This window comes from Kitasatospora sp. NPDC056731 (assembly GCF_040687675.1).
In the GTDB taxonomy this organism is placed as follows: Bacteria; Actinomycetota; Actinomycetes; order Streptomycetales; family Streptomycetaceae; genus Kitasatospora.
This window is the reverse complement of the sequence record NZ_JBFBNR010000005.1, coordinates 114,519-170,211: the sequence shown is the minus strand read 5'-3', so window position 1 is coordinate 170,211 and position 55,693 is coordinate 114,519. Positions and strand designations below refer to the sequence as shown.

The 55,693-nt window shown below is 72.3% G+C and carries 53 protein-coding genes and 1 pseudogene (1 of these 54 running past the window's edge); 25 read left to right on the top strand and 29 right to left on the bottom strand.

The window, feature by feature from the left end; genetic code table 11:
• Positions 1–295 precede the first annotated feature (295 nt).
• The gene (locus tag AB0R04_RS07350; RefSeq protein ID WP_363368980.1) at positions 296–910 is read left to right on the top strand and encodes a hypothetical protein; all 615 of its coding nucleotides are present in this window, start codon (positions 296–298) and stop codon (positions 908–910) included.
• A 56-nt stretch (positions 911–966) separates the two neighbouring features.
• Here AB0R04_RS07350 and AB0R04_RS07345 read toward each other — a convergent pair whose 3' ends face one another.
• The 5 genes from AB0R04_RS07345 to AB0R04_RS07325 all read right to left on the bottom strand — a co-directional run bounded on the left by AB0R04_RS07345 (position 967) and on the right by AB0R04_RS07325 (position 4,952).
• On the bottom strand, positions 967–1,641 hold the full coding sequence (locus AB0R04_RS07345; RefSeq protein WP_363368978.1) for a phosphonatase-like hydrolase: 675 nt from the start codon (positions 1,639–1,641) through the stop codon (positions 967–969).
• A gap of 11 nt (positions 1,642–1,652) precedes the next feature.
• Positions 1,653–2,774 (bottom strand): TIGR03364 family FAD-dependent oxidoreductase, encoded by a 1,122-nt coding sequence (locus AB0R04_RS07340; protein ID WP_363368976.1) that lies wholly within the window; start codon positions 2,772–2,774, stop codon positions 1,653–1,655.
• 104 nt (positions 2,775–2,878) lie between these two features.
• Positions 2,879–3,394 carry a pyridoxamine 5'-phosphate oxidase family protein gene (locus tag AB0R04_RS07335; protein ID WP_363368974.1) on the bottom strand — a complete coding sequence of 172 codons (516 nt, stop codon included), beginning with the start codon at positions 3,392–3,394 and terminating at the stop codon, positions 2,879–2,881.
• 221 nt (positions 3,395–3,615) lie between these two features.
• Entirely contained in the window at positions 3,616–4,287 is a 672-nt protein-coding gene (locus tag AB0R04_RS07330) for a phosphatase PAP2 family protein (protein ID WP_363368972.1), read from the bottom strand.
• Positions 4,284–4,952 (bottom strand): DedA family protein, encoded by a 669-nt coding sequence (locus AB0R04_RS07325; RefSeq protein ID WP_363368970.1) that lies wholly within the window; start codon positions 4,950–4,952, stop codon positions 4,284–4,286. The genes AB0R04_RS07330 and AB0R04_RS07325 overlap by 4 nt, the downstream gene beginning before the upstream one ends.
• A gap of 115 nt (positions 4,953–5,067) precedes the next feature.
• Here AB0R04_RS07325 and AB0R04_RS07320 point away from each other — a divergent pair, with 115 nt between their 5' ends.
• The 3 genes from AB0R04_RS07320 to AB0R04_RS07310 all read left to right on the top strand — a co-directional run bounded on the left by AB0R04_RS07320 (position 5,068) and on the right by AB0R04_RS07310 (position 8,435).
• Positions 5,068–5,541 carry a BlaI/MecI/CopY family transcriptional regulator gene (locus AB0R04_RS07320; protein WP_363368969.1) on the top strand — a complete coding sequence of 158 codons (474 nt, stop codon included), beginning with the start codon at positions 5,068–5,070 and terminating at the stop codon, positions 5,539–5,541.
• Positions 5,541–6,635, top strand: a complete 1,095-nt coding sequence (locus AB0R04_RS07315; RefSeq protein ID WP_363368967.1) for a M56 family metallopeptidase — start codon at positions 5,541–5,543, stop codon at positions 6,633–6,635. The genes AB0R04_RS07320 and AB0R04_RS07315 overlap by 1 nt, the downstream gene beginning before the upstream one ends.
• Before the next feature lie 276 nt (positions 6,636–6,911).
• The gene (locus tag AB0R04_RS07310) at positions 6,912–8,435 is read left to right on the top strand and encodes a GAF domain-containing protein (protein WP_363368964.1); all 1,524 of its coding nucleotides are present in this window, start codon (positions 6,912–6,914) and stop codon (positions 8,433–8,435) included.
• Here the strand turns inward: AB0R04_RS07310 and AB0R04_RS07305 are convergent.
• The gene (locus tag AB0R04_RS07305; protein ID WP_363368962.1) at positions 8,354–8,854 is read right to left on the bottom strand and encodes an SsgA family sporulation/cell division regulator; all 501 of its coding nucleotides are present in this window, start codon (positions 8,852–8,854) and stop codon (positions 8,354–8,356) included. The genes AB0R04_RS07310 and AB0R04_RS07305 overlap by 82 nt on opposite strands.
• A 339-nt stretch (positions 8,855–9,193) precedes the next feature.
• On the opposite strand from AB0R04_RS07305, the gene AB0R04_RS07300 reads away from it, so the two are divergent.
• The 5 genes from AB0R04_RS07300 (at position 9,194) to AB0R04_RS07280 (ending at position 14,400) form a co-directional block, all read left to right on the top strand.
• Complete coding sequence (locus AB0R04_RS07300; protein ID WP_363368960.1) at positions 9,194–10,510, top strand: hypothetical protein; 1,317 nt, start codon at positions 9,194–9,196, stop codon at positions 10,508–10,510.
• A gap of 218 nt (positions 10,511–10,728) precedes the next feature.
• A complete protein-coding gene (locus tag AB0R04_RS07295; RefSeq protein ID WP_363369126.1) occupies positions 10,729–11,973 on the top strand; it encodes a TerD family protein in 1,245 nt (414 codons plus the stop codon).
• 175 nt (positions 11,974–12,148) lie between these two features.
• Positions 12,149–13,111, top strand: a complete 963-nt coding sequence (locus AB0R04_RS07290; protein ID WP_363368958.1) for an SGNH/GDSL hydrolase family protein — start codon at positions 12,149–12,151, stop codon at positions 13,109–13,111.
• A gap of 98 nt (positions 13,112–13,209) precedes the next feature.
• Positions 13,210–13,698, top strand: a complete 489-nt coding sequence (locus AB0R04_RS07285; RefSeq protein ID WP_363368956.1) for a GNAT family N-acetyltransferase — start codon at positions 13,210–13,212, stop codon at positions 13,696–13,698.
• 141 nt (positions 13,699–13,839) lie between these two features.
• Positions 13,840–14,400 carry a Uma2 family endonuclease gene (locus tag AB0R04_RS07280; RefSeq protein WP_363368953.1) on the top strand — a complete coding sequence of 187 codons (561 nt, stop codon included), beginning with the start codon at positions 13,840–13,842 and terminating at the stop codon, positions 14,398–14,400.
• A 79-nt stretch (positions 14,401–14,479) separates the two neighbouring features.
• On the opposite strand, the gene AB0R04_RS07275 is transcribed toward AB0R04_RS07280, so the two are convergent.
• The 4 genes from AB0R04_RS07275 to AB0R04_RS07260 form a co-directional block, all read right to left on the bottom strand.
• A complete protein-coding gene (locus AB0R04_RS07275; protein ID WP_063349537.1) occupies positions 14,480–15,409 on the bottom strand; it encodes a proline dehydrogenase family protein in 930 nt (309 codons plus the stop codon).
• A gap of 248 nt (positions 15,410–15,657) precedes the next feature.
• Entirely contained in the window at positions 15,658–17,286 is a 1,629-nt protein-coding gene (gene pruA, locus AB0R04_RS07270) for an L-glutamate gamma-semialdehyde dehydrogenase (protein WP_063349536.1), read from the bottom strand.
• Between the two features lie 310 nt (positions 17,287–17,596).
• Positions 17,597–18,862: an FAD-dependent monooxygenase gene (locus tag AB0R04_RS07265; protein ID WP_363368951.1), complete on the bottom strand. Its 1,266-nt coding sequence runs from the start codon at positions 18,860–18,862 to the stop codon at positions 17,597–17,599.
• Positions 18,859–19,455: a PadR family transcriptional regulator gene (locus tag AB0R04_RS07260; protein WP_363368949.1), complete on the bottom strand. Its 597-nt coding sequence runs from the start codon at positions 19,453–19,455 to the stop codon at positions 18,859–18,861. The genes AB0R04_RS07265 and AB0R04_RS07260 overlap by 4 nt, the downstream gene beginning before the upstream one ends.
• A gap of 142 nt (positions 19,456–19,597) precedes the next feature.
• On the opposite strand from AB0R04_RS07260, the gene AB0R04_RS07255 reads away from it, so the two are divergent.
• A complete protein-coding gene (locus AB0R04_RS07255) occupies positions 19,598–21,235 on the top strand; it encodes a helix-turn-helix domain-containing protein (RefSeq protein ID WP_363368947.1) in 1,638 nt (545 codons plus the stop codon).
• Positions 21,236–21,265: 30 nt separating this feature from the next.
• Here the strand turns inward: AB0R04_RS07255 and AB0R04_RS07250 are convergent, their stop codons facing one another.
• Positions 21,266–22,756, bottom strand: coding sequence for an alkaline phosphatase PhoX (locus tag AB0R04_RS07250; RefSeq protein ID WP_363368945.1), 1,491 nt, complete (start codon positions 22,754–22,756; stop codon positions 21,266–21,268).
• A 235-nt stretch (positions 22,757–22,991) separates the two neighbouring features.
• Positions 22,992–24,080, bottom strand: coding sequence for a hypothetical protein (locus AB0R04_RS07245; RefSeq protein WP_363368943.1), 1,089 nt, complete (start codon positions 24,078–24,080; stop codon positions 22,992–22,994).
• Between the two features lie 285 nt (positions 24,081–24,365).
• Between AB0R04_RS07245 and AB0R04_RS07240 the strand changes: the two genes are divergently transcribed.
• A complete protein-coding gene (locus tag AB0R04_RS07240) occupies positions 24,366–24,809 on the top strand; it encodes a VOC family protein (protein WP_363368941.1) in 444 nt (147 codons plus the stop codon).
• A 62-nt stretch (positions 24,810–24,871) separates the two neighbouring features.
• Here AB0R04_RS07240 and AB0R04_RS07235 read toward each other — a convergent pair whose 3' ends face one another.
• Entirely contained in the window at positions 24,872–26,521 is a 1,650-nt protein-coding gene (locus AB0R04_RS07235; protein WP_363368939.1) for a hypothetical protein, read from the bottom strand.
• 345 nt (positions 26,522–26,866) lie between these two features.
• Here AB0R04_RS07235 and AB0R04_RS07230 point away from each other — a divergent pair, with 345 nt between their 5' ends.
• The gene (locus AB0R04_RS07230; protein ID WP_363368937.1) at positions 26,867–28,198 is read left to right on the top strand and encodes an MFS transporter; all 1,332 of its coding nucleotides are present in this window, start codon (positions 26,867–26,869) and stop codon (positions 28,196–28,198) included.
• A 60-nt stretch (positions 28,199–28,258) separates the two neighbouring features.
• Here the strand turns inward: AB0R04_RS07230 and AB0R04_RS07225 are convergent, their stop codons facing one another.
• Entirely contained in the window at positions 28,259–28,933 is a 675-nt protein-coding gene (locus AB0R04_RS07225) for a Uma2 family endonuclease (RefSeq protein ID WP_363368935.1), read from the bottom strand.
• Positions 28,934–29,066: 133 nt separating this feature from the next.
• Here AB0R04_RS07225 and AB0R04_RS07220 point away from each other — a divergent pair, with 133 nt between their 5' ends.
• Complete coding sequence (locus AB0R04_RS07220; protein ID WP_363368933.1) at positions 29,067–30,272, top strand: helix-turn-helix transcriptional regulator; 1,206 nt, start codon at positions 29,067–29,069, stop codon at positions 30,270–30,272.
• 98 nt (positions 30,273–30,370) lie between these two features.
• Positions 30,371–30,805, top strand: coding sequence for an ATP-binding protein (locus AB0R04_RS07215; RefSeq protein ID WP_363368931.1), 435 nt, complete (start codon positions 30,371–30,373; stop codon positions 30,803–30,805).
• Positions 30,806–31,850: 1,045 nt separating this feature from the next.
• Here AB0R04_RS07215 and AB0R04_RS07210 read toward each other — a convergent pair.
• From AB0R04_RS07210 to AB0R04_RS07175, 8 genes are all read right to left on the bottom strand, one after another.
• Positions 31,851–32,231 carry a metal-sulfur cluster assembly factor gene (locus tag AB0R04_RS07210; RefSeq protein ID WP_279634938.1) on the bottom strand — a complete coding sequence of 127 codons (381 nt, stop codon included), beginning with the start codon at positions 32,229–32,231 and terminating at the stop codon, positions 31,851–31,853.
• Between the two features lie 21 nt (positions 32,232–32,252).
• On the bottom strand, positions 32,253–32,705 hold the full coding sequence (gene sufU / locus AB0R04_RS07205) for a Fe-S cluster assembly sulfur transfer protein SufU (protein WP_063349529.1): 453 nt from the start codon (positions 32,703–32,705) through the stop codon (positions 32,253–32,255).
• Positions 32,706–32,721: 16 nt separating this feature from the next.
• Positions 32,722–33,981: a cysteine desulfurase gene (locus tag AB0R04_RS07200; protein WP_063349528.1), complete on the bottom strand. Its 1,260-nt coding sequence runs from the start codon at positions 33,979–33,981 to the stop codon at positions 32,722–32,724.
• Entirely contained in the window at positions 33,978–34,742 is a 765-nt protein-coding gene (gene sufC / locus AB0R04_RS07195; protein WP_063349527.1) for a Fe-S cluster assembly ATPase SufC, read from the bottom strand. Before sufC ends, AB0R04_RS07200 begins: the two co-directional genes overlap by 4 nt.
• A 6-nt stretch (positions 34,743–34,748) precedes the next feature.
• Complete coding sequence (locus AB0R04_RS07190; RefSeq protein ID WP_063349526.1) at positions 34,749–35,066, bottom strand: bifunctional 3-phenylpropionate/cinnamic acid dioxygenase ferredoxin subunit; 318 nt, start codon at positions 35,064–35,066, stop codon at positions 34,749–34,751.
• 5 nt (positions 35,067–35,071) lie between these two features.
• On the bottom strand, positions 35,072–36,304 hold the full coding sequence (gene sufD, locus AB0R04_RS07185; RefSeq protein WP_363368927.1) for a Fe-S cluster assembly protein SufD: 1,233 nt from the start codon (positions 36,302–36,304) through the stop codon (positions 35,072–35,074).
• Positions 36,305–36,368: 64 nt separating this feature from the next.
• On the bottom strand, positions 36,369–37,784 hold the full coding sequence (sufB, locus tag AB0R04_RS07180; protein ID WP_363368925.1) for a Fe-S cluster assembly protein SufB: 1,416 nt from the start codon (positions 37,782–37,784) through the stop codon (positions 36,369–36,371).
• A 9-nt stretch (positions 37,785–37,793) separates the two neighbouring features.
• Positions 37,794–38,636, bottom strand: coding sequence for a helix-turn-helix domain-containing protein (locus AB0R04_RS07175; protein WP_363368924.1), 843 nt, complete (start codon positions 38,634–38,636; stop codon positions 37,794–37,796).
• A gap of 164 nt (positions 38,637–38,800) precedes the next feature.
• Between AB0R04_RS07175 and AB0R04_RS07170 the strand changes: the two genes are divergently transcribed.
• On the top strand, positions 38,801–39,727 hold the full coding sequence (locus AB0R04_RS07170) for an ABC transporter ATP-binding protein (protein ID WP_063349523.1): 927 nt from the start codon (positions 38,801–38,803) through the stop codon (positions 39,725–39,727).
• 50 nt (positions 39,728–39,777) lie between these two features.
• Positions 39,778–40,497, top strand: a complete 720-nt coding sequence (locus tag AB0R04_RS07165) for an ABC transporter permease (RefSeq protein WP_063351445.1) — start codon at positions 39,778–39,780, stop codon at positions 40,495–40,497.
• A gap of 122 nt (positions 40,498–40,619) precedes the next feature.
• Here the strand turns inward: AB0R04_RS07165 and AB0R04_RS07160 are convergent, their stop codons facing one another.
• Both AB0R04_RS07160 and AB0R04_RS07155 read right to left on the bottom strand, forming a co-directional pair.
• On the bottom strand, positions 40,620–41,330 hold the full coding sequence (locus AB0R04_RS07160; protein ID WP_363368922.1) for an LAETG motif-containing sortase-dependent surface protein: 711 nt from the start codon (positions 41,328–41,330) through the stop codon (positions 40,620–40,622).
• 301 nt (positions 41,331–41,631) lie between these two features.
• Complete coding sequence (locus AB0R04_RS07155) at positions 41,632–42,984, bottom strand: choice-of-anchor A family protein (protein ID WP_363368920.1); 1,353 nt, start codon at positions 42,982–42,984, stop codon at positions 41,632–41,634.
• A 269-nt stretch (positions 42,985–43,253) separates the two neighbouring features.
• Between AB0R04_RS07155 and AB0R04_RS07150 the strand changes: the two genes are divergently transcribed.
• The gene (locus AB0R04_RS07150; protein ID WP_363369124.1) at positions 43,254–44,174 is read left to right on the top strand and encodes a COX15/CtaA family protein; all 921 of its coding nucleotides are present in this window, start codon (positions 43,254–43,256) and stop codon (positions 44,172–44,174) included.
• A 67-nt stretch (positions 44,175–44,241) separates the two neighbouring features.
• Here the strand turns inward: AB0R04_RS07150 and AB0R04_RS07145 are convergent.
• The 3 genes and pseudogenes from AB0R04_RS07145 to AB0R04_RS07135 all read right to left on the bottom strand — a co-directional run bounded on the left by AB0R04_RS07145 (position 44,242) and on the right by AB0R04_RS07135 (position 46,780).
• Positions 44,242–45,390 (bottom strand): annotated as a pseudogene (locus tag AB0R04_RS07145) (IS30 family transposase).
• 165 nt (positions 45,391–45,555) lie between these two features.
• Positions 45,556–46,023 carry an NUDIX domain-containing protein gene (locus tag AB0R04_RS07140; protein WP_363368918.1) on the bottom strand — a complete coding sequence of 156 codons (468 nt, stop codon included), beginning with the start codon at positions 46,021–46,023 and terminating at the stop codon, positions 45,556–45,558.
• Positions 46,010–46,780, bottom strand: coding sequence for an XRE family transcriptional regulator (locus AB0R04_RS07135; RefSeq protein ID WP_363368916.1), 771 nt, complete (start codon positions 46,778–46,780; stop codon positions 46,010–46,012). The genes AB0R04_RS07140 and AB0R04_RS07135 overlap by 14 nt, the downstream gene beginning before the upstream one ends.
• Positions 46,781–46,893: 113 nt before the next feature.
• On the opposite strand from AB0R04_RS07135, the gene AB0R04_RS07130 reads away from it, so the two are divergent.
• From AB0R04_RS07130 to tgmC, 5 genes are all read left to right on the top strand, one after another.
• A complete protein-coding gene (locus AB0R04_RS07130; protein WP_363368914.1) occupies positions 46,894–47,367 on the top strand; it encodes an ATP-binding protein in 474 nt (157 codons plus the stop codon).
• A gap of 12 nt (positions 47,368–47,379) precedes the next feature.
• Positions 47,380–47,952, top strand: a complete 573-nt coding sequence (locus tag AB0R04_RS07125; protein WP_363368912.1) for a hypothetical protein — start codon at positions 47,380–47,382, stop codon at positions 47,950–47,952.
• Between the two features lie 188 nt (positions 47,953–48,140).
• Positions 48,141–48,413: a putative ATP-grasp-modified RiPP gene (gene tgmA, locus AB0R04_RS07120; RefSeq protein WP_363368910.1), complete on the top strand. Its 273-nt coding sequence runs from the start codon at positions 48,141–48,143 to the stop codon at positions 48,411–48,413.
• A 1-nt stretch (position 48,414) separates the two neighbouring features.
• A complete protein-coding gene (tgmB, locus tag AB0R04_RS07115) occupies positions 48,415–49,389 on the top strand; it encodes an ATP-grasp ribosomal peptide maturase (RefSeq protein WP_363368908.1) in 975 nt (324 codons plus the stop codon).
• Positions 49,386–50,528 (top strand): ATP-grasp peptide maturase system methyltransferase, encoded by a 1,143-nt coding sequence (gene tgmC / locus AB0R04_RS07110; protein WP_363368906.1) that lies wholly within the window; start codon positions 49,386–49,388, stop codon positions 50,526–50,528. Before tgmB ends, tgmC begins: the two co-directional genes overlap by 4 nt.
• Positions 50,529–50,584: 56 nt before the next feature.
• Here tgmC and AB0R04_RS07105 read toward each other — a convergent pair whose 3' ends face one another.
• Entirely contained in the window at positions 50,585–50,923 is a 339-nt protein-coding gene (locus tag AB0R04_RS07105; protein WP_063349518.1) for a hypothetical protein, read from the bottom strand.
• Between the two features lie 72 nt (positions 50,924–50,995).
• Between AB0R04_RS07105 and AB0R04_RS07100 the strand changes: the two genes are divergently transcribed.
• On the top strand, positions 50,996–51,637 hold the full coding sequence (locus tag AB0R04_RS07100) for a DUF2461 domain-containing protein (RefSeq protein WP_363368904.1): 642 nt from the start codon (positions 50,996–50,998) through the stop codon (positions 51,635–51,637).
• 65 nt (positions 51,638–51,702) lie between these two features.
• On the opposite strand, the gene AB0R04_RS07095 is transcribed toward AB0R04_RS07100, so the two are convergent.
• Positions 51,703–52,650, bottom strand: coding sequence for a heme o synthase (locus AB0R04_RS07095; RefSeq protein WP_363368902.1), 948 nt, complete (start codon positions 52,648–52,650; stop codon positions 51,703–51,705).
• A 463-nt stretch (positions 52,651–53,113) separates the two neighbouring features.
• On the opposite strand from AB0R04_RS07095, the gene tkt reads away from it, so the two are divergent.
• Positions 53,114–55,213 carry a transketolase gene (gene tkt, locus AB0R04_RS07090; RefSeq protein WP_363368900.1) on the top strand — a complete coding sequence of 700 codons (2,100 nt, stop codon included), beginning with the start codon at positions 53,114–53,116 and terminating at the stop codon, positions 55,211–55,213.
• A gap of 89 nt (positions 55,214–55,302) precedes the next feature.
• Positions 55,303–55,693, top strand: partial view of a transaldolase gene (gene tal / locus AB0R04_RS07085; protein WP_063349514.1) — the 5' end (the start) only. It continues 749 nt past the right edge of the window; only the first 391 of its 1,140 coding nucleotides appear in the window; the start codon lies at positions 55,303–55,305; its stop codon lies off the right edge, out of view.

Genomic DNA, 55,693 nt, shown 5'->3' with positions numbered 1-55,693 from the left:
AGTGAGCACGGAAAATGTTCAGTTGATGGTCGACCGCCTCAAAGCCATCCAGTGGACGGCCTATTGGGAGGGGAACGGAGGGCCTTTTCTCGCGCGGCGCTCATGAAGGAGTACTTCCGACGGGCCGCGCTCTGGCTCGATGCTCGCTACCCTGCGCCATGCCTGTAGAAGGCCCACGCCTGCCTCTTCCTCGGCGCCGAGGAAGTCCCCCTTCCCGCCCGACCAGCCCCCGTGTCCGGGGGCGAGGGGACGCGTCGTACTCTTCCAGCCCGATCGGACGCACGCGGGGAGAGTCATGGGTACGACCAGGGACCGTAGCCGGGCCACCGTGCTGAGCGCTGTCCTGGTCCTGGGCGTCCCCGTGGGGACGTTCGGGCTGGTGCTCGCGGGCACCTACCTCGGCGGGGGCGCCGCGTCGCTGCTCGGGCTGGTGCTGGTGGTGGCCTGGGTGGTGGGTCTGGTGCGGATGCTGGGGCGGTGGGTGGGCTGCTGGGTGGCGCTGTTCGCCGTTCTCCTCGCGGGCCTGGCGACGGGGGCTGTGGCCATGGCGCGGGACGACGTGATCCTGCGGCTGTCCGGCGAGACGGTGACGGCCCGGGTCACCGGGGAGACGGACCGTCTCGCCGGGAAGCACCCGTCCTCGATGTACGACCTCGCGGCCGAGGACGGCACTGCGTTGCCCGGCGGCGAGTTGTCGACGGGGCTGCGCGCGCTCGCAGTCGGCGACCGGGTGACGGTCCGTTTCGATCCGGCCGGCCGCGCCGACCCGCAGCGCCCGGGGGACATCAGCCTTCCCCGGGATCTCGGGCTCGCCGTCGGGCTGACGGCCGCCCTGATGCTCGCCGTCGCCTGGCTGGGCCGCGAGTCGGCCCGGCGGCGAGGCGGCGGAGCGGCCGGGCCGGTGTCCTGATCTGACCCCGGGGAGCAGGAAGTCGGCCGGGCCGACTTCCTGCTCCGGGGGATCGTTCAGCCCAGCAGGCCGGGCAGTTCCGCGACCGAGCCGAGGACGTGCGTCGCCCCGTCGGCCCGCAGCCGGGCCTCGTCGTGGGCGCCGGTGAGCACGCCGGCGACGACGGACGCTCCGGCCCGTACGCCGGTCAGCATGTCGTAGCCGGTGTCTCCGGCGACGGCGATCTGCCGCACCGACTCGACTCCGGTCCGCAGCAGCGCGGTGAGCGCGAGGTCCGGGTAGGGGCGGCCGCGGCCGGCCTCGGCGGGGCTGAGGGTGAGGTCGGCAACGGACTGCCAGCCGAGGGCGGTGAGGATGCGGTCCTGGGTGGCCCGGGAGAAGCCGGTGGTGAGGGCGACCTTCCGGCCCTGGCCGCGCAGTTCGGCGATGGCTTCGGCGGCGCCGGGCAGGGCGGCGCAGTGCCCGGCGTCGACGAGGTCGTGGTAGGCGGCCTCGAAGGCGGTGTTGGCCCGCTGGGCCTTGCCCTCGTCCCCGAAGAGGTGCCGGAAGACGGAGATCTTGGATTCGCCCATGGTGGCGCGGACGTGGTCCAGCATGGGGCCGAAGCCCGGGCTGCCGGCCTCGACGCCGAGCGTCCGGGCGGCGGCGGTGAAGGCCTGTTCGACGAGGCCGTCGTCGGCCACGGTGGTGCCGGCCATGTCGAGGACGACCAGGCGGATATCAAAGGACATGTCAACTACCCTTACAGGTTTGCGAGTTCGGCGGTGGTTTCGGCGATGGCCGGGGAGCAGGTCATGCCGCGGCCGCCGGGGCCGGTGACGAGCCAGACGCCGTCGCGGAGTCGTTCGCGGTGGACGACCCGGGTGGTGTCGACGCACTGCGCGTACACCCCGGCCCAGCGGCGGCGGACGCGCGGCAGGGGGCGGCCGAGCAGGTCCTCGGCCACGCCGACCAGGTGGTCGTACGGGTCCTCGACGACGTCGAAGCCGAACGGCTGGTCGTACTCGTGGGTGTCGCCGATGGTGAGGCCGCCGTCGCGCCGCTGGACCATGAGCAGCTGCATCTTGTGTTCGGCGGCGACGTCGGGCTGCGGCTGGGTGTCGCGGAGGCGGTCCAGGGCGGTGCCGGCGAAGGCCGGGTAGTAGCGGAAGCTGTCGCCGTCGGCGACGGAGGTGGTGAGGGTCTCGCCGAGCGGGTCGGTCTGCATCATCTGCAGCCGGACCTTGCGCACGGGCAGCGAAGGGGCGAGTTCGCGGACGAGGCCGCCGAGCCAGGCGCCGGTGCAGAGGATGACGAGGTCGCCGGTGTGGACGTCGCCGTGGTCGTCGCGGACGGCGTTCTCGCCGATCACGTCGCGGACCTCGCGGCCGGGCAGGAAGGTGTAGCGGCCGGTGGCCTGGAGGGCGGCGCGCAGCGCGGGCTGGGCGGTGCGGGGTTCGACGGCGGCGTCGCGCTCGCACCACAGGGCGCCGAGGAGTTCGCCGCGCAGGGCGGGGTTGGCGGCCCTGGTCTGGTCGGCGTCGAGCAGCCGGTAGCCGCGGGCGGCGGCGTCGGGCAGGGTGAGCGCCTGTTCGGCGACGGCGAGTTCGGCCTGGGTGCGGATCGCGGTGAGCGATCCGTTGGCGCGGAAGCCGAGGTCGGGGACGCGGGCGCCGATGCCTTCCCACAGTTCGCGGGCGCGCAGCGCGGTGTCCAGTTCCTCGCCCTGCGCGCGGCCGCTGACCCAGATCAGGCCGAAGTTGCGCACGGAGGCGCCGCGCGCCTCGGTCTCGCGCTCCAGGTGGACGACCTCGTGGCCGCGTTCGACGGCCTGCCAGGCGTGCATGGTGCCGAGCACGCCTGCTCCTACGACGATGACTCTCATGCGGCCAGGCTGGTGCGCCCAGGTGTCCTGGGGGCGTCCCGGCAGCGTCCCGCAGATGAATCACCCGAAAAGTTGTACAGACAACCCCGGGGACCGGGCAGGGCCTACGGCCGCAGCACCCGCGCCCGCAGGTAGTTGCGCCGCCCGAAGTTCGGCTCGTCCACCGCCGTCAGCTCCTCCACCTGGAACCGGTACAGCGCCGCCGCCCCGCCCCCGGTGAGGAACTGCCGCCGCACCTGCTCGTCCTGCGCGAAGGACGGGTACCGCCCCTGGTAGGCGGCCAGCGCCGCCTCGGCCTGCCGCCCCCAGGCCTCGCTCGCGCCGCCGGTCAGTTGCAGGCCGCGCAGCTGCTCGCCGAAGACCGGCGGCGGCAGGAAGACGGTGGCGGCGGCCCGGGCCTCCTCGGCGAGGTGGTGGCTGTGCCGGGTGGAGCGCTCGCTGACGAAGTACAGGACGAGGTCGTCGTCGTACGCGAAGAAGGCCAGGTTGGCGTGCGGGCCGCGCTCGTGGCCGGCGGTGGCGAGGGTGAGCACCATGGCCTCGGCGAGCAGGCCCTCGACGCCCTTGTGCGGCGACTCGCCCGGCCAGTCCCCCTGCGTGATGTCGAGTCGGTACGGCATTGGCACTCCCTCCGCTGGCACGCCCGGCGCTCCCGCGCCCCGGCACGACTGAGCCGGGCGGGTTCCCCGCGAAGGGGCCCCACGCCCGGCTCACATGCTCTACCCGCCACCCCGGCCAGACAAGGGTCGGACGGGCTACGGGGAGGCTACGGAATCAGCGCTGTCGGGTCTCGCCGCCAGTGTCGCGGGCACCCGCCGTTCAGCGCTGCCGACACCCGCCGTCAGTGCTGCCGCGTCCCGTACGCCGCGTGGCGGCCCGCCATCACCGGCGCCGCGCCCGGACCGAGCAGCGGGCGCAGCGCACCCGCCCGCATCCGGTCCACCAGCGGCCCGCAGCGGCCGGCGAGCGGCGCCAGCACCACCGCGACCAGGAGGCCGACCAGCGCGCCGACGGCCACGTCGTGCGGGTAGTGCACGCCGACCCAGACCCGGGAGGCGCCCATCAGCACCGCGAAGATCCCGGCGATCCAGCCGAGCCGCCGGTCGGCGAACCAGAGTGCGGTGGCGGCGGCGAAGGCGATCACGGTGTGGTTGCTGGGGAAGGACCAGTCACCGGCGCCGGGGCAGGTCTCCAGCGAGATGCTGCCGGGGATCTGGGCGCACGGCCGGACTTCTTCGACCATGCTCTTGAGCACCGAGTTGACGCCGTACGCGACGACCACGATCACCGGCGAGGCGAGCACCTTGGCCATCACGACCGAGTCGGCGCCGCGCGCCCGCCACCAGGCGTAGAGCATGAAGACCGCGAACAGGCCGAGGCCGAGCGCCGACCAGACCTTGATCAGCTCGTCCAGCCAGTGCGGGGCGGCTTGCGCCCACCCGTTCACCCGGGTGTAGAGGCTGCCGTCGATGCCGCTGCCGTCGTAGACGGCGAGAGCCCGGGAGGACGTCACTTGTCACCTCCGTGACGGTGCGCCTTACGGGCGCGGAACAGTTCGAGAACAATGGGGAGCACGGAGACAACTACTACCAGACCGATGATCGGGAGCAGATATCTGTCGATGCTGGGGATCGACGATCCGAGCCCGTACCCGGCGAGCACGACGCCGACCGTCCAGAGGGCGCCGCCGGTCACCTGCCAGAAGGTGAACGAGCGGACCGGCACTTCGAGCACGCCGCAGAGCGGGTTCAGCACCGTTCGGACCACGGGGATGAAGCGGGCGAGCACGATCGCCTTGCCGTGGCCGTACTTGCCCAGCAGTTCCTCGGCCCGCTCGACGCCCTCCAGCAGGCTCTTGCGCTCGGTGCGGCGCAGCAGCGCGCGGCCGCCGCGCTTGCCGATCAGATAGCCGACCTGGGCGCCGGCCAGCGCGCCGACCAGGGCGGCGGGCAGCACCTGGGAGAGCTCCAGCTGCGGACCCTTGGTGGCGCCGGGCACGCACAGCAGGCCGGCGGTGAACAGCAGTGAGTCTCCGGGCAGGAAGAAGCCCACCAGCAGACCGGTCTCGGCGAAGAGCACGACGGCGATGCCGAGTGCACCGAAGGCGGCGAGCAGCGAGGACGCGTCCAGCGGGTTCACCGCGAGGTGAGCGGCCGGATCGGCGAGGAACTGAAGCAAGGCTGGCGGACCTCCCGTACGTTGGGGGGCGGTTCACAGCGGAACCCGCCCCGACCGTCTACAGTGACGTAGACGGTCTACATGACTGTAGACGAAACCTGGAGGAAGCGCCGCCATGTCCGACGTACCGTCCGCCCGCCGGCCTGCCGGGGAGCTGGAGGCCGAGGTGCTGGCCGCGCTCTGGTCGGCCCGGCAGCCGATGACCCCGCAGGACGTCCAGTCGGCACTCGGCGGGGACCTCGCCCGCACCACCATCGCCACGATCCTCGCCCGCCTGCACGACAAGGGCACCGTGGAGCGCACCCGGGCCGGCCGCGCCTACGCCTACATCCCGACCGTCCAGGACACCGCGGGCCTCGCCGCCCGCCGGATGCACACCGAGCTCGGCCGCGAGGCCGACCGCTCCACCGTGCTCGCCCGCTTCGTCTCCGACCTCTCCGCCGAGGACGAGCAGCTGCTGCGCGACCTGCTCGGCGACGGCGCCCCGGGCCTCGGCTCCGCCCCGGGCATCGGCGACGGCACCCCCGGTCTCGACCCCCTCCCGGGCACCGCCCCCGGCCACCGCACCCCCGGGGCGGCCGGATCGTGATGATCGCCGTCTGGGCCCCGCTGCTGCTGCCGTTCCTGGCCGCCCCGCTGGCCCGCCGCCTCGCCGACGCGCTGCCGCCCCGGGCCGCCGCCTGGATGCTCGCCGGGACGTCCGCCGTGCTGGCCGGCGGCACCCTCTGCTCACTCGGCCTGCTCGCCGCCGCCGGGCTGCTCCAGCTGCCGCCGGTCGCCGCGATCGGCCACCTGTCGCTGCCCTGGCTCACCACCGCCGCACCCGACGCGCCGGTGGCGGCCGCCGCGGCCGGTCTGGTGCTCGCCGCGCTGACCGCCCAGGCCGTCCGCACCGCCCGCCGCCACCGGCTGGAACTGCGCGAGGCCCGGGCCGCCCTCCCGGCCTGCGCCGAGACGGCCTGCGCCGCGCCGACCGAGGGCCGGCATCCGGACGCGCGCCCCGGGCACGCCACCATGCGCCGGACACGCACCCCGCAGGCCGTCCTGGCCGGCGCCCGCGCCCTGCTCCAGCCGGGCGAGCACCCGCTCGCCGTCCTCGACGACGAGCGCGCCGACGCCTTCGCCCTGCCGGGGCGCCTGCCCCTCCCCGGCCGGCCCGGCGAGCCCGGCCGGATCGTGGTCACCTCCGGCATGCTGCGCATCCTCACCGGGCCCGAGCGGGCCGCCCTGCTCGCCCACGAGCGCGCCCACCTGACCGCCCGCCACCACGTCTTCCTCGCCCTCGCCGAGCACGCCGCCGACCTCCACCCGGCGCTGCGGCCGCTGCGCGCGCCCCTCGGGTACCACCTGGAGCGCTGGGCCGACGAGGTGGCGGCCGCCCGGGTCGGCGACCGCACCGTGACCGCCCGCGCGGTCGGCCGGGCCGCCCTGGCCGCCAGCCGCTCCCCCTGGCCGGCCCGGCCCCGGCTCGTCCCCGCCGCCCACTCCGGGCCGGTCCCGCGCCGGGTCGCCGCCCTGCTCCAGCCCCGCCCGGCGGCCACCGCCACCGGCACCCGCCTGCGCGCGGTGGCGATCGCGCTGGCCGCCTGCCTGGCGCTGAGCACCGCCGCCTCCCTGGAGGCCACCGCCGACCTGCACCACACCGTCGAGGCGGCCCAGCGCGGCACCGGCACGGAACGCTGACCGCCGACCCCACATCAGGCCTCGCACCAGCACCGCACCAGGCCCACGCAAGGCCCGCATCAGGTCCCGCACCAGGCCTCGCACCAGGCCCGCGTCGGGCCCACACCAGGCCCACACCAGGACCCCCACTAGTCATCACACCTCGGCATGTCCACGGTCATACCGTCCGGTATGCCGAGTTGGCAGACCCCGTCCCCAGACCCTCACCGCCCCCGTACGCTTTCGTCAGCGCGTCGACCCCGGCGCGGCCTCGAACGGCGGCGAGGAGCAACGCGAGTGCGGCAGACCGGACGGCAGTCCCGACGACCAGAACGCCGCACCGCGCCGAGCGCGGCCGAGCTGGCCAGGGTCCACGACCGCACCCTCGCCGAAGCCGCCGCCCGCGAACTCGCCCAGCCCCCCTACCCCGACCCCGGCTCCCCCGGCCGGCTCGAACCCCGCCCCGAGATCGGCGACTCCTGGGCCCGGCTGCGCCGCCTCGGGCTCGACCCCGACGCCGGCGCCGCCGCCGTCCACCTCGGCCCCGCCGAGATCGAGCAACGCCGCCGCACCAGCGGCCTGAACGCGGTCCTGTCGGTGCTGCGCGACACCCTGCTCCAGCCGGTCGGCCAGAGTCCGCTGATCCTCGCCATCGCCGACGCCGAGGGCCACGTGCTGTGGCAGGAGGGCGAGCGCGCCCTGCGCCGCAGCGCCGACCGGATCGGCTTCCTCACCGGCGCCCGCTGGATCGAGGAGAGCGTCGGCACCAACGGCATCGCCGTCGCGCTGCGCGCCCAGCGCCCGATGCACGTCCACTCCGCCGAGCACTACCTGCGCAGCCACCACTCCTGGACCTGCGTCGCCGCCCCCGTGCACGACCCGGGCACCGGGCGGCTGGTCGGCGCGATCAACCTCAGCGGCCCGGCCCGCAACGTCCGCCCGTACCTGCTGCAGCTCACCGCCACCGCCGCCCGGCTCGCCGAGACCGAGCTGCGCGCCCACCGGCTGGAGGCGCTGCACCAACTGCGCACCCTGGCCGCCCCGGTGCTCGCCCGGGTGGCCGGCCCGGCCCTGGTGGTGGACTCCGCCGGGTGGACCGCCGCCGCGGCCGGGCTGCCGCCGCCCGGCCGGCTGCGGGTGCCGGTCGGCGGCTGGGGAACCGCCGCCGTGCACTGGGTGCCGGGCCTCGGCGAGTGCGCCCTGGAGCCGCTCGCGGACGGCTGGCTGGTGCGACCGGTCCGGCCGCCCGAGGCGGACGGCTCCGGCACGGTGACGGCCGAACAGGCCGAGCAGGCCGAGGGCGCCCGGCTCCGGCTCGACCTGCGCCGCCAGGACCGCCCGGAGCTGACCGTCCGGGGCGCGGCCGGCAGCTGGTCGCACCCGCTCAGCCCGCGCCACGCCGAACTGCTGCTCCTGCTCGCCACCGGACGCGAGGGCAGCACGGCCGCGCAGCTCGCGGAGGCGCTGTTCGGCGACCCGGGCCGGACGGTGACGGTCCGCGCCGAGCTGTCCCGGCTGCGCCGCTACCTGGGCGGCCTGCTGGCCCACCGGCCGTACCGCATCGCCGAGTCGGTGCTGGTCACGGTGGACGGGCCGGACGACCCGTACGACCTGCTGCCGGCCTCCTCGGCCCCGGCCGTCCGGCGACTGCGGGCCGGGCTGGCCGCGGGGACGGTCCGGCTGCCGAGCGCGGCGCCCGTCCCCCCGCCACACGGGCCCGCCGGTGCCCCGACCGGGCCTCAGCCGCCGGCGAGCAGCGCGGCCAGCTGGGCGTCGGTCGGGCCGCAGACGCGCTCCGCCTCGGCGGAGACCAGCGCGTAGGTACGGTCCAGCCACGCCTGCACCCGGGGCTTGGAGGCCTCCAGCAGGGCGCTGCCGTGCGGTGATTCGAGCGCCAGGTGCAGCGTCGAGCCGTGGCACGGGCAGTACGCCGGCCACAGTTTGACGTCGCCCTGGCCGCTCAGCGCCTGCAAGCCGTCGCGCAGCAGCTCGCGCGAGAACACCCAGTCGGCCTCGTCCGGCCGCCCCAGATGGAAGGTCAGCAGCACCTCGTACGGGCGCGCGGCCTCGAACCGGAACCGGGTGCGCACCTCGCCGACCACCTCCTCGCCCAGCGAGATCCGCAGCATCAGCACCTCCTCCACCGCCGCCGGAGCGGCGGTGGAGCCTTCCCCATCGCCGCCCGTGGGGGTGGCGGCGAGGGGTGCACTGGAGGCTGCGGACAGCGGGTCGGGCGGCATGACGGTCTCTCCGGGACGGCGTGGGATGACCTCAGCCTGGGCCACTTCCGTCCGGGCGGGCAAGGGTTGCAAGGAGGTTGCATTAATCCCTGTCCGGGCAGCCCGGCCGCCATCGCCGACTTATCAGACGGATCGTCAACTTCCTTCCATCGAACGGGTGTCCACGAAATGGATCAAAACCGTCCAGGCCACGACGAGCCGCTGGTACGCTCTCCCCCTCCCGGCGCGGGCCCCACCCGGACCCCGGCCGACCGACCCCGGGCGGCCGATGCCGGCCCGGTGGCAGCGCATGGGAGAATACCGCGACCGCGACGGCGACTTCGGGGAGGGAGGGGTCCGGTGGCTGCGCGCGAGGACACTGCGCGGGACGTTCGGCACGAGCCCGAACGGCACGGCCGGCACGGGCGGCCACGCCCGTTCGGCGGCCGGTTCCGGCTGCCCACCCTGCGCTTCTCCGGTGCCGCGATGGCGATGTCCACCGTCGTCGGCATCAGCATCGCCACCACCCTCCTGCTCAACGAGCAGCAGGGCGTGGGCCGGCGGGCCGGGGTCGCGCGCGTCGGCACCACCCCGCCGCCCACCCCCGCCGCGGGCGACCAAGCCGAGGCCGCCGCCGACCGGGCCCCGACCGCGCCCAACCCCACCGCACCGAACCCCGCCGATCTCCCGGCCACCGGCCGGCCGCCCGTACCGAGCCCCTCGGCGCACCACCCGGGGGCGGCGGAGGACACGGCCGCCGCAGCGGCCTCGCCCAGCGCCTCTCCCCACGTGCCCGGCACCCGGTCGGCGCTCCCGGAGCCCACCGGCGGACAGGCCGCGGCCGAACCCATGGCCGACCACGGCCCCGGCGCCCGGCCGGCCGGCACCGGCGAGCCCGCCACGCCGGCCGACGCCGCCGCGCCCTCGCCGTCGGCCCAGCCCGTCGCGCCCGCCGCCGAGCAGCCGGCCGACCCCTCTTCGCCCTCCCCCTCGCCGGCCACGCCGCACGCGCCCGGACCCCGCCCGGCCGCCCCGGCCCAGCCCGCACCGCCGCCGCCCGGCGCAGTTGCCCCGGGCACCGACGGCCCGACCGCCGGCGCCCCTGGCCCGGACACCGAGCCGGACACCGACCAGGCCCTGACCGGCGTCGCCACGGTCACACCGCTCGGCCGGGACGGCCTCCGGCACCAGCTCGACCTCGCCGTCACCGAGCCGCTCACCGCACTCCAGACCGAATTCCGGCTTGCCCCAGGCGAGTTGGCCCCCGGCAGCGGCACCGCCTGGACCGACCTGCCCGGCGCGGTCGTCACCGCCCAACAGGAGCGCGGCACCCTGGTCTACCGCTTCACCACCCCGGCCGGCACCGACGTCCCGCCCGGCCACTACGCCTTCGGCGTGCGCGGCACCCGCCCCGCCGCCGAACCCTCGGGGCCCACCGGCCCGTCCGGCCCCTCGCTCCCGTCCGGTCGGCCCGCTTCGTCCGGCCCGGTCCGCAAGGCCGCCGCGGCGGAGAGCTGGAGCGCCGCCGCCTTCGGCATCGACCGGCCCCGGGCGGTCGCCGCCCTCGGCGCCTTCGGCCCGGTCGCACCGCAGCCCGTCGCACCGCCGCCCGTCGCGCCCGAGGCACCCGGGCTCCCGCCGCGCCCCGGCACGCCGACGGCCTTCGCGCCCCGCTGACCTCTGGCCGCACTGACCCGCCGCCTTGCGGCCCTGCCGGGGCCTGCCGCCCAACCCCGCCGCCCGGCCGTACCGTCCGACGATCCGACAGGTCACCGCCCCGGCCGGGCTCATCCCGACGCGCCCGTTCGTTACTGTGGGCAGCACCCGGCCCGGCGGTCCCAGCGGCCCCGGCCGGCCGCCGTTCCGCACCCGAGGAGGAGTCCGTGTCCACCGTCCTGACCCAAGGCGGCAACGCCCCGCTGACCGCCGCGCGGGTGACTGTCGAGGTCACCGCGCCCAAGGCGCTGGACGTCTCCGGTCTGCTGCTGACCGACGCCGGAAAGGTGCGCTCGGACGACGACTTCGTCTTCTTCAACGCCCCGCACGGCCCCGGCGTCAGCCACCGCCCGGCCGCCGCCGGAGCGCCGGACGCGATCACCGTCGACACCCTGGCCGTCCCGGCCGGCATCACCAAGATCGTGGTGACCGCCAGCCCCGCCGACCAGTCCTCCACCTTCGCCGGGATGGAGCCGACCGCCACCGTCCGCGACGCCGACACCGGGCAGGCCCTGGTCACCTTCACCCCGCCGCAGCTGGGCCAGGAGACCGCGCTCATCGTGGTCGAGGTCTACCAGCGCGGCGGCGCCTGGAAGGTGCGCGCGGTCGGCCAGGGCTACGCCAACGGCCTGGCGGGCATCGCCACCGACTTCGGCGTCTCCGTCGACGACTCCCCGGCCGCGACCCCGGCCGCCCAGGCCCCCGCCCCCGCCACTCCCCCCGCGGCCCCGCCCACCCCTCCGGTCGCTCCCCCGGCTCCCCCCGTCGACCCGCGGATCGCCCTCGCCGCCACCCCGCCCGCGCCCCCCGCGCCCCCGGTCGCCCCGCCGGCCCCGTCCGCCCCCGCCAAGGTCACCCTGGACAAGGGCCGGGTCAACCTGGTCAAGGGCAGTTCGGTCTCCCTGGTGAAGAACGGCCGTCCGTTCCTCTCCTCGGTCCGAATGGCGCTCGGCTGGGAGCCCGCCGGCCGCGGCCGCAGCGTCGACCTGGACGCCTCCTGCCTCGCCTTCGACTCACAGCGCAAGAAGCTGGAGACGGCCTGGTTCATGAAGCTGACCGTCTTCAAGGGCGCGATCGCCCACTCCGGCGACAACCTCACCGGCGGCGGAGCCGGCGACGACGAGTCGATCACCGTCCACCTGGACGGCCTGCCGGCCGAGGTCACCGGCCTGGTCTTCGTCGTCAACTCCTTCTCCGGCCAGCGGTTCACCGAGGTCAAGAACGCCTACTGCCGCCTGCTGGACGCCCGGACGGAGGAGGAGCTGGTCCGCTTCGACCTCACCCACTCCGAGCCGCACACCGGCGTGGTGATGTGCAAGCTGGTCCGGCAGTCGTCCGGCGAGTGGGTGATGACCGCCATCGGCGAGTACGTCGACGCCAAGACCGCCCGGGCGATGGTCGATCCGTCCGCCGCCCTGCTCTGAACCGTCTCGCCGCACCCCTCGCTGCCCCGTCCCAGCGCCCACGGCCGATCGGCCCAACGTCACGGCCGCACACGCGAATTCACCCTCCTGAGGGATCAAGTCGTCCACCCGCCGACTCGATCTACCTCTAGGGGGGTGAATCGCGCTCTCCCGCGCACTCGTTGAGGGAGAGACCGTGCCACGCTTCCTGTCCCGCCTCGCCGTCGCCGGCACCGCCGTCGCGCTCACCGCCGGCCTGATCACCCCGTCCACCGCCCAGGCCGCCGCCGAGCCGTCCGGCCGCGTCCGGACGCTCGCCTGGGCCGCACTGGGCGACTCCTACACGGCCGGCTTCGTCGAGGCCGCCGGCGACGAGACCGAACCCCGCGACGGCTGCGCCCGCACCACCGGCTCCTACCCCGAGCTGATCCGCCGCGGCCTCGGCCCCCTGGTCGAGCTGCGCAACGTCAGCTGTGCCGGCGCCACCGCCAAGGACGTCTACCAGACCAAGGAAGCCCCGCCCGGCCGCCCGCTCCCGCCGCTCGGGACCAACCCCGGCGCCCCCTTCCCACCGGTCCCGTCGCAGATCGACGCCGTCTCCCCGGGCGCCGACGTGATCACCGTCGAGATCGGCGGCAACACCCTCGGCTTCGCCGAGATCCTCAAGGGCTGCATCGAACTCGGCGCCGCGGTCCTCGGCCAGGGCACACCCTGCAAGGACAAGTTCGACGCGAGCCTGCCCGACCGCTTCAACCAACTGCGCGGCGACTTCGACCAGATGCTCGGCGCCCTGCACGCCAAGGCCCCGTCCGCGCGGCTGCTGGCCGTCGGCTACCCCCACCTCGTCCCCGAGGACGCCACCCGCTGCACCTACGGCAACCTGGAGCAGTTCGCCACCTTCACCACCGGCGACCTCGCCTGGGCGCGGACGGCCATCCTGGAACCGCTCAACGCGATCATCGCCCAGCGGACCACCGCCCACGGCGACACCTTCGTCGACCTCTACCCCTCCACCACCGGCCACAGCGTGTGCGACCAGGACCACTGGCTGGACGGCGTGCTGACCAGCATCATCCCGCTGCGCTACGCCCTGGTGCACCCCAACGCCAAGGGCCAGGCCCACGCGGCCGCCCTGGTCGAGGACGCCGTCCTGAGCTGACCGGCCGCACCGGAAGCGGCCGCACCGGAAACGCCGCGCATCGAGAACCGATCGAAAACCAGTGGCAGGCCCCTCCGGCCGCGGATCATGCTGAGCGGATGCTCATCCGCGAAGCCACCCCCGAGGACTGGCCTGCCGTCTGGCCCTTCTTCCACACCGTCATCGCCGCCGGCGAGACGTTCCCCTACCCCCTCGACCTCTCCTCCGACCTCGGCCGGGAGTGGTGGATGCTCGCCGCACCCCATCGCACGGTGGTCGCGGTGGACGAGGCCGGCACGGTCGTCGGCACCGCCAACATGACCCGCAACCGCCCCGGCAACGGCGCGCACGTGGCCAGCGCCAGCTACCTGGTCGACCCGGCGCACCACGGCCGCGGCATCGGGCGGGCCCTGGTCGAGTACACCCTCGACTGGGCCCGCACCAACGGCTACCGCGCCATGCAGTTCAACGCCGTGGTCGCCAACAACCACCACGCCGTGAAGCTCTACCAATCCCTCGGCTTCGACATCGTCGGCACCGTCCCCGAAGCCTTCCACCACCCCGTCGACGGCTACGTCGGCCTGCACGTCATGCACCGGCCGCTGTAAGGGAGTTCGCTACTCCTCGATCACCAGCACGTCGCCGTCCCGGGCCGCCGCCTCACCCCATTGAGCGATCGTCATCCATCCACCCGACGTGCCACTCCGAGCTCACCTATTCTGTTGGCGCGTCCAACCAAGGGGTTGCTCATGAACACGGCGGATAGCGCCATCCTGCTGGAACTCTTCCTGGCTCTGGACACTCCCGAAGGCCTTCGAGCCGAACTTGTCGTCGGCGAGATCCTGATCGGGCTTCCCCCCGACGGCGATCACGAGGACATCCTCAGCCACGTGACCGACCAGGTGTTCCACAGGGCGGCTGCGGATATGCAGATGTCCGCCAACAAAGGCCTTCGCCTCGCCAGCCACGGAGGACACCCTTCCGACCACGTCATCCCGGACGCCACGTTCGTCCCGGAGGAACTCCGCCTCTTCCGCGACGCGCCGCCATGGATGGAGCCCGACGGCGTCGCGATGGTCGCGGAGGTCACCTCCAGCAAGCCCGACCAGGACCGCATCGCCAAACGCCACTGCTACGCCCGCGCCGCGATCCCGCTGTACCTCCTGATCGACCGCGAGCGGGCCCAGGTCAGCCTCTTCAGCAATCCCCACCGCGACGAGTACACCGAGGTGCACCTGGCAGCCTTCGGCGAACCACTCGCCCTCCCCGCCCCGTTCGAGTTCGAGTTGGACACCAAGGACTTCCTCTAGAAGTCCCGGAAACGCGACAAACGGCCCGCACCCCCCTTCCACCGGGGGTGCGGGCCGTCGTCGTGCGGGTGCGCGCGGGTCAGCCGCGGGTGGCCATGGCGCGCAGGAAGAAGGTGAGGTTGGCCGGGCGCTCGGCGAGGCGGCGCATGAAGTAGCCGTACCACTCCTGGCCGTAGGGCAGGTACACGCGCATGGTGTTGCCCTCGCCGGCGAGGCGCAGCTGCTCCTCGGGGCGGATGCCGAACAGCATCTGGTACTCGAAGGAGTCGCGCTTGCGGCCGTTCCACTGGGCGAGCTGGCCGGCGATCTTGATCATGTTGGGGTCGTGCGAGGCGATCATCGGGTAGCCCTCGCCGGCCATCAGGACCTTGAGCGCGCGGACGTACGCGAGGTCGACGTCGTGCTTGCCCTGGAAGGCGACCGACTCGGGCTCCTTGTAGGCGCCCTTGCACAGGCGCACGCGCGAGCCGGGGCCGGAGAACTCGCGGCAGTCGGCCTCGGTGCGGCGCAGGTAGGCCTGGAGCACGACGCCCAGCCAGGGGAAGTCGGCCCGCAGCTCGCGCGCGATGGCGAGGGTGGAGTCGGTGGTGGTGTGGTCCTCCATGTCGAGGGTCACCGTGGTGCCGGCGTCGGCGGCGGCCTCGCAGATGCGGCGGGCGTTCTCCAGCGCGATCTTCTCGCCGTCCACCGGGAGGAACTGGCCGACGGCCGACAGCTTGACCGACACCTCGGCGCCGGCCGCGAGGCCGGTCTCCTTGAGCGCCGTGAGCAGGTGCTCGTAGGCCTCGGCGGTGCCGGCGGCCTGGGCGGCGTCCTGGGTGTCCTCGCCGAGGTGGTCGAGGGTGACCTTGCGGCCGGTGGCGATCAGGTCGTCGGTGGCGGTGACGGCGTCGTCGAGGACGTCACCGGCGACGAAGCGCTCGACTATCGCGTGGGTCGGCGGGAACTTCTCGACCACGGTGCGGACCTGCGGCGACCGGGAGGCCGCGAGAAGGGCGGAACGGAGCATCGTGACTCCTGGAGCTGGTGCTTCTAAGGGTGGCAGAAGGGGGGCCGGGGCGGCGGGCGGCGGGTACGTGGCACCGCCGCCCCGGCGGGCGACGCCCGGCTGCGGGGCCGGGCGTCGCGGGTGACCGCAGTGGTCAGGCGACCGCAGTGGTCAGGCGACCGGAGCGGTCGGGTGACTGGAACGGTCAGGTGACCGTCTCGGCCACGTGACCGAGACGGTCAGGCGACCGGAACGGTCAGGAGGGGCACTCAGCCCATGTGCGGGTAGCGGTAGTCCGTCGGCGGGACGAAGGTCTCCTTGACCGAGCGGGTCGAGGTCCACCGCGCCAGGTTCTGCTTGGCACCGGCCTTGTCGTTGGTGCCGGAGGCCCGGCCGCCACCGAAGGGCTGCTGGCCGACGACGGCGCCGGTCGGCTTGTCGTTGATGTAGAAGTTGCCGGCCGCGAAGCGCAGCTTGTGCATGGCGTCCTGGGCGGCCGCGCGGTCCTGGGCGATGATCGCGCCGGTCAGGCCGTAGGCGGAGGCCGACTCCATCTGGGCCAGCATCTCGTCGTACTTGTCGTCCTGGTAGACGTGCACGGCGAGGATCGGGCCGAAGTACTCCTCGCGGAAGTACTCGGACGCCGGGTCCTCGCAGACGAGGACGGTCGGGCGGACGAAGTAGCCGACCGAGTCGTCGTAGGTGCCGCCGGCCAGGACCTCGACCGCGGGGTCGGCCTGGGCGCGGTCGATGGCGGCCTTGTTCTTGGCGAAGGCGCGGTCGTCGATGACGGCGGACATGAAGTTCGCCAGGTCGGTGACGTCGCCCATGGTGAGGCCCTCGACCTCGGCGGCGAACTCGTCCTTGAGGCCGGCCCAGATCGAGGCCGGGACGTAGGCGCGGGAGAGCGCCGAGCACTTCTGGCCCTGGAATTCGAAGGCGCCGCGGGTCATCGCGGTCTTCAGCACGGCCGGGTCGGCGGACGGGTGGGCGACCAGGAAGTCCTTGCCGCCGGTCTCGCCGACGATCCGCGGGTAGGTGCGGTAGCCGGCGATGTTCTCGCCGACGGAGCGCCACAGGTGCTGGAAGGTGGCGGTGGAGCCGGTGAAGTGGATGCCGGCCAGCGCCGGGTGCTTGAGCGCCACGGCGGAGACGTCCAGGCCGTCGCCGGTCACCATGTTGATGACGCCCTTGGGCAGGCCGGCCTCCTCCAGCAGCTGCATCAGCAGGTGCGCGGAGTACTGCTGGGTCGGGGACGGCTTCCAGAGCACCACGTTGCCCATCAGCGCGGGCGCGGTCGGCAGGTTGCCGGCGATCGCGGTGAAGTTGAACGGGGTGATCGCGTAGACGAAGCCCTCCAGCGGGCGGTGGTCGCTGCGGTTCCACACGCCGTCCGAGGAGATCGGCTGCTCGGCCATGATCTGGCGGGCGAAGTGCACGTTGAAGCGCAGGAAGTCGACCAGCTCGCAGGGCGTGTCGATCTCGGCCTGCTGGGCGGTCTTGGACTGGCCGAGCATGGTGGCGGCGGCCAGGGTCTCGCGCCAGGGGCCGGCCAGCAGGTCGGCGGCCTTGAGGAAGATCGCGGCGCGGGAGTCGAAGGAGAGCGCCTGCCAGGCCGGGGCCGCGGCCAGGGCAGTGTCGATGGCCTCCTGCGCGTCGGCCTGGGTGGCGTTGCGCAGGGTGCCGAGCCTCGCCGCGTGGTTGTGCGGCTGGACGACGTGGATCTCGGCGCCGCCGCCCATGCGGTGCTCACCGTTGATCGTCATGGTCAGCTGGACCGGCTCCTGGCCGCCCAGCTCCTTCAGCTTGGCCTCCAGACGGGCCCGTTCCGGGCTGCCCGGGGCGTAGCTGTGGACCGGCTCGTTCACCGGCGCGGGGACCTGGGTCACAGCGTCCATCAATGCTCCTGCGATTCCTAGATTCATCAGCGCGGAGAGTTTCCACACTGCTACGCTCTGCGACATGCCTTAGGCATCGGGCAGGGCTTGTCCGTCATGAGGCCGGCTCGGCCGAGTGAGAAGCCCCTGGCGCGCCAGGGGAGGAGTCACAGAGCGCACGCTCTCCTTGCGAGAGGTTGCAGTGAGCTCCGACGTGATCACACGTCGACCTGAAGTAACGCTATTCCAGCCGCCCGGCCCACTTGATTGGCCGGGCGGCTAAATTCCCCCGTACGGCGTTGTCCGGCCCGACGAAGGGGTCACGGCGCAGTCACGGCGCGGTCACGGCGCGCCGTTGACGGCCCGTCGCGCCGGAGGCCACCGGGAGCACCGGCCGGTCCCAGTCGATCCGGTGGCCGTGCACCGGGCGGAGCATCTTCTCCGGGCTCAGGAAGGTCCGCATCGCGATCGGCGCGAGCAGCCGGAACAGCGCCCGGCCGACCGGCCCGGAGGACTTCTGGTTGTTGGTGCGCGCCGCGTTGGCGGCGATCTTCTCGACCCGGGGCCGGCGCAGCGCCTCGTAGGCGGCGAAGGCGGCGGTGTGGTCGGGCAGGTCCCGCAGGCAGCGGGCGAGTTCGACGGCGCTCTCGACGGCCAGCGAGACGCCCTGGCCGGAGCTGTTGGAGGGGGCGTGCGCGCTGTCGCCGACCAGCACCATCCGGCCGCGGTACCAGTGCGGGACGGACGGCATGATCTCCAGCCGCGGGAAGACCTCGACGGTGTCGGCGGCGGCCTCGCGCAGCACGTCCCGGGCGGGCAGGTCGTCGGCGTGCAGGTCGCGGACCCGGCGCAGCCACTCCTCCGGGCTGACGGCGCGGACCTGCTCGGCGGTCAGCTGTTCGGGCTGCGGGATGTTGCTGAACCAGGCCGTCCCGGCGCCGTCCGGCAGCCCCCAGTAGCCGAAGAAGGCGCGGGCGCCGTTGGCGAAGTGCATGGTCTCGCCGCGTCCGGCCCGGCCGGGCAGCCGGTGCGGGCTGTAGCCGCCGACGCCGAGCAGGCCGGTGTACTGCGCGCCGGGTGCGGCCGGGTCGATCAGGGTGCGGACGGTGGAGCGGGTGCCGTCGGTGCCGATCAGCAGGTCGCCGGTGGCGGTGTCGCCGTCGGCGAAGCGGGCGGTGATGCCGTCGGCGCCCTCCTCGGCGCCGACCAGCCGTTTGCCGTAGCGGACTTCGATGCCGCTCTCGCGCAGCCGCCGCTGGAGCACCTCGTACAGTTCGGCGCGGCGCATGACCCGGCCGGGCGGCAGGTCGGGGAGGCCGGCGAACTCGGCCAGCACGCCGCCCCGGCCGTCCTCGATCAGCATCGGGCCGATCGGCTGTCCGATCGCGCCGACCTCCGCCCCGAGCCCGACGGTCGCCAGGGCGTCGAGCCCGTTGGGGGCGATCATGAAGGTGCCGCCGATGCCTTCGGCGGAGGACTCGTAGGCCTCGAAGACGACGGCTTCGACGCCGGCCTTGCGCAGGGCCAGTGCCGTCACCGGTCCGGCGATGCCGCCGCCGATGACGAGGGCCCTCTTCTCCCCGTTGCTCGTACTCATTCCAGACTCCCGAAGATCTCGTGCCAGGTCCGGATGAACTCCGGCGCCTTGAGTCGACCGACGAGGTGCTCGACGAAGCGGCCCTCGGCCTCCAGCGCGCCGACCCGGTGCTCCTCCTCGATCAGGAAGATCCAGGCCACGCCGTCGTCCGAGGCCTTCCGCAGGGCCGCCCGGATGCCCGCCACCTCGGCGGCCAGCGCGGCCCGCCGCTGTTCCAGCAGTTCCACGGCCTCGGCCGGCGGGACCACCATGAGCAGCGACAGCGCGACCCCGAACGCGGGGTACTCGTGCTGCGGTTCGGCGACGAGTTCGCGCATCCAGTCGGTGAGCTCCGCCCGGCCCTCGGGGGTGACGGCGTAGACGGTGCGCTCCGGTCGCTGGGTGTCGCGGACGGTCTCCTGTTCGGCGACGAACCCGGCCTTCCGCAGCTGCTCCACGACCATGTACAGCGAGCTGCGGTTGTACTTGATGTTGCGGTCCTTGCCGTGCTCCTTGAGCCGGCGCCCCATCTCGTACGGGTGCATCGGCCCGGCCACGAGTTCGGCCAGGACCGCGAGGGCCAGCGGGTTCGACACCTTGCGTCGCTTCGCCACGAGACGTCCTCATCTCTTGGTCAGTACTGACTATCCACTTCTGAATAGTCAGAGTCAACTATTTACGAAAGCCGGGCCGCGACTCTGTCCGCCCGGCTAAAATCAACCACACGGCATTGTCCGAGCGGATGAAGGAGGCCCGATGACGACCCCCGGCCTCCCAGGCTCCCCCGGACTCCCGCCCACCTCCGGCCTCCCGCTCCGCCAGCTGCTGATGTCCCTCGGCGAACCCCTGGTCGAACTCCAGGCCGCCCCGCAGGGCCTGGACGTCCCGGTCCGCGACGTCGCGATCCTCGACCCGGAGGACCCGCCGACCGCCGCCCCCGGCGAACTCGTCCTCGCGATCGGCGCCCGCGGCCGCGCCGCCCTCCCCGCCCTGCGCGCCGCCGGGCGGGCCGGCGCCGCGGCGGTCGCGGTCAAACTGGACGGCCCCGGCCAGGCGGACGCACTGCGCGAGGCCGCCACCGAGGCGGGCGTCGCCCTGCTCTCGGTGCGCCGTGAGACCCGCTGGGAGCACCTCGACTCGCTGGCCCGCGCGATCATCGCCGGCCCGGACGCCCCGGACACCCCCGGCGCCCCCGAACCCAACGCGGGCGACCTCTTCTCCCTCGCCCAGACCGTCGCCGTGCTCACCAACGGCATCGTCTCGATCGAGGACACCTCCAGCCGGGTGCTGGCGTACTCCCGCTCCTCCGACTCGGACGAGGTCGACGACCTGCGCCGGCTCTCCATCCTCGGCTGGCAGGGCCCCGAGCCGTACCTGTCCAAGCTCCGCGAGTGGGGCATCTTCCAGCACCTGCGCACCTCGGACGCCCCGATCGCGGTCGAACCGCACCCCGAACTCGGCCTGCGCCGCCGCCTGGCGATCGGCATCCGGGCCGGGGCGCAGCCGCTCGGCACCATCTGGGTGCAGGAGGGGGCGCAGCCGCTGGCACCGCTCGCCGATCAGGCCCTGGTCGGCGCCGCCCGGGTGGCCGCCGCCCAACTGATGCGCCGCCGACGCGAGTTGTCCGCCGACATGCGGCTCACCCGGACGCTGCTCACCGGCCTGCTGGAGGGCTCCACCGGCCCGCAGTCGCTCGCCACCCACCTGGGTCTGGACCTGCGCCGCCCGGCCACCGTGCTCGCCTACAGCGCGCACACCACCGAGGCGCTGCACCGCTCCGACGTCACCGGCCTGATCTCGGTGCACACCGCCGCCCGGCACCGCACCGCCTTGCTCGCCCCGATCGAGTCCCGGGTGTACGTGCTGCTGCCCGAGCTCCCGCCCGGCCTGCCGATGGCCACCGTGCGCGGCTGGGCGGACGAGGTGGTGGCGGCCGCCCGGGAGCACCTCGGCGTCCCGCTGCGCGCCGCGATCGGCTCGACCGTGGACGGCCTGGCCCAGGTGCCGGACTCCCGCGCGCAGGCGGACCGCATCCTGGACGCGATGAGCCGCGGCGGGGTGGACCTCGACGTGGCGGCGCTGATCGACGTCCAGGCCGAGGTGCTGGTCAGCGAGATGCTCGCGCTGCTCCAGGAGCGCTCCGGCCTGCGCGACCCCCGGCTCACCGCGCTCGCCGCGTACGACCGCCGGCACGGCACCCGGCTCGCCGAGTCGGTGCTGGCCTGGCTGGACGCGCTCGGCGAGGTCCGGGTCGCCGCGGACGCCCTGCACATCCACCCCAACACCCTGCGCTACCGGGTGCGCCGCGCCGAGCAGTTGACCGGCATCGACCTCGCCCAGCCGCAGCAGCGCCTGCTGGCGATGCTGCAACTGAGGCTGCCCGCGGACGAATGACCGCGGGCAGCCCCTTCGACACCCGCTACGTCACTCGCCGTAGCCCTGGCCGCGCTTGTGCTCGTTCAGCCGGTGCCACGGGCCGGTGATGGCCAGCTGGATGCCCGGGGTCTGGATGTTGGCGAAGAGGGTCTTGCCGTCGTCCGAGAAGGTCACCCCGGTGAACTCGCTGAACTCCGGCTTCTCGGCGGTGCCGATGTTCAGCTCGTTGCGGGCGATGGAGTAGGTCAGCCCGTCCTCGGTGGCGCCGAACAGGTGCGACACGCCCTCGCCGTCCTCGGCGATCACGATGCCGCCGTACGGCGAGACGGTGATGTTGTCCGGGCCGTCGAAGTTGTCGTGGTCGCCCCAGACGTCGGTGTTGACGCCGAGCAGCACCTTCAGGGTGATGGTGCGGCGGGTCGGGTTGTAGAACCAGACCTGGCCGTCGTGCTGCACCGGGCTCTCCGAGCGGGCGAAGCTGGAGACGAAGTAGAAGCCGCCGTCACCCCACCACATGCCCTCCAGCTTGCGGGCGCGGGTGACCTCGCCGTCCTTGAACTGCTTGCGGATCGAGACGGTCCTGGCGTCGCGGTCCTGGACCTTGACCCAGTCCGCGCCATAGGTGGTGCCGACCTTGGTGGCGCGGGAGAGGTCGTCGACGAACTTGCCCTGGGCGTCGAACACCTTGAAGGCCTCCAGCACGCCCGCGTCGGCGGCCAGCTTGCGCAGCTGGTAGCGGCCGTGCTTGAAGCCGGCCGGCGGGGTCCAGCGGAACAGCAGGCCGTTGGGGTTCGAGGCGTCCTCGGTCAGGTAGACGTGGCCGCGCTTCGGGTCCACCACGACGGCCTCGTGCGCGTACCGGCCGAAGGCCTTCACCGGCTGCGGGTCGCGGTTGTAGTCGTCGTCGAACGGGTCGACCTCGAAGATGTACCCGTGGTCCTTGGTGAAGCCGTTCTTGCCGGCCTTGTCCTCGGTCTCCTCGCCGGACAGCCAGGTGCCCCACGGGGTCACGCCGCCCGCGCAGTTGGTGGAGGTGCCGGCGATGCCGACCCACTGCTCGACCGAGCCGTTCCGCTTGGCGTGCACGATGGTGCAGCCGCCGGCCGCGCCCGGGTCGTAGACGTGGCCCTCGGTCAGCGGCACCGGGTACGGCCAGTTGGCGCGGGCACCGGACAGCTCGTGGTTGACGACCATCAGGTTGCCGCCGCGCTCGTCCTCGAAGGCGGAGGTGCCGTCGTGGTTGCTCGGGGTGAACTCGCCGGTGCGCAGCCGGGTGACGCCGGCGCGGTTGACGACCTTGTACGCGAAGCCCTTGGGCAGCGACAGCAGCCCGGCCGGGTCCTGCACCAGCGGGCCGTAGCCGATGGCGGCGCGCACCGCACCGGTGTCACCCGCCGCGGACGCGGCCGGCAGCTCGCCGCCGGCCGGGGCGGCGATCGCGCCCGGGGCGCTGGCCAGCGCCTCCGCGCTGCCGGCGATCAGCACGCCGGCCCCGACGAGGGTGGAACGGTTGACGAAGTCCCGGCGGGACAGCGGCATGGCAGCAACTCCTGAGGAATCGGCCGCCGGACCGGGGGCGGGCCCGGTGCCCGGCGGGCGGGGCGTCGAGACGGGGCGTCGACGCCCAGCAGACTCCGCCGCGGGGATGAACCAGGCATGACGTCCACCTCACGCCCAGGCGGCCATTTGCCAACCGATGACCGACACATGACCTCCGCTTTGCCTGAGACGCCCCGCCGGGGGGTCACCCCGACCCACGGCGCCCCGCCGAGGGTCACCCCGACCGCGTCGTCCGCCACTGCTCCCAGGCCGACAGCCACAGCTGCTCGGCGAGCCGGTGCTCCTCCCAGACCTCCGGCCCGCCGCCCCGCCGCTCCCGCCAGAGCTGCTCCCAGGCCCGCTGCGCCGGCAGGCTCGCCACCTCACTGGCGAACACCGTGTACCGGACGACCTCCTCGACGGCCGCCCCGCCCTCCGGCGTGCCGATCAGCCAATGCGTGTGCCGGGCAAGCCGGTTGAGGTGGTTGACCATCGCGGTCAGCGCCGTCGCCGCCTCCTCCCGGGTCTCGGTGGCGAGCCGCATCTGCTGGCGCACCGCCACCTCCCAGCGCACCTCGTAGGCGTCCCCGCGCGGGCGCCGCGGCGTCCGCCCGGCCCGGACCTGCGCCTCGACGGCGGCGGACGCGGCGACGCTCTGCGCGATCAGCTCCCGGTGCGCCTCCAGCCCGACGGCGGGCGGCAGTTCACGCTCCTCCACCGGGACCTGCCGGGCCCGCCGGGCGGCCAGCTCGCCCAGCAGCTCGGCCCGGCCGCGCAGGTACGGCTCGAAGTCCGCGATCCCCCCGAGCTCCACGCCACCGGGCGGCACCCCGCGCCCGCACACCGTCACGGTCAGCCCGCCGATCCGCAGCCGCCCGGCCCAGACCGGTGCGGCCCCGTCGGCGGCCGACGCGCCCGGCCAGAGCACCGGCCGGTCCTCGTGCACCTCCACCGGGTACGGCTCGCCGTCCACGGTGATCCACTCGCGCAGCGCCCGCACCCGGCCCGGCCCGTCGCCCTCGTCGACCCCCAGGTGGTCGTAGACCCGGTCCCGTTCGTCCTCGACCACGTCCTCCAGCTCGGGCAGGTCCTCGCCGCGCTCCGCGTCCGGCCGGTAGGTGCGCACGCTGACGTACGGGCCGGCCACCGAGCTCCAGTCGCCGGACTGCACCTCGACCCAGGCGAGTTCGCCGCCGGACGTCTCGAAGGCGGCCAGCGCCTCGCCCCAGCCGCCCGTCGCGCCGCCCCCGCGCGACAGCCCCGCGACCACGCCGTACACCGGGAAGTCGGCCGCGGCCACCGTCCGGCGGGAGAAGTCCTCCACCGCGGCGAGACGCTCCTCCCTGCTTCTCGGGTCCGGGACGCGCGCAGGGTCCGTCCGTCCGACGTTCCACTCCGGGGGCCTGCCGCCACTCTCCCGCATCATCCTGTGCCGCACCCCCGAGTCCTCGCGCCCGCACCGCCGACGCCACCTTAGTGCCCGGGACCTGCCGGGTCATCAGCTCGGGTGCCGGGCATCGGCGCAGGCCGCGTCGGGACGCCCGGCCGCCAACGGGCACGGGCCGTGTCAGGACGCGCGGTTGTCAGCCGCCCTCCCTACCCTGGCGGCATGACAGCAGACAGCAACTTCCCGGCCCGGATCAGCATCGTCACCCTCGGGGTCTCCGACCTCGACCGCAGCGCCCGCTTCTACGAGGACCTGGGCTGGCGGCGGTCCTCCGCCTCCAGTCCGGAGATCGTCTGGTTCCGCACCGCCGACTCGGCGCTCGGCCTCTTCCCCACCGAGGAGCTGGCCGCCGACGCGGGCGTGCCCGCCACCGGTGAGCCCGCCTTCCGCGGCGTCACCCTCGCGGTGAACCTGGAGTCCCCCGCGCTGGTGGACGCCGCGTTGAAGACGGCGGTCGAGGCCGGCGCCGTGGTGGTCAAGCCGCCGGTCCCGACCAGCTGGGGCGGATACTCCGGCTACTTCGAGGACCCGGACGGCCACCTCTGGGAGCTGGCCCACAATCCGTTCTTCCCCTTCGCCGAGGACGGCTCCCTCGATCTCCCCTGACCCGCCGGCCCATCAGCCCGTCGAAGCCCCCCGTCGGCCCGTCGAAGCCCCCCCCCGGCCCGTCAGCCCTTGGACCGCGCCTTGAAGGCCGCCTTGCGCGCCTCCTTGGCCACCGCCCGGTCCAGGTGCAGCTCCCCGACGGCCTCCAGGACGTCCGCCGTGTACGGGTGGTCGACCCGCCAGAGCTCGCCGAAGTAGGACGCAGGGTTGCCGGTCACCGGCAGGTCCGCGATCAGCTCGCGCAGCAGTTCGGCGTCGCCGCCGCTGTCCAGCAGCTGGGCGGCGAAGGTGTCGACCACCGTCCACAGCGCCATCGTCCGCTCCGGTACCGGCACGTCCGTCGCTCCCTTCGAGGTCAGCCAGGCCCGGGCGGCGCCGCCCAGCTCGGGGTCGTCCAGCACGTCGCGCACGGCCGGCTCGGCGGCCGCGCCCAGCATGTTCAGCGCCGAGACGCCGAGCATCCGCCGCATCGGGGCGTACGCGTCGTCGCCGCGCGCCGCCGCCAGCAGCTCGCGCGCCGCCGCCACCGGCTCCCGGCCGGTGATCCAGACCCGCAGCTCCTCGTCCGGCAGCACGTTGGCGGCCTCGCACACCGCGCGCAGCAGCTCGGCCGCGTCGCCCTGGGCCAGCTCGCCGACCAGCGGCGCGTCGTAGCCGTCCTCCAGCAGCCACTGCCGGATGCCGTACTGGCCGAGCGGGGTGAGCCGGACGAGCCCGAAGCGCGCCGACTCCTCATCGTCCAGCGGCGCCTCGCCGACGAGGGCGGGCTCCTCGCCCTCCGGGCCCTCCTCCTCGTCGAACAGCTCCGGGTCGATCGGCCGGTACTCCAGCAGGCCCAGCTCGGCCAGGTCGCCCAGCATCGGGTCCAGTGCGACCATCACATCGGTGATGTCGCCCAGCAGCTCCTCGCTCGGCTCCTCGCCCTCCGGCACCACCAGCAGCGCGGCCAGCACGCCCAGCGGCACGGTCTCGTTGCCCGGATCGGCGAAGGCGGTGGTCTCGTACAGCACCTGCAACGCCTCGTCCAGCAGCTCGGCGGCGGCGTCCCGGGCCTCCTCGACCTCGCTCAGACCGTCCTCGTCCTCCTCACCGCCCTCCACGGCCTCCCCGGCCTCTCCGCCCTCGGCGGCCCGCGCGGCCTCCTCCTCCGGCAGCGAGTCGGCCTCCACGGCCAGCTCCCGGACGATCCCGGCAGCGGTCAGCCACAGCTCAAGGACGGTCTCCGGGTCACCCTCCTCGGCGGGCTCCAGATCCGGGCCCGGCACGGCGACGTGCTCACCGGCCGCCGTCGTCCCGATCTCCACCAGGTCCAGGTCGCAGGCCAGCGACCAGGCCCGCATCGCCTCGACCTCCGCCTCCTCCGGCACCTCCCCCTCGGCGGGCGCCAGGCCCAGCAGCTGCGCCGCGGGCGCCCGGTCCTCCTCCACGAGGTCGCCGAACTCGTCCACCACCCGGTGCGGGGCGGCCCAGCGGGCCAGCGCCAGCGCGTACCCGAACATCGGCACGGCCTTCGCCAGGGCGGCCAGCTCCTCCTCGGCGGGCAGCTTCACCGGCGGTACCAGGACCGCCGCGTCGTCCAGGTCCTCGTCGTCCAGCCCGTGCGCGGCGAACGCCCCGTAGAGGTCCTGAAGCTCCAGGTCGGCGGGCAGAACCGGCTCGGCCGCACTCTCTCCCGGCGAAGCCCCGGCGTTCTTCCGACGTCGTCCGGCCATCGTTGTGCGTTCTCCCTCAGCCAGCGGTCCGCCTATCAGCTCAGCGTCCCGATCCACCACCTCAGCGTATAGGCCGGGCACCCCCGATACCCGGCCTCAAGGGGCGCGCGCCGCAACCGTGCGCCCACCCTTTATCCTTCGCATTGGCACCGTGCACACCCCGCGCGGGCCACCGGGCAATGAAGCCCTTCGCCCTCCCCGCCCGACTCCGGGCAGGAGGGGCCCACTCAGCTCACCCGCTCCACCAGGGAGCCCCGCACCTCGGCCACCACCACAGCGCCTCAGGACGGGCGCGCCGGCACACCCCGCCGACCCGGTGGTGCCCTGCCACAGGAGATCCCTTACATGGCGGACCTCTCCCCCGCCGGCTCCGGCCTGCGCACCGCGCAGCTCGACGGACGCCGACTCTCGGAGGCCCTGCTTCCCCTGGAGCTCGCGCCCCGCGCCCAGCTCCAGCTCGCCGCGGTCAGCCGCTGGAACGCGCTACGCGGTGTCCGCGTCGGCCTGGTCGCCGCCGCCCTGCTGCTGATGCTGATCGGCGCCAACCTGGCGACGCCGATCTACCCGCTCCTCCAGCAGCGCCTCGGCCTCGGCCCGCTCGACACCACGATCCTCTTCACGATCTACGTGTTCGCGCTGGTCCCCGTGCTCGCCGTGGTCGGCCACTGGTCCGACCACCTCGGCCGCCGCGCCCTGATCCTGCCCGCCGTCGCCCTGGCCGCCGCCGGCGACGTCGTGTTCGCCACCTCGGGCAGCTTCTGGCAGCTCGCCGCCGGCCGGGCCGTCCAGGGCATCGCCGTCGGCCTGTCCACCGGCGCCGCCGGGGCCGCCCTCGGCGACCTGCTGCCCGACCACCCGACGCTCGCCGCCAAGCTCACTCTGGCCTGCTCCGCCGGCGGCGTCGCGCTCGGCCCGGTGGTCGGCGCCCTGCTCGCCAACGGCGCGGACCCACTGCTGACGCCCTTCCTGCTGCACGCCATCGCCCTGCTGGCGCTCTGCGTGCCGCTGGCCCTCGTCCACCCGCGGATGCCCGGCCGCAACCGCCCGCCGACCACCCCGCCCCGCATCACCACCCCGGCCCACCTGCGCCCGCGCCGGCTCGCCCTGCCCCGCACCGGCCGCCGCGAGTTCCTGCTCGCCGCCTCGGCCGGCTTCATCTCGTACGCGGTGTTCGGCGTCTACCTGGCGCTCGCCCCGGCCTTCTCCGCCAAGCTGCTGCACACCTCCTCGCACCTGACCGGCGCGATCGTGGCCGCCCTGCTGCTCGGCTCGTCCGCACTGGCCCAGCTCCTCGTCCCGCCCACCTCCGACCGCCTGGTCATCGCCCTCGGCATGGGCGGCCTCGCCGCCGGCCTCGCCCTGGTCGTCGCCGCCCAGTACACCGAGACCCCGGCGCTGCTCTTCATCGGCAGCGTCCTCGGCGGCATCTGCCAGGGCGTGGCCTTCCGCTCCCTCTTCACCACCGCCGTCGCCGCGATGAACCCGGAACGCCGAGGCTCCGAACTCAGCTCCCTGTGGATCATCGTCTACCTCGGCAGCTCCCTCCCCATCGTCGCCGTCGGCGCCCTGGTCCAGCACTACGGCCTCCTCCCCGCCGTCAGCGGCTTCGCCGCCATCGCCGCCGCCCTCTGCACGGCCCTCGCGATAGCCGTCGCCCGCAAACCCAAGCAGTCCTGACCACCCCAAAAACACCGCCGCCCGGGACGACCATTCGTCCCGGGCGGCGTTCGTACAGGGCTACTCAGCCCAAGGGGTCCATCTCGCGGTGTCGAGTTCGAACCCGAACTCCTCGGGCCACTCCACAGAAGCACCGAACTCCCACCGACCGAGCACCCGATAACTGCCCGCGCTGCTGTCCGGCTCACCGAACAGCGTGACACCCGGCTGCCGTGGGTCACGGTCCACCAGCAGGTAGTACGGAACACCGGCGCGCGCGTACCCCCGCCGTTTGGCACGACGGTCGTTGCACGCGCTGAAAGGCGCGGTGACCTCGGCCACCAGACTGACCTCGCCCGCGCGGAGATAGCGGTCCTCCCCTGACATGGCCGCCGAGTCCACCTCCGAGGCCACTACGACGAGGTCCGGAATGTAGCCGTCCCCGATCTCCGCAAGATCGAGGCCGACCGTCTGTACCGCCCGCCAGCGACAACACGGCTTCGCAAACTCGGCGCGGAACACCGCCTCTTGAATGTCCGAGATGATCACGGCATGGGCGACGCTCGGCACCGGCGCCACCACGAACTCCCCGCCGATCACCTCAACGCGAAGGACTTCAGGCAGCCGCAAGTGCTCGTCAAGCTCGCCACGGGCCCACAACGCATACGGCGATTCGGGCAAGACCCACTGCCCGGAAGCAACGACCGATGACATGCCCCCAGCCTGGCCGCCCGCCGGCAGATACACCTCTGCCACACAAACCTTTCCCCCGAAGGAGAGGCTTGCGCGGCAGCGGGTTGACGAAGGCCTGGCGGAGCCGAAGCTTGTCCGCCCGCCCATGGGAGCGGGTACCTTCCGAGTACGGCCGTGTACCCGGAAGGGGACCAGGATGACGCAGTGGACCGACTACACCACGGGCGAGCGCATCAAGCTTCTGCGCGGACCGGACATGACGCAGGAACAGCTTGCGGAGGCATCGGGCCTGTCGGTGGCGACGATCCGCAAGGCGGAACGCAACCTCGGCGGCAGCCTCCAGACGCTGCTGCGCATCTCGGCCGCGCTGCACGCCGACGTCTCGGTGGTCCTCGGCCAACAGGCCCCCCGTCGCGCGATGCACGGCGCCGACCGGGCGATGATGCGCGAGCTGTCCCGCGCCGTTCACGACACCGCCGCCGGGGTCGGCGTCGACGTGCAGCCCCCGTCCCCGGCCGAACTCGCGGCCGGGCTCACCGCCGCATGGAAGGCCTACCGCTCCGGCGACTTCGTGGGCGCCGGAGTGCGCGCCGCCCCAGTCCTCCGCGAAGCCGCCGCTGCACTGAAGGCCGCACCCGTCGACCTGGGGAGTACGGCGGCGGGCATCCTCGCGGACGCCTACCGGCTCGCCGCCTACGTGGCGAACCAGTTCGGCGCCCGAGATCTCGCGTACGCCGGGATCGGACACGCACAGCACCAGGCCGACCGCGCCGGGGACACCGTCCGCTCGGCCATGGTCGCGTCCGGCCGGTCGTGGATCTACCTCCGGGATGCCCGGCTCGACCAGGCGGAGGAGACCGCCCGCACGTCGTACGAGTCCATCGAGCCCAGGTACGGGGATCGAGATCTCGGAATGCTCGCCACCTACGGATGGCACGTGACCTTTGCGGCCGTCGTCGCCGCCCGCCGAGGAGACGTGGACGGAGCCGACGATCTGCTGTCACAGGGGCATGCGGTCGCCGCCCGGATGGGCCGGGACGTCATGGTGAACGGCACGGCGTTCGGGCCCGCGACGGTCGCCGCACAGGCGATCGGCATCTCCGTCTCGACCGGTCGGCCCGGGAGGGCGCTCAGCCTGTTCGAGTCGATCGCCGACACGAGCTCGCTCACCCCGTCGGCGCGCAACCGGATGATGCTGGACGTGGCGCTCGCACAGGCCGAGACCCGGCAGTCCGACACCGCCCTGGACACCCTGCTCGAGGTGTGCTCGGCCGCCCCTGGTTGGGCTCGCCATCAGGGGCTGCCCGGGGTGATCGCACAGAAGGCGAGCGCGGGCAGCGCGACCACGGCCAAGCTGCGCAAGCTCTCATCGATCCTCGGAACATCCGTGATCATCAACTGAGGAGTGATACGAGACGTATCACTCGGCGCCGGTACGACTTCGGGAAGTGATACACACTGTCCGTTCACTGACGGCGACAACTCCGCGACATTGAGCGTATGCTGACGTTCCATCACCAGCGCCCTGCGCTCGCCCCCGTTCCACCGGGCCCCGCCACCCTCCGGCTGCCCTACACCACGGCATCGGCCCTCACCGCCCGCCGCATGGTCCGCGCCAAGCTCACCGAGTGGAACCTGCCCCACCTGATCGACGACGCCGAGCTGATCATGTCCGAGCTGGTGGGCAACGCGGCGAAGACCGGCTGCCAGACGTCCATGATGGTCGGCATTCGGCGTGCGACCAGCGACACGGTGCGGCTACTGGTCTCGGACGGGTCAGCATCCCTGCCAGTCCTGATCGACGCCGGACCGGACGCCGAATCCGGCCGAGGGCTCGCCTTGGTCGATCAGCTCACTCACCAGCGGTGGGGCGTGACCGCGTGGCCGCGTGGCAAGCTCGTGCACGCCACCCTCGCCGCTTCCACCGGCGCCTGACGACACCCTCGAACACGACATCGCAGGCCGCGGGCGCGGCCGCCCCGATCGGCAGGCATATCTGGTCAACGGCCAGCACCCGCCGATGTGGTGCTGTCCGTCGGCTGCATGCCCCCTGCACTCCTTCCCCGGCATCGACGGCACACCGACCCGGGACGGGTCCAGGCGGCTCCGGGTGAACCCCCGCAGTCGTAGCCGTCCCTCTTCGCCGGCCTCGGCGACCCGCCGAGGCCGGAATCCCCATCCCCCGAAGGGAGATTCGCCGTGCCGCAAACCGCCGTCCCGATCTTGGAGGCCCCCCAGCCTCCCCCGCCCCCGCCGCCTCCGCCCCCGGCCCCGCCGATCCCGCAGCCGCCGTACCCGGGCCGCTAGCCCGATCCGGCCCTCGGCCGGGCGCCCTCGCGGCGCCCGGCCGAGGGCCGTCCACCGCCCCACAGATGTTGTGCACCACCCGGAGGAAATCGTGTCCATCTCCCCTGAGCACGACCCCACGCCTTCCCAACCCGTCACGATCGCGGTCAGCGGTCCCGACAACGTCGGCAAGACCAAGCAGATCGGCATCCTGACCCGCCGCCTCGGCCCCTCCGGCCACGCCACCGGGCCGCTGGACGACTACGACCCGCGCTGGGGCGCCATCAAGGCCCTGGGGATGGGCGCCTGGCGGGCGAGGCCGAGATCGTCAGCCTCCTCCACACCATCGAGACGGACGACGAGCGCCAGGACTTCTACCTCGCCACCATCGACAAGTGGAGCTTCGAGGACCGCACCGGCCCCGAGTTCACCCAGGAAGGCCGAGGCGAGTACCTCCTGGAGGAGGTCCCCCTCACCACCGAGGCGCTCGACGCGATCAGCCTCCTGCCCCAGGAGATCGCCACCGTCCTACGCGGGGCCGTCGAGCGCGGCGCCCTCCTCTCGGCCGGAACACCCTTCCCCGGTTCCGGTCACAGCGAGGCCATCACCCACTGAGGCGCAGATACACCACTGCCGCACGAATCCCCCGGAAGGAAGGAGTCGCGCGGCAGCGGGTTGACGAAAGGGCCGTCCGTCAGACGTTGAAGCCCAGGGCGCGGAGCTGGTCGCGGCCGTCGTCGGTGATCTTGTCGGGGCCCCACGGCGGCATCCAGACCCAGTTGATGCGCAGGTCCTGGACCAGGCCGTCGGTGGCGGTCTTGGCCTGGTCCTCGATGACGTCGGTCAGCGGGCAGGCCGCCGAGGTGAGCGTCATGTCGATGGTGGCCACGTCGGACTCGTCGATGTGGATGCCGTAGATCAGGCCCAGGTTGACGACGTCGATGCCCAGTTCGGGGTCGACGACGTCCATCAGGGCCTCGGTCAGGTCCTCCACGGACACGGTGCCGGCGGTGGTGCCGACGATGACGACGCCGTTCGGCTGCTCCTCCGCAGCGGAGGGGGTTTCGTCACTCATTGTTCTGTCCTCCTCTGCGGGTCAGTCGTTCACGGCGGGGTGCTGGGCGAGCGCCTGGGCGGTGGCGTCCTTCCAGGCCATCCAGCTGAGCAGGGCGCACTTGACCCGGGCGGGGTACTTGGAGACGCCGGCGAACGCGACCGCGTCCTCCAGCACCTCCTCGTCGCCCTCGCCCTGGCCCTTGCTCTGCATCAGCTCCAGGAAGGCCTCCTGGACGGTCTGCGCCTCGCCGACGGTCTTGCCCACGACCAGGTCGTTCAGCACCGAGGCGCTGGCCTGGCTGATCGAGCAGCCCTGGGACTCGTACGAGACGTCGGCGACGGTCGAGCCGTCGAGCCGCACCCGCAGGGTGATCTCGTCACCGCAGGTCGGGTTGACGTGGTGCACCTCGGCGTCGCCGTCCCGCAGCCCCTTGCCGTGGGGGTTGCGGTAGTGGTCCAGGATGATGTCCTGGTACATCGAGTCGAGCTTCATGTCCTGCCCAGTCCCGTCAGCCGAAGAAGTTCCGGACGTGGTGCAGGCCGTCGATCAGCGCGTCGACCTCGCCCGGCGTCGAGTACAGGTAGAACGACGCCCGCGTGGTCGCCGGAATTCCGTACCGCAGGCAGACGGGCCGCGCGCAGTGGTGGCCGACGCGCACGGCGATGCCCTGCTCGTCCAGCACCTGGCCCACGTCGTGCGGGTGGATGTCGCCGAGGGTGAAGGAGATCGCGGCGCCGCGGTCGACGGCCGTGCGCGGGCCGATGATCCGCAGGTCGGGGACCTCCAGCAGGCGCTCGACCGCGTACGCGGTGATCGCGTGCTCGTGCGCGGCGATCTTCTCCATGCCGATGTCCGACAGGTAGTCGATGGCCGCGCCGAGCCCGACCGCCTGGGCGATCGGCGGGGTGCCGGCCTCGAACTTGTGCGGCGCCGGGGCGTAGGTGGACGAGCCCATGGTGACGGTCTCGATCATCTCGCCGCCGCCGAGGAACGGCGGGAGGTCCTCCAGCAGCTCCTGGCGGCCCCAGAGCACGCCGATGCCGGTCGGGGCGAGCATCTTGTGACCGGTGAAGGCGACGAAGTCGGCTTCCAGCGCCTGGACGTCCAGCACCATGTGCGGGGCGGCCTGCGAGGCGTCGATGACGACCAGCGCGCCGACCGACTGGGCCTTGCGGACGATCGTCTCGACCGGGTTGACGGTGCCGAGCAGGTTGGAGACCAGGGTGAAGGAGACCACCTTGGTCTTCTCGGTGATCAGCTCGTCGATGTTGGAGAGGTCGAGCCGGCCCTCGTCGGTGAGCCCGAACCACTTCAGCTTCGCGCCGGTGCGCTGCGACAGCAGCTGCCACGGAACGATGTTGGAGTGGTGCTCCATCTCCGTGATGACGATCTCGGAGTCGGCGTCCACCCGGTACGGCTCGTCGGCCCACCCGAGCATGTTGGCAACGAGGTTGAGCGACTCGGAGGCGTTCTTGGTGAAGATCACCTCGTTGCGGCTGGGCGCGTTGACGAAGGCCGCGACCTTGTCCCGCGCGCCCTCGTAGAGCGCCGTGGCCTCTTCGGCGAGCACGTGCACGCCGCGGTGGACGTTGGCGTTGTGCCGCTCGTAGTAGGCGGTCAGGGCTTCCAGCACCTGGCGCGGCTTCTGCGAGGTGGCCGCGTTGTCCAGGTAGACGAGCGGCTTCTCCTCGTGCAGCACGCGCTGCAGGATGGGGAAGTCCTTGCGGATCGCGTCGGTGTCGAGCAGACCCGTGAACGGATGCGTCACGCGGACGCGCCCCCCTTCACATACGCCTCGTAGCCCTCGTTCTCCAGCTTGTCGGCCAGCTCGGCACCGCCGGACTCGACGATGCGGCCGCCCGCGAAGACGTGGACGTAGTCGGGCTTGATGTACCGCAGGATGCGGGTGTAGTGGGTCACCAGCAGGGTGCCGACCTCGCCGGTCGAGCGGACCCGGTTGATGCCCTCGGAGACGATCCGCAGCGCGTCGACGTCCAGGCCGGAGTCGGTCTCGTCGAGGATCGCGATCTTCGGCTTGAGGAGCTCCAGCTGGAGGATCTCGTGGCGCTTCTTCTCGCCGCCGGAGAAGCCCTCGTTGACGTTGCGCTCGGCGAAGGCCGGGTCCATCTGGAGGGCGGCCATCGCCTCCTTGACCTCCTTCACCCACAGACGCAGCTTGGGGGCCTCGCCGCGGACGGCGGTGGCGGCGGTGCGCAGGAAGTTGCTCACCGAGACGCCCGGGACCTCGACGGGGTACTGCATGGCCAGGAAGACGCCGGCCTTGGCGCGCTCGTCGACGGACATCTCCAGGACGTCCTCGCCGTCCAGCAGCACCGAGCCGCCGGTGACGGTGTACTTGGGGTGGCCGGCGAGCGAGTAGGCCAGGGTGGACTTGCCGGAGCCGTTCGGACCCATGATCGCGTGGGTCTCGCCCTGCTTCACGGTCAGGTCGACGCCCTTGAGGATCTCGCGCGGGCCGTTCTCGGCCTCGACGGAGACGTGCAGGTCGCGGATTTCAAGCGTTGCCATGGGTACTCAGGACTCCTGGTTGACGGAGACGAGCACATCGTCCCCTTCGATCTTTACGGGGTAGACAGCGACCGGCTTGGTGGCGGGCAGGCCGGAGGGCTTGCCGGTGCGCAGGTCGAAGCTGGAGCCGTGCAGCCAGCACTCGATCATGCAGTCCTCGACCTCGCCCTCGGAGAGCGAGACGTTCGCGTGCGAGCAGGTGTCGTTGATCGCGAACACCCCCTCGTCGGTGCGGACGACGGAGACCGGCACGCCGTTGAGGTCCACGCGCTTGGGCACGTCCTCCTGGAGGTCGCTCAGCGCGCAGGCACGGAGGAAGGTCATCTGGATCAGACCGCCGCTTCCAGCTCGGCCTCGATCTTCTCCATCAGCTGGTCCTGGATCTCGGCGACGCCGATCTGCTGGACGAGTTCGGCGAAGAAGCCGCGGACCACCAGGCGGCGGGCCTCGTCGGCCGGGATGCCGCGGGACCGCAGGTAGAACAGCTGCTCGTCGTCGAAGCGGCCGGTCGCGGAGGCGTGGCCAGCGCCGACGATCTCGCCGGTCTCGATCTCCAGGTTGGGGATCGAGTCGACCCGGGCGCCGTCGGTGAGCACCAGGTTGCGGTTGAGCTCGTAGGTGTCGGTGCCCTCGGCGGCGGCGCGGATCAGCACGTCGCCGACCCAGACGGCGTGGGCGTCCTGGCCCTGCAGCGCGCCCTTGTAGACCACGTTGGAGCGGCAGTGCGGGGTGTCGTGGTCGATGACCAGACGGTGCTCCAGGTGCTGGCCGGCGTCGGCGAAGTAGAGGCCGAACAGCTCGGCCTCGCCGCCGGGCGCGGCGTAGTTGACCCGCGGGTGGATCCGGACGACGTCGCCGCCGAAGGTGACGACCACGGACTTCAGCGAGGCGTCCCGGCCGACCAGCGCGGTCTGCTGGGCGACGTGGACGGCGTTGCGGTCCCAGTCCTGGACGGAGACGAAGGTGAGCTTGGCGCCGTCGCCGACGAGCAGTTCGACGTTGGCGGCCCGGGTGCCGGTACCGGTGTGGTTGATCACCACGACGGCCTCGGCGAACGGCTTGACGTCGACCACCACGTGGGCGAAGCGGGTGCCGCCCTCGCCGTGCACGTCGATCTTGACCGGCTCGGTGAGCACCGCGTCCTGGGGGACGGTGACGACGAGCGCCTGCTCGAAGGCGCTGAACGCCTGCGCGGCAACCCGGTCGACGGGCTTGCCGGCCTTGCCCAGGCGGGCGTCGTCGCGGCCGACGGTCTCGGCGGTGACGCCGTCCGGCAGGCTCAGCTCGACCTTGTCCTCGCCCTTGGCCGCCTCGGCGGCGGTGCCGTCGTGCAGGCCGCCCAGACGGTGCATCGGGGTGAACCGCCAGTCCTCCTCGCGGCCGGTGGGCACCGGGAAGTCGCCGACCTCGAACGAGGGCTTGACGGCGACCCGGGCGTCGATCGGCTGCTGGACGGTGGCGCGGCCGGTGCCGGGGCCGGCGAGCTGGGCGCCGGCGCCGGCGGTGCCGACCTCGATCGACCCGGCGGTGGTGGAGCCGGTGGTGGTGTTGACGTCAGCCATGGCTGTCGTAGTGCTCTCTTCCTCGAAAAGCTCGAAAAGTCGGTGGGCGGTCAGCGGCTGGACGTCAGCCGACCGCGCCCTCCATCTGCAGCTCGATCAGCCGGTTGAGCTCCAGCGCGTACTCCATCGGCAGCTCGCGCGCGATCGGCTCGACGAAGCCGCGGACGATCATCGCCATCGCCTCGAACTCGGTCATGCCCCGGCTCATCAGGTAGAACAGCTGGTCCTCGCTGACCTTGGAGACCGTCGCCTCGTGGCCCATGGACACGTCGTCCTCGCGGACGTCCACGTACGGGTAGGTGTCCGAGCGGGAGATGGTGTCCACCAGCAGCGCGTCGCACAGCACGTTGGACTTGGCGCCCTTGGAGCCCTCGCCGATCTCGATCAGACCGCGGTAGGAGGTCCGGCCGCCGCCGCGCGCCACCGACTTGGAGACGATGTTGGAGGAGGTGTTCGGCGCCATGTGCACCATCTTGGCGCCGGCGTCCTGGTGCTGGCCCTCGCCCGCGAAGGCGATCGACAGGGTCTCGCCCTTGGCGTGCTCGCCCATCAGGTAGACGGCCGGGTACTTCATGGTGACCTTGGAGCCGATGTTGCCGTCGACCCACTCCATGGTCGCGCCCTCGTACGCCACGGCGCGCTTGGTGACCAGGTTGTAGACGTTGTTCGACCAGTTCTGGATGGTCGTGTAGCGGCAGCGGCCGCCCTTCTTGACGATGATCTCCACGACCGCGGAGTGCAGCGAGTCGGAGGAGTAGATCGGCGCGGTGCAGCCCTCGACGTAGTGGACGTACGCGTCCTCGTCGACGATGATCAGCGTCCGCTCGAACTGGCCCATGTTCTCGGTGTTGATCCGGAAGTAGGCCTGGAGCGGGATGTCGACGTGGACGCCCTTGGGCACGTAGATGAACGAGCCGCCGGACCACACCGCCGTGTTCAGCGCGGCGAACTTGTTGTCGCCGGCCGGGATGACGGTGCCGAAGTACTCCTTGAAGACCTCCGGGTGCTCGCGCAGCGCGGTGTCGGTGTCCAGGAACAGGACGCCCTGCTCCTCCAGGTCCTCACGGATCTGGTGGTAGACGACCTCGGACTCGTACTGGGCGGCGACACCGGCGACGAGGCGCTGCTTCTCGGCCTCCGGGATGCCCAGCCTGTCGTAGGTGGCCTTGATGTCCGCGGGCAGGTCCTCCCAGGACTCGGCCTGCTTCTCGGTGGAGCGGACGAAGTACTTGATGTTGTCGAAGTCGATGCCGGAGAGGTCGGAGCCCCAGGTCGGCATGGGCTTCTTGCCGAACAGCTTCAGGCCCTTGAGACGCAGGTTCAGCATCCACTCGGACTCGTTCTTCTTCGCGGAGATGTCGCGGACGACCTCCTCGCTGAGCCCGCGCTTGGCCGCGGCACCGGCGGTGTCCGGGTCGGCCCAGCCGTACTCGTAGGTGCCCAGGCCCTCGAGCTCGGGGTGCGAAACGGTGTCAGTCATGCGAGCTTCCTAACGCGCGGACGCTGAATCTTCGGTGGACGTACCGGCAGTCGGCACTGCATCGGAGCCGCGGCCCGCGGAACGCCGGGCAGGCGACGATGCGGCACCGGGTGCCGGCACATAGGTGGTGCAGACCCCGTCGCCGTGGGCGATGGTGGCCAGCCGTTGCACATGGGTGCCCAGCAGCTGCGAGAAGACCTCGGTCTCCGCCTCGCAGAGCTGCGGGAACTGCTCGGCGATGTGCGCGACCGGGCAGTGGTGCTGGCAGAGCTGGGCGCCCGCCGGGGCCTTCGCCACGGCCGGCGGGACCCGCCGCACCGTGGCAGCGTACCCGTCCGCGCTCAGCGCCTGGGCGAGCGCCTCGGTGCGCTCCCCCGCCTCGGCCAGCCGCAGGAACTCCAGGTACTTCTCGCCCTGCTTGCCGAACCGGGCCCGGGCGAAGGCGGCGACCGCCTCCTCGCCGGCCTTGCCGCCGCCGACCGAGTCGGAGATCCAGCGCAGCGCGTCGGCGGCGAGCTGGTCGTACGCCTGGTAGAAGGCGTCCCGGCCGCCGTCGGTGAGGGCGAAGACCTTGGCCGGACGGCCCCGGCCACGGCTGCCGTAGACCCGCTGCTCGCGGGACTCGACCAGGCCGGCGGCGGCCAGTCCGTCCAGGTGGCGGCGGACGGCGGCGGCGGTGAGGCCGAGCCGGCTCGCCAGGTCGGCGGCGGAGGAGGGGCCGTGGTCGAGGATCGACCGGGCGACCCGGTCCCGGGTGGCGCGGTGGCCCTCCAGCAGCACCTCGGCCGCCGTCACGGGCACGTCGCACCCGGGGGCCGACTCGGCCTCCTGGGGCGTGGCGTGCTCGCGCATGTTTTTCACAACACCAGTGTTGCGTAATTCCTTCCGACAGGACAAGCCGTGATGCAGGCCTCACTCGTGTCATCTGTCACGCAGGTAAGCCTTACCTGACCTGCGAAAACGATCATCGAGGGTGCCGTCCGGGCCCGGCGTCGGGGCCTCTTACACTCGCCGGTATGCACTCCGAACCCGCGGTGAAGATCGCCGGGCTGGTCAAGCACTACGGCGACAAGCCCGCGGTGGACGGCCTCGACCTCACCATCGCACGCGGCGCGATCACCGCCGTCCTCGGCCCCAACGGCGCCGGCAAGACCACCACCATCGAGACCTGCGAGGGCTACCGCCGCCCCGACGCCGGCACCGTCCGCGTCCTCGGCCTCGACCCGGTCGCCCAGAACGCCGCGCTGCGCCCCCGGATCGGCGTCATGCTCCAGTCGGGCGGCGTGTACGCGGGCGCGCGCGCCGTCGAGATGCTGCGCCACACCGCCGCGCTGCACGCCCACCCGCTGGACGTCGACGCACTGGTCGAGCGGCTCGGCCTCGGCTCCTGCGGCCGCACCGCCTACCGGCGCCTGTCCGGCGGCCAGCAGCAGCGGCTCGCCCTGGCCATGGCCGTGGTCGGCCGCCCCGAGCTGGTCTTCCTGGACGAGCCCACCGCCGGCCTCGACCCGCAGGCCCGGCGCGCCACCTGGGAGCTGGTCCGCGACCTGCGCCGGGACGGCGTCACCGTGGTCGTCACCACCCACCACATGGACGAGGCCGAACAGCTCGCCGACCAGGTCGCCGTCATCGACCGCGGCCGGGTGATCGCCACCGGAAGCCCCGAGGAGCTGTGCCGCGGCGGCGCCGAGAACGCCCTGCGCTTCGACGGCCCGCCCGGGCTCGACCTCGGCCCGCTGCTCAAGGAACTGCCCGAGGGCGCCGCCGCCACCGAGACCACCCCCGGCAGCTACCGCGTCGAGGCGCCCGTCGACCCACAGCTGGTGGCCACCGTCACCGGCTGGTGCGCGGCCTCCGGAGTCCTGCCCGAACGGCTGTCCGTCCAGCGCCGAAGCCTCGAAGACGTCTTCCTCGACCTGACCGGACGGGACCTGCGCTCGTGAGTACCACCACCGACTACTCCCCCAAGCCCGGCGCGGCCCCGGTCGGCCGGATGCTGCTCGCCCAGACCGCCTTCGAGACCAGGATGCTGCTGCGCAACGGCGAGCAGCTGCTGCTCACCGTGGTCATCCCGACCGTGCTGCTGGTGCTGTTCTCGGCCGTGGACATCGTCGCGGTGGACGGCCCCGGCAAGCGGGTCGACTTCCTGGCCCCCGGCCTGCTCGCGCTGGCCGTGATGTCCACCGCCTTCACCGGGCAGGCCATCGCCACCGGCTTCGAGCGCCGCTACGGCGTGCTGAAGCGGCTCGGCGCCAGCCCGCTCCCGCGCTGGGCACTGCTGACCGCCAAGACCGGCTGCGTCCTGGTCACCGAGGCGCTGCAAGTCGCGCTGCTGTCGGTGATCGCGCTGGCGCTCGGCTGGTCCCCGCAGGGCAACCCGCTGACGGTCGTCGCGCTACTGGTGCTCGGCACCGCGGCCTTCTCCGGCCTCGGCCTGCTGATGGCCGGCACGCTCAAGGCGGAGGCCACACTGGCCGCCGCCAACCTGGTGTTCATCCTGCTGCTGCTGGCCGGCGGGGTGATCGTGCCGCTGAGCAAGTTCCCCTCGGCCGTGCAGTCGGTGCTGGAGCTGCTGCCGATCTCCGCGCTCTCGGACGGCCTGCGGTCGGTCCTCCAGCACGGCGCCGGGGTGCCCTGGTCCGACCTCGGCATCCTGGCCGGCTGGGCCGTCCTCGGGCTGGCCGCCGCGGCCCGCTTCTTCCGCTGGGAGTAACCCTCGGCCCCACACGTGAACCGCTCCGTGCATGAGGCCGCACCGCAGGTGAGGCCGCCCCACACGGGAACCGCCCCCCGGCCGCTTCGGCCGGGGGGCGGTCTCACGTCACCGACGGAACGTCAGCTCTGGCTGCCGCGACGCTTGCGGGCCAGCAGGACGAGCGCGCCGCCGACCAGCAGCACGCCGCCGCCGGCCGCCGCGATCATCGGGGTGGCGTCGTTGCTACCGGTCTGGGCGAGCGCCGGGCCACTGGTGGTGGGCGTCGGGACCGGGGTCGCAGTCGGGGTCGGGGTCGCGGTCTTGCTCGCGGTGGGCGAGGCCGACGGGGTCGGGGTCTTGGTGGGCGTCGGCGTGGGAGTCGGCGTCGGAGTCGTGGTCTGCGACGGCGTCGGGGTGGGTGTCGGGGTCGGGGTCTTGGTGGGCGTGGGGGTGGGAGTCGGCGTCGGAGTCGGCGTGTGGCACGGCTCGATCGTCTTGGACTCGTTGATGTTCCAGCCCTTTTCGTTCGGGGTCTCCGTCGTGTTCACCACGAGGTTCGCCTTGACGGGGGCCGTGTGGTCCTTCACCGGGAAGGTGCCGTGGAACTCCGCGGGGAAGGCCTTGGCGTCCAGGACCTTCTCGCCGTCGATGGTGAGGCTGACGGTGTTCTTCACGTCGGGCTTGGGGCTGTAGTTGATCAGATCGATCACGATCTTGTCGCAGGTCACCGACCAACTCGGCACGTGCGCCGAGGCGTTGGTTGCCAGCGCCAGAGGCAGGAGAATTCCGGCCGCCGCCGTCCCGGCGAGTGCCGCCGCGCCGATCCGCATGTGCCGCTGCTGTCGCGCCATTTACGCTGTTCCCCTCAGAACGGTCTTGCGCAGCAGGCGTGTTGAAGGTTTCGCGGTGGCCCGCTACGACTGTCCGGGGGACTCTACCGGCACTCCCGCACCTCTCCACACCCCGCCGTACGACCGAATTTCGTCTGTTGGTCCGTCGTCTGATGTGTATGACCAGCCCATCACAGCTGCCACCTCGCGGAACGCGGATTCGGCAAACTTGAATGAACTTCGTCACCTGACTGAAATACGTGCGCCCCCGGTGATCAGGTTCAATCACCGAGGGCGCAGCACCGGTCGACCGGCGAAATGATCAGGCCTTCTTGGCCGCCCGACGCCGGGTGACGACCACGATCGCGCCACCGGCCGCGAGCACCACCGCGCCGCCGATCGCCAGCGGCACGACGGGCCCGGAGCCGGTGTGCGCGAGGTTGCCGCCCGCGTTCGCCTGGGCGGACGGGCTCGCCGAGGCCGAGGCCGAGGCGGCCGGCACACCCGCCGAGGCGGTGGCCGACGGGCTGGCCGAGGCACCCGCGCTCGGCTTGCCGCTCACCGGGGCGGAGGGCGTGGCCGAGGGGCTCGCCGAGGTCCCGGGGGTGGCCGAGGCGCCGGGCGTCCCGGGCGTGGTGGAGGCCGACGGCGTCCCGCTCGGCACCACCGGCGGCACGGTGGGCACGGTGGGCGTGGTGGACGGCGTCGGGACGACGACACCGGGCAGGCAGCCGGCGAACGGGTAGTGGTGCGTCTCCGCGCCGCCCTTGCCGGTCAGCGAAGCCGCGATGACCGAACCGTTGACCGGGCCGCCGCTGCCGAGGTCGAAGGCGGCGTTGGGCGCCAGCACGGTGCCGGCCCAGGCGGCCTTGCTGCTCTTGACCACCTTGGTCGCGGTGGGGAAGTTCCACAGCAGCTTGGCGCGGATCGCCCCGCCGGCCGCGCTCTGCAGCTTGTCGTCCAGGACGAAGGACGCCTTGGCCTCGTCCCACAGGTGGAAGCCGGTGGTCCCGGCGGCCGCCATGTCGTACGAGCCGCCGGTCACGGTGACCACGGTGACGGAGCCGGCCGGCACCTTGAGGAAGACGTCCTTCGCGCCCTGGAGCTTCGCGGCGTCGACGGTGAAGCTGTTGTACTTCGCGTCGCCGCCGGTGAACGTGAGCTTGGCGCCGTCGGCCTGGACGGTGGCGCCGGCGGTCTGCGGCGCGGCGGCCAGCGCGGTGGAGGCGGCGCGCAGCTTGGCGAACTCGGCCTTGAAGTCGATCGGGGAGGCGCCCTGGGCGATGGCGCCCTGGTGGGCCTGGACGACGGCGCCGTCGGCCTTGGAGCCGTAGACGCCGTTGCCCTTCATCACCTGGGTGTTGTGGCCGGTGATGCGGCCGGCGACCACCAGCGCGTTCTTGCCGGGCAGGGCGTCGACCTCGGCGGGGGTCAGCTCCTGGCCGACCGAGAAGCCGCCGGTGAAGTCGGCGTTGCCGCCCACCGCGACGGCGCCCTCGGCGTCGGGGGTGTGGGTGTCGTCGCCCTCGATGAACTCGCCGTAGAGGTTGGCGACCCCGAGGCTGCGGCACTCCTGGCCGGGGTCGGCGGCGTGGGCGGCGGCGGGGGCGATCAGGCCGGCCAGTGCGAGCGAGCCGCCGACTGCGAGCGCGGCGGCGGACGTGGGTATGCGCATGTGCAGGTCTCCGCTTGTGCGGGAGGAGTGGGAGAGGTCCGAAAAAAGGTATGGACCAATCCGCACTCTTTCGGCCTCACAGGTGATTGGTCAAGACCAATGACCGCCTTGACCGAAGAGTCCGTTTTGCACCCACCCGACCCCGGGTAACCCCCGCGCCCGGGTCACGCTCGCGCCCCGCCCCAAGATCCCCTGTAAGGCCGCCTACGATTGACCCCGTGCCTAATCCCTTCTCCCTGCTCGCCGACCGCTGGCAGCCGTCCGCCGTGATGGTCCGGCGCGCCGCGTTCGCCGCGCTGGTGATGAGCGTGGTGATCGTCGTCACCGGCGGCGCCGTCCGCCTCACCGCCTCCGGCCTCGGCTGTACGACGTGGCCCCGCTGCACCGCCGACAGCCTGACCCCGACCGCCGAGATGGGCTTCCACGGCGTCGTCGAGTTCACCAACCGGATGCTCACCTACGTACTGAGCGCCGCCGTCGGCTGGGCCATCCTGGCCGCCCGCTGCCACCGCCCCTGGCGGCACAGCATGACCAAGCTCGGCTGGGCGCAGTTCTGGCTCGTGATGAGCAACGCCGTGCTCGGCGGCATCACCGTGCTGACCGGCCTGAACCCCTACACCGTCGCGCTGCACATGATCGCCGCGATGGCGCTGGTCTGGGTCGCGCTCCTGATGTGGGAGCGCTCCAAGGAGGGCGACGGCACCCCCGAGCTCGCCGTGGCCCGCCCGATCCACCAGCTCTCCTACGTGCTGGTCCTGGTCATCGGCCTGCTGGTCGCAGCCGGCACCCTGGTCACCGGCGCCGGCCACCACCCGGGCACGCCGAAGGACAACAAGATCGTCCCCCGGATCCCGATCGACTACGACAGGCTGGCCCAGTTCCACGCCGACCTCGCGTTCGTGTCGGTCGGCCTGACCATCGCGATGATCTTCGTCCTCGCCGCCATCAAGGCCCCGCCGGCGGCGAAGGCCCGCACCAAGGAACTGCTGGCGGTCCTGCTCCTCCAGGGCGTCCTCGGCTTCATCCAGTACTTCACCGACGCCCCCGAGCTGATGGTCGGCCTCCACATGCTCGGCGCCACCCTCACCTGGATCGCCGCCCTCCGCATCCCCCTCGCCCTGCGCACCCGCGAGGCCCAGGACATCGCCGACCAGCTCCCCACCCAGACCCCCCAGCCCGCCGCAGTCTGAACAAGCACCGAAGGCCCCCATCCGAGCCGGTGATTTCTAGGGGTCGTTGCAACACGTGGTCGGTTGTCTAGGCTGCGAGCAGTTTATGCAGGCGCTCGGCTGGGGTTTCCCAGCCGAGCGTTTTGCGTGGGCGGCCGTTGAGTTCGGCTGCGACGGCTGCCAGGTGCTCCGCGCCGTGGGCGGCCAGGTCGGTGCCCTTGGGGAAGTACTGCCGCAGCAGGCCGTTCGTGTTCTCGTTGGAGCCGCGCTGCCAGGGGCTGGCGGGGTCGCAGAAGTAGACCGGGGCGCCGGTTGCGACGGTGAACGAGCCGTGAGCGGCCATTTCGGCGCCTTGATCCCAGGTCAGTGAGCACACCAGGTGGCCGGGCAGCGTCTGGACAGTGGCCACGAGGGCGTCGCGCACGTGTTCGGAGGTGCGGCCGCCCGGCAGGTGCAGGAGCATGACGTAGCGGGTGGCGCGTTCGACCAGGGTGCCGATGGCGGAGGCGCCGTCCTTGCCAATGATCAGGTCGCCCTCCTAGTGGCCGGGAACGGCGCGGTCCGCGGCTTCGGCCGGGCGTTCGCTGATCATGACCATCGGAGTGGAGAAGCGGGGCTGGCAGACGTTGGCCTGCCGGTGGGGCTTGCGGCGGGCGCGGCCGCTGCGCAGGGCGCCGGCCAGCTCTCGGCGGAGCTCGCCGCGGCCCTGGACGTAGAGGGCCTGGTAGACCGTTTCGTGGACCACGTGCATCTCCGGCCGCTCGGGAAAGGTGTCCCGCAGAGCCTGGCAGATCTGCTCCGGACTCCACTTCTTCTCCAAGTGGTGCTGGATGAAGTCCCGCAGCTCGGGGTTCTGCCCGATCTTTCCGTACTTCGGGCGGGGCCGGCGGGCATCGGCGCGGGCCTGGGCGGCATGCGGCCGGTAGGCGATGCGATGCTCGTCCCCGCGTAGCGGCGTGCCGTTGCGGCGGACCTCGCGGCTCACCGTCGAGGGGCTGCGGCCGAGTTCGGCGGCGATCGTGCGGATGGACACCTTCTCCCGCAGGCGGTCGGCGATGTATATCCGATCCGCCTCCCGCAGGTAGCGGGACGGGCCCAGCGCCGGCAAGGGAGCAAGGACCGGTGGCCTGGCCTTGTCCTTGCCCGATGCGTTCCGTCCGTTCCGCCACCGCTTGCCCGTCCGGCAGCTGATCCCGACGCGCCTGCATGCTTCTCGGCTGCTCAGCCCCTGGCCCATGAGCCGGAAGTATTCCTCCCGCTCACGGGCCAGGGGCTTCGGCCCCTGAGCCACCATCCGGTTCTTCCGGATCTCGAACATCGCACCCCTTGGAATGGGGTGTTGCAACGATCCCTAGAACCCAAGGTCGCCGGAGGGGGCCTTCGACGTCACGATCAAAGGTGGCTAGCGCACCACGGGGAACTCCCCGGAGCGCCAGTCGGCCAGCCGCTTGCGGATGTTCGACACCATCGGCAGCCCATCCGTCTCAGCCGGGGCGAACCACGCCACCTCGTGGGATTCGTCGGACACCCGCAACTCCCCACCGAGCGGGCGCCCGAGGAGGCAGATGGAGAACTCCTGGCGGACCTCACCGTCGTCGTAGGCGAAGACGTGGCCGGGGTCGGTGTAGGTGCCGACGATCCCGGTGATCTCGATGTCGATGCCGGTCTCCTCACAGGTCTCGCGGATGCCACAACCGGCGAGCGACTCCCCGATGTCCATCCTGCCGCCGGGCAGCGCCCACATCCCGTTGTCGGTGCGCCGCTGGAGCAGGACGCGGCCCGCATCGTCGACCACGACCACGGACGCGGCCGGGACCAGCGAGTTCGCCTCGGGCGCGTCGGGGTCGTCCTCGTAGTCACGCCTGGGCACGATCCGCCACCTCCGCTGCCGGGGTCGTCCATACGTCCCGCCCCTTCGCCCACAAGTCCTCGACGTGGCCCACGAAACGATCGAACACGCCGTCGTCCTGGGCTCGCCTGAGGTGCATCATTGGAGCGTCATGGCCGATCCTACCCGGCAACAGCGGCGTGACGATCATGTCGTCGTCGAAGCGGAAGGCGCTGAGTGAGACGTGTGCGGTCTCGTATCGTGCCTCGATCGACGCGTCCCGCAGCTTGGCCAGCTCGGACAGGGTGACCTCGATCCGGGTAGAAAGGCTCAGCGGAACGTCCTCCTCCAGCTCCCGCTGACGGGTGACTGGATGTCCGGGCTCACCAAGGATGAAGCGGACCTGGACGCCGGCCGCCGCCTTCTGCCGCAACAGGCTGCCGAAGTTCGCGTGCTCTAGCCACAGGAAGTAGTTGGTGTACCCGGCGAACGTCAGCTCCCGGGTTGCCCCTCTTATCAACTGACGCCACAGCGAGGCAGGCGCCGCCGACCGGTACGGGTACATCTGCACCAGCTCCCGATCCGGCCCTGACTTCACCAGTTGCCGCACGGATGGCCAGAGCACGCTTTCCTCCTCGCCGAGGGCCTGACTGGCCGCTGAGCGGTGTCTCGCATGGGGCTCGCGCGAGGGGTTCGCGAGCCACCGGTCGACGGTCTTGGGATCGACCCCGCACACACGCGCGAGCCTGGACGAAGTCATATTGGCACGGGCCATTGCGTCACGGAGGGGGCTGTTCACCGACCGACCTTCCACGTTAGGGACGTTTCAAGATCTACCAGCCAGACGTCCCAAACGTCCCGAAAACGCGGTATGACGTCCCGTCAGATTGCCCAACGATTCGAGCGTGCCAGATGCGGCGGCCTTTCAGCTGCCTCCTCTCCCCCTTCGAGGACCCCATGCTCACTGCCCACCGTCCCCGTACGTTCGCCGCGCGACTCGACTCCCACACCGAATCGACCTACCTCGCAAGGCACTTGCTCCGGGCCTATCTCTCGGCCTTGCCCTCCGGGGGCCGCTACCGCGACGTCGCCGAACTCCTCCTCGGCGAACTCTTCGCCAACGCCGTCCAGCACTCCGACGCCCCCACCGACCGCCTCATCGAGATCCGCTTCGCCCTCACCCGCGACCGCCTCCGGCTCGAAGTCCACGACGCGGGCACCGGCCGCCCCTCGCTCCGCCCCCCGACCACCACCGACGAGCACGGGCGCGGCCTGTTCCTCGTCAACGAGCTGTCCGAGCGCTGGGGTTGCTGCCCCCGGGCCGGCGGCATCGGCAAGTTCGCCTGGGCCCTCATCGCCCCCTCCCCCACCCTCCTCGCCGCCTGAAAGCCCACCCCGATGCTGCCTCCGCTCCCCACCTTCGCCCGGCACGCCCTCGACCGCGGCCACACCCCCGCCGAGACCTACGCGATCCTCGCCCGCCGCACCGCCGAACCGCTCCCCGCCGCGCGCGCCGTCTGCCTCGCCCTCGCCATCCCCCTCGCCGAGGTCACCATCCGCCTCAACGACTGCTACGACGCCCTCCTCGCCGACTCCCGCCCCGGCACCGAGGCCGACACCGGCGAACTCCTCGAAGCCCTCGGCGTCTTCGACATCCCCAAGACCCTCACCCCCACCGAACTCGCCGTCGTCGACCACTTCCTCACCGCCATCGACGCCCTCGGCGGCATCCGCGCCGGCCACCAGCACGGCCTCGCCCGCTGGTTCACCACCGGCAACCTCACCGCCGCCTACCTATCCCTCGCCGCCGCACGCCCCCGCCCCACCACCGGCGACCCCACCACCTACTGGACCACCCTCATCGAGGCCGGCGAACTCCTCACCACCGCCCCCACCCCCGACCCCCGCATCACACCCGCCCTTACCCACTGCCGCACCCAAGCCGCCACCCACACCGACGCCACCCGCTGAAGCCCGGGAGTCGACACACCCGACTTCCTGCGCCGGCCGAGCGGGGCCCACCCCATCCCCAGAGAACCCGCAATCGCCGGAGGCCAATTACGTCCCCCGGCGGCGCGGCCAGGCTCACCCAGCGACTCGGCAGGCCTGCCGAGTCGCTGGGTGACCTCAACCATCACACCCGAGGAGGAACAGTCCAGATGACCACCGCACCGTGGGGCACCACCCGCATGGGGCCGTACCCCGAGTCCAGCCCCATCCCCGCCCTCACTCCCGTGATCGACCCCGAAACGCAGGTCGCCGTGTTCGTGGACGAGCACGGCCGCACGGTCGAGATGGGTGCGCACGGCACCAGCACCGAGACCAGCACGCCCACGAACACGGGCGCCGGCGACGGCCAGAGCGGGCAGCAGAACGCGCCCACCGACATGGACAGCATGTCCGCGAACGACCAAGACCAGGGGACGGGCTGACATGACACCGGATCGGCACCGGGCCGCCGTCCTGGTCCTGACCAACGCCTACGACGTGACAGCCGACGTAGTGCTCCACATCCTGGCCGAACGCAGGGTCCCGGTCGTACGGGTAGACCCCGGTGCCGATCTGCTCGGAGATGCCCCGCTGACCGCCCACTACCGCACGGGCGCGCAGCGGGGCGTTCTCCGCACGCCGAGCCGGGAGCTCGACCTCATCCGGGTGCGATCGGTCTGGGTCCGCCGCCCCTCTCCCTACGAGGCATCCCCGGGGCTCGACGAGCACGCCGCGAAGTTCGCCAGCTCACAGGCGTTCTGGGGCGTCGGCGGCATCCTGGCATCGCTCCCCGGAGCCCATTACGTGAATCACCCGTGGCGCATCCGCGATGCGGAGTACAAGCCCGCCCAGCTCGCCGTGGCGAGCCGGGCGGGGTTCCTGGTTCCGGACACGGTCATCACCACCGATCCCGCCGAAGCGCGCCGGTTCTGCATCGACCATCCCGGTGGAGCCGTCTACAAACCGCTGTGGGACAGCCACTTCCGCGCGGAGGACGGCACCGCACAGACGGTATGGGTACGGGAGGTCGACCCCTCCGACATCACCGACGCCGTGTCCGTCTGCCCGCACATGTTCCAGGCCAAGGTGGACAAGGCGTTCGACGCACGGGTCACCGCCGTTGGCGACAGACTGTTCGCGGTCCGGATCGACAGCCCGGATCTCGACTGGCGCCACCGACAGGCCCTGATGACATGCGCATCGATCGAAGTGCCCGAGCCGGTCGCTCGCGCGATCACCGGCTACCTCGCCGAACTCCGCCTGACCTTCGGCGCGTTCGACTTCGCCGTGACCGCCCGCGGCGACTGGAGTTTCCTGGAATGCAACCCCAACGGCCAATGGGCGTGGCAGCCCCCGGACAGCACAGCCGCGATCGCCCGCGCCATTGCCGACCAGTTGGAGAGAGGTCCCGACGCATGAACACATCGGCTCAGCTCCGTGCAGCCCTGGTGGACAGCCTGACCGGGGAGGACAGGATCACCGACCCGGCCTGGGAGAACGCCGCCCAAACCGTCCCCCGGGAACTGTTCGTGGGGTCGTTCTTCGTGCCGGTCCCAGGAAGCAACCCGACCGCCTACCGAGCCACCCACCGGCACGAACCCGGGTGGCTGGAGCACGTCTACAGCAACGAAACGCTGGTCACCCAGCTCGACGGGCGAACCCTCCCCGCCGACGTCCCCGACGGGACCGCGACCGGCACGCCGTCCTCCTCGTCCACCCTGCCGTCCCTCGTCCTGCGCATGTGGTACCAGCTCGGCGTCGAGCCCGGCCACCGGGTGCTGGAGATCGGCACCGGTACCGGCTACTCGACCGCCCTCGGTGCCCACCGCCTCGGGGACGCCAACATCACCAGCGTCGAGTACGACCCGACGGTGGGCGCAGCCGCGGCGGCAGCCATCGCAGCAGCTGGTTACGCGCCCCGGCTGGTCATCGGCGACGGGCTGCTCGGCGATCCGGACGGCAGCAGCTACGACCGCCTGATCGCCACCTGCGCGGTCCGCTACGTCCCGCCCGCGTGGCTGCACCAGATGAAGCCCGGCGGCCGGATCCTGGTCACGCTGTCCGGCTGGTCCTTCGGCTTCGGCCTCGCCCTACTGACCGTGACCGGCCCCGGCGAAGCCACCGGCCGCTTCCTCCCCGGCTACACCAGTTTCATGATCGCCCGCCCCCACGACCGCCCGCCCCGCCAGAGCCTCTCCCTACTCCCCGGGGACGAACGCCCGACCCGAATCGACCCCGAGACCGTCAGCACGTGGACGGGCAGCTGGGTCGCACAACTCGCAGCACCCTCCGCCGAACGGATGGGAGCAGGCGGGCACCAGATCCTCTCCGACGTGGCCACCGGCTCCCAGGCCCGAACCGCACCCGACCCGAACGGCGGCTGGACCGTGATCCAGCGCGGCCCGCTCCGCCTCTGGGACCGGGTGGAAAGCGCCGTCGAAGCCTGGCAGCGGGCCGGCGAGCCGCACCAGGAGGGCTTCGGGATCACCGTCTCGGGCTCGGGCCAACGCGTCTGGATCGGCCGCGAGGACGGCCCGGGCTGGAACCTCCCCATCTGACGACAACGGCCCGGCTCCCCCGCACGGGGAGCCGGGCCGTCACCACACTCGAAGACTCAGCCGCCGAGCTGGATGCCGGCCATCCGCTTCCACTCGTACGGGCCGGTCTTCACCTTGAGGGCCAGCTCGCCCTCGAAGTCGTCGTGCAGGGTCAGCCCGGCCAGTTCGGCGGCACGGCGGCCGACGGCGTAGCTCGGGGCCACCTGGTCGCCCCAGGCGCCGTCCGCACCGACCACCACGATCCGGGTGGCCACGGCGCCGACGTACTCGACGACCGCGTCGGCGCCGCCCCCGTGCTGGCGGGCGAAGCTGCTGAGGTGCTTGGCGATGCGCTTGGCGCGGCGCTCGGTACGGGCGTCCGGCGCGGCGGCGGTGGCGGTCTCTGCGCTGCTCATGCCCGCATGCTACCCACCGGTAGTCGAGCTGGCGACGGGAGCGCCCTGTGCACCGGGCCACATACTGGGGGCGTGACCTTCTCCGGCTGGCCGGCCGAGGCGCTCGACTTCTACGAGCACCTCGAAGCCGACAATTCCAAGACCTTCTGGCAGGCCCACAAGGAGCAGTACGACGACCTCGTACGGACCCCGATGGAGCTGCTGCTCGCCGAGCTGGAGCCGGAGTTCGGGCCCGGGAAGATCTTTCGCCCCAACCGCGACGTCCGGTTCAGCGCCGACAAGTCTCCGTACAAGACACACATCGGCGCCCACCTGGAGACCGGCGGCTACGTCCAGCTCTCCGCCGACGGCCTGGCCTGCGGCAACGGGATGTACCAGCTCGCCCCCGACCAGTTGGACCGCTACCGCGCCGCCGTCGCCGAGGACGTCAGCGGTGCCGAACTGGAGCGGGTGATTGCCGCGGTGGAGCAGGACGGCCCCCGGGTGCACGGCCGGGACTCCCTCAAGACCGCTCCGCGCGGCTTCCCCAAGGACCACCCGAGGATCGAGCTGCTGCGCCACAAGGGCCTGGTCGCCTGGCAGGAGTGGGCGCCCGCGCAGTGGCTCGGCACCCGCGGCGCCCGCACCCGGATCGCCGCCTTCCTGCGCGCCTCCCAGCCGCTCCGGGACTGGCTGGACGACCACGTCGGCCCGTCCGAGCTGCCGGCGCGGTGAGAACGCGAAGAGAACGCGAAGAGCCCCGGTCCACCGGACCGGGGCTCTTCGACGTCGGACAGGCCTTACTTGACGAACGGGTCGATCGCGCACACCACGAACAGCAGCGACAGGTAGGTGATCGACCAGTGGAACAGCCGCATCTCCTTCAGCTTCACGCCCACCACCCCGGCCTTGGCCCGGCCGTACAGCGCGTGCGCCTCGCGCAGCCAGAACCCGCCGAGCAGCACCGCGGTGACGGGGTACAGCCAGCTCATGTGCCCCAGCGGCCACACCGCCAGCGAGGTCGCCACCATCACCCAGGAGTAGGCGACGACCTGCTTGCCGACGGCGACGTTGCCCTTGACCACCGGCAGCATCGGCACGCCGGCCCGCTCGTAGTCCTCGCGCACCTTCATCGAGAGCACCCAGGTGTGCGGCGGCGTCCAGAAGAACACCACCAGGAACAGCGCGACCGCCGCCCAGGACAGCGAGTTGGTGACGGAGGACCAGCCGATCAGTACCGGCATGCAGCCGGCGATGCCGCCCCAGACGATGTTCTGCGAGGTGCGCCGCTTGAGCCCCAGCGTGTAGACGAACACGTAGAACAGCAGCGCGCCGAGCGCCAGTCCGGAGGAGAGCCAGTTGACGCCGAAGCCCAGCAGCAGGGTCGAGACGATCGCGAGGACGATGCCGAACACCAGCGCCTCGCGCGGCGACACCATCCCGGTGACGATCGGCCGGCGCTCGGTGCGGGTCATCACCGCGTCGATGTCGCGGTCGATGTACATGTTGAGGGCGTTGGCGCCGCCCGCCGAGAGGTAGCCGCCGACCACGACCTTCAGCACCAGCAGCATGTTCGGGACGCCCTGTTGGGCGAGGAACATCACCGGCACCGTGCTCATCAGCAGCAGTTCGATGATCCGTGGCTTGGTCAGTGCGACGAAGGCGCCGACACGGGCCCCGATGGGCCGGTGCGCAGGAGTCGCCCCGGTGACCCCGGCGGGACGGGTTTCGACGGCGGTCACTAACACCCCAACTGAAGATGAATCCTCGCAGGCGTCCACAGGAACGAAGGGTCCCAAATCGTCCGCTCTGCGCGTACCACGCCACCTTAGACGCTCCATATATCCCATCCGGCTCCGGGGTCCCCCGGCGAGGCCGATGGCACACCCCCGGGTGAACCGACTGGGTGAAGCCACGAAGCCGTTCCGGCGCGCCGCCGCAACCCGTCCTGACCACCGGGGCGGCAGGGTGCCGTAAAACAGGAGAGTCTGGGACAAAATCAGGCAGGCTGCCCTGGTGGGAATCACCATACGGATTTCCTGGTTGTCCCAGCACGGAGGGTGAGCCCCGGGCCGGACGGTAGGCTCGCACGCAGAAGCGGGATCTACCCTCCGTGACCGGCACCACCCAGCGTCGAGACCACAGCGCCGTGGCCGACCCGGTCCCCTTTCACGGGGTCACTCTTCACAACGGAAGGAGCCCTGAGACAGGGTGAGCACGACGCCGACGAACGCATTCGAGTGGTCCGAACTGGATGAGCGCACGGTTGACACAGCGCGGGTCCTGGCCATGGACGCCGTCCAGAAGGTCGGCAACGGACACCCCGGGACGGCCATGTCGCTGGCCCCCGCGGCGTACCTGATCTTCCAGCGTTTCCTGCGCCACGACCCGACCGACCCCTCGTGGGTCGGCCGCGACCGGTTCGTGCTGTCCCCCGGGCACACGAGCCTGACCCTCTACACCCAGCTGTACCTGTCGGGCTACGGCCTGGAGCTGGACGACCTCAAGGCCTTCCGCGTCGCGGGCAGCCGCACCCCGGGCCACCCGGAGCACGGCCACACCGCGGGCGTGGAGACCACCACCGGCCCGCTCGGCCAGGGCATCGCCAACGCGGTGGGCATGGCGATGGCCGCCCGCTACGAGCGCGGCCTGTTCGACCCGGACGCCGCCGCCGGCGAGTCCCCCTTCGACCACACCATCTGGGCCATCGTCTCGGACGGCGACCTGGAGGAGGGCATCTCCGCCGAGGCCTCCTCGCTGGCCGGCCACCAGAAGCTGGGCAACCTGGTCGCCCTGTACGACGACAACCACATCTCGATCGAGGGCGACACCGAGACCGCCTTCTCCGAGGACGTCCTCAAGCGCTACGAGGCGTACGGCTGGCACGTCCAGCGGGTCGCCCCGAAGGCCAACGGCGACATCGACGTGGCCGTCCTGGCCGACGCGCTGGCCGCGGCCAAGGCCGAGGCCACCCGTCCGTCGATCATCTCGATGCGCACGATCATCGCCTGGCCGGCCCCGGACGCCCAGAACACCGCCAAGGCGCACGGCTCCGCGCTCGGCGCCGCCGAGATCGCCGCCACCAAGAAGGTCCTGGGCTTCGACCCGGAGAAGACCTTCGAGGTCTCCGACAAGGTGATCGAGCACGCCCGCGAGGTCATCAAGCGCGGCAAGGCCGCCCACGCCGAGTGGGAGCAGTCCCTGGAGGCCTGGCGCGCCGCCGACCCGCAGCGCGCCGCCGAGTTCGACCGCATCCAGGCCGGCGAGCTGCCCGAGGGCTGGAAGAAGACCGTCCCGGTCTTCCCGGCCGGCAAGGACGTCGCCACCCGCAAGGCCTCCGGCGAGACCCTCAAGGCGCTCGGCGCGGTCATCCCGGAGCTGTGGGGCGGCTCGGCCGACCTCGCCGAGTCCAACCTCACCACGATCGACGAGGACAGCTCGTTCCTCCCCGAGGGCAACCCGCTGAAGAGCGCCAGCCCGTACGGCCGGACGATCCACTTCGGTATCCGCGAGCACGCCATGGGCTCGACCATGAACGGCATCGCCCTGCACGGCAAGACCCGCGTGTACGGCGGCACCTTCCTGGTCTTCGCCGACTACATGCGCCCGGCCGTGCGCCTGGCCGCGCTGATGAAGCTGCCGGTCACCTACGTCTGGACGCACGACTCGATCGGCCTCGGCGAGGACGGCCCGACCCACCAGCCGGTCGAGCACATGGCCTCGCTGCGCGCCATCCCGGGCCTGGCCATGGTCCGCCCGGCCGACGCCAACGAGACGGCCGTCGCCTGGCGCACCGTCATCGAGCGCCAGACCACCCACCCGGGCCCGGTCGGCCTGGCGCTCACCCGCCAGAACGTCCCGACCTTCGACCGCGAGGTCTTCGGCTCCGCCGAGGGCACCGCGAAGGGCGGCTACATCCTGGCCGAGGCCTCCAGCGGCGACCCGCAGGTGATCCTGCTGGGCACCGGTTCCGAGGTCCAGCTGGCGGTCAAGGCCCGCGAGGTGCTGGAGGCCGAGGGCATCGCCACCCGGGTGGTCTCGGTGCCGTCCTTCGAGTGGTTCCAGGAGCAGGACCAGGCCTACCGTGACAGCGTGCTGCCGCCGTCGGTCAAGGCCCGGGTGTCGGTCGAGGCCGGCATCGGCCAGGGCTGGCGCGAGCTGGTCGGCGACCACGGCCGGATCGTCTCGCTGGAGCACTTCGGCGCCTCCGCCGACTACAAGGTGCTCTTCGAGGAGTTCGGCCTGACCGCCGAGCGCGTGGTGGCCGAGGCCCACAACGCCCTCCGTTCCCTTGAGGCCGTCAACCGCTGACGCCCCCTGGGCCGTGCGCCCGCCCGCACGCGGGCGCACGGCCCCCTCTGACTACCCCACGAAGCAGAAGAAAAAAGGACTGAAGCACCATGACTGACGCACTGAAGCGCCTCAGCGACGAAGGCGTGGCGATCTGGCTGGACGACCTCAGCCGCAAGCGGCTGAACACCGGCAACCTCGCCGAGCTGGTGCAGAACAAGCACGTGGTGGGCGTGACCACCAACCCGACCATCTTCCAGAAGGCCATCGGCGGCGGCGACGACTCCTATGACGGCCAGCTGCGCGACCTCGCCGTCCGCAAGGTCACCACCGACGAGGCCGTCCGCATGATCACCACCTCGGACGTGCGTGACGCGGCCGACGTGCTGCGCCCGGTCTACGACGCCTCCAACGGCCGCGACGGCCGGGTCTCCATCGAGGTCGACCCGCGCCTGGCGCACGAGACCGCGGCCACCGTGGCCGAGGCCAAGCAGCTGTGGT

What these genes read in the sequence shown, in the direction of transcription:
- AB0R04_RS07350 (WP_363368980.1), top strand. Translation starts at nt 296, where the DNA reads ATGGGTACGACCAGGGACCGTAGCCGGGCCACCGTGCTGAGCGCTGTC.
- AB0R04_RS07345 (WP_363368978.1), bottom strand. Translation starts at nt 1,641, where the DNA reads ATGTCCTTTGATATCCGCCTGGTCGTCCTCGACATGGCCGGCACCACC.
- AB0R04_RS07340 (WP_363368976.1), bottom strand. Translation starts at nt 2,774, where the DNA reads ATGAGAGTCATCGTCGTAGGAGCAGGCGTGCTCGGCACCATGCACGCC.
- AB0R04_RS07335 (WP_363368974.1), bottom strand. Translation starts at nt 3,394, where the DNA reads ATGCCGTACCGACTCGACATCACGCAGGGGGACTGGCCGGGCGAGTCG.
- AB0R04_RS07320 (WP_363368969.1), top strand. Translation starts at nt 5,068, where the DNA reads ATGTCCGACGTACCGTCCGCCCGCCGGCCTGCCGGGGAGCTGGAGGCC.
- AB0R04_RS07315 (WP_363368967.1), top strand. Translation starts at nt 5,541, where the DNA reads ATGATCGCCGTCTGGGCCCCGCTGCTGCTGCCGTTCCTGGCCGCCCCG.
- AB0R04_RS07305 (WP_363368962.1), bottom strand. Translation starts at nt 8,854, where the DNA reads ATGCCGCCCGACCCGCTGTCCGCAGCCTCCAGTGCACCCCTCGCCGCC.
- AB0R04_RS07285 (WP_363368956.1), top strand. Translation starts at nt 13,210, where the DNA reads ATGCTCATCCGCGAAGCCACCCCCGAGGACTGGCCTGCCGTCTGGCCC.
- AB0R04_RS07280 (WP_363368953.1), top strand. Translation starts at nt 13,840, where the DNA reads ATGAACACGGCGGATAGCGCCATCCTGCTGGAACTCTTCCTGGCTCTG.
- AB0R04_RS07275 (WP_063349537.1), bottom strand. Translation starts at nt 15,409, where the DNA reads ATGCTCCGTTCCGCCCTTCTCGCGGCCTCCCGGTCGCCGCAGGTCCGC.
- pruA (WP_063349536.1), bottom strand. Translation starts at nt 17,286, where the DNA reads ATGGACGCTGTGACCCAGGTCCCCGCGCCGGTGAACGAGCCGGTCCAC.
- AB0R04_RS07265 (WP_363368951.1), bottom strand. Translation starts at nt 18,862, where the DNA reads ATGAGTACGAGCAACGGGGAGAAGAGGGCCCTCGTCATCGGCGGCGGC.
- AB0R04_RS07255 (WP_363368947.1), top strand. Translation starts at nt 19,598, where the DNA reads ATGACGACCCCCGGCCTCCCAGGCTCCCCCGGACTCCCGCCCACCTCC.
- AB0R04_RS07250 (WP_363368945.1), bottom strand. Translation starts at nt 22,756, where the DNA reads ATGCCGCTGTCCCGCCGGGACTTCGTCAACCGTTCCACCCTCGTCGGG.
- AB0R04_RS07240 (WP_363368941.1), top strand. Translation starts at nt 24,366, where the DNA reads ATGACAGCAGACAGCAACTTCCCGGCCCGGATCAGCATCGTCACCCTC.
- AB0R04_RS07235 (WP_363368939.1), bottom strand. Translation starts at nt 26,521, where the DNA reads ATGGCCGGACGACGTCGGAAGAACGCCGGGGCTTCGCCGGGAGAGAGT.
- AB0R04_RS07230 (WP_363368937.1), top strand. Translation starts at nt 26,867, where the DNA reads ATGGCGGACCTCTCCCCCGCCGGCTCCGGCCTGCGCACCGCGCAGCTC.
- AB0R04_RS07220 (WP_363368933.1), top strand. Translation starts at nt 29,067, where the DNA reads ATGACGCAGTGGACCGACTACACCACGGGCGAGCGCATCAAGCTTCTG.
- AB0R04_RS07215 (WP_363368931.1), top strand. Translation starts at nt 30,371, where the DNA reads ATGCTGACGTTCCATCACCAGCGCCCTGCGCTCGCCCCCGTTCCACCG.
- AB0R04_RS07210 (WP_279634938.1), bottom strand. Translation starts at nt 32,231, where the DNA reads ATGAGTGACGAAACCCCCTCCGCTGCGGAGGAGCAGCCGAACGGCGTC.
- sufU (WP_063349529.1), bottom strand. Translation starts at nt 32,705, where the DNA reads ATGAAGCTCGACTCGATGTACCAGGACATCATCCTGGACCACTACCGC.
- sufC (WP_063349527.1), bottom strand. Translation starts at nt 34,742, where the DNA reads ATGGCAACGCTTGAAATCCGCGACCTGCACGTCTCCGTCGAGGCCGAG.
- AB0R04_RS07190 (WP_063349526.1), bottom strand. Translation starts at nt 35,066, where the DNA reads ATGACCTTCCTCCGTGCCTGCGCGCTGAGCGACCTCCAGGAGGACGTG.
- sufD (WP_363368927.1), bottom strand. Translation starts at nt 36,304, where the DNA reads ATGGCTGACGTCAACACCACCACCGGCTCCACCACCGCCGGGTCGATC.
- sufB (WP_363368925.1), bottom strand. Translation starts at nt 37,784, where the DNA reads ATGACTGACACCGTTTCGCACCCCGAGCTCGAGGGCCTGGGCACCTAC.
- AB0R04_RS07175 (WP_363368924.1), bottom strand. Translation starts at nt 38,636, where the DNA reads ATGCGCGAGCACGCCACGCCCCAGGAGGCCGAGTCGGCCCCCGGGTGC.
- AB0R04_RS07170 (WP_063349523.1), top strand. Translation starts at nt 38,801, where the DNA reads ATGCACTCCGAACCCGCGGTGAAGATCGCCGGGCTGGTCAAGCACTAC.
- AB0R04_RS07165 (WP_063351445.1), top strand. Translation starts at nt 39,778, where the DNA reads ATGCTGCTCGCCCAGACCGCCTTCGAGACCAGGATGCTGCTGCGCAAC.
- AB0R04_RS07160 (WP_363368922.1), bottom strand. Translation starts at nt 41,330, where the DNA reads ATGGCGCGACAGCAGCGGCACATGCGGATCGGCGCGGCGGCACTCGCC.
- AB0R04_RS07155 (WP_363368920.1), bottom strand. Translation starts at nt 42,984, where the DNA reads ATGCGCATACCCACGTCCGCCGCCGCGCTCGCAGTCGGCGGCTCGCTC.
- AB0R04_RS07150 (WP_363369124.1), top strand. Translation starts at nt 43,254, where the DNA reads ATGGTCCGGCGCGCCGCGTTCGCCGCGCTGGTGATGAGCGTGGTGATC.
- AB0R04_RS07130 (WP_363368914.1), top strand. Translation starts at nt 46,894, where the DNA reads ATGCGGCGGCCTTTCAGCTGCCTCCTCTCCCCCTTCGAGGACCCCATG.
- AB0R04_RS07125 (WP_363368912.1), top strand. Translation starts at nt 47,380, where the DNA reads ATGCTGCCTCCGCTCCCCACCTTCGCCCGGCACGCCCTCGACCGCGGC.
- tgmA (WP_363368910.1), top strand. Translation starts at nt 48,141, where the DNA reads ATGACCACCGCACCGTGGGGCACCACCCGCATGGGGCCGTACCCCGAG.
- tgmB (WP_363368908.1), top strand. Translation starts at nt 48,415, where the DNA reads ATGACACCGGATCGGCACCGGGCCGCCGTCCTGGTCCTGACCAACGCC.
- tgmC (WP_363368906.1), top strand. Translation starts at nt 49,386, where the DNA reads ATGAACACATCGGCTCAGCTCCGTGCAGCCCTGGTGGACAGCCTGACC.
- AB0R04_RS07105 (WP_063349518.1), bottom strand. Translation starts at nt 50,923, where the DNA reads ATGAGCAGCGCAGAGACCGCCACCGCCGCCGCGCCGGACGCCCGTACC.